Origin of the sequence: Winogradskyella alexanderae (genome assembly GCF_020166335.1) — a bacterium.
Taxonomy (GTDB): domain Bacteria; phylum Bacteroidota; class Bacteroidia; order Flavobacteriales; family Flavobacteriaceae; genus Winogradskyella; species Winogradskyella alexanderae.
On sequence record NZ_JAIUJR010000004.1, the window covers coordinates 1 to 57,671 of the forward strand.

The 57,671-nt window shown below is 35.2% G+C and carries 59 protein-coding genes (1 of these 59 running past the window's edge); 29 read left to right on the forward strand and 30 right to left on the reverse strand.

Annotated features, from left to right (window positions below):
* From LBU54_RS07305 to LBU54_RS07330, 6 genes are all read left to right on the forward strand, one after another.
* On the forward strand, positions 1-708 hold a 708-nt coding region (locus LBU54_RS07305), incomplete at its 5' end, for a hypothetical protein (RefSeq protein ID WP_224527865.1).
* A gap of 3 nt (positions 709-711) precedes the next feature.
* The gene (locus LBU54_RS07310; protein WP_224528274.1) at positions 712-1,545 is read left to right on the forward strand and encodes a collagen-like protein; all 834 of its coding nucleotides are present in this window, start codon (positions 712-714) and stop codon (positions 1,543-1,545) included.
* Between the two features lie 7 nt (positions 1,546-1,552).
* Positions 1,553-2,692, forward strand: a complete 1,140-nt coding sequence (locus LBU54_RS07315; protein ID WP_224527868.1) for a gliding motility-associated C-terminal domain-containing protein — start codon at positions 1,553-1,555, stop codon at positions 2,690-2,692.
* Positions 2,693-2,787: 95 nt separating this feature from the next.
* Positions 2,788-3,555 (forward strand): M48 family metalloprotease, encoded by a 768-nt coding sequence (locus tag LBU54_RS07320; protein WP_224527870.1) that lies wholly within the window; start codon positions 2,788-2,790, stop codon positions 3,553-3,555.
* Positions 3,556-3,949: 394 nt separating this feature from the next.
* Entirely contained in the window at positions 3,950-5,467 is a 1,518-nt protein-coding gene (gene gpmI, locus LBU54_RS07325) for a 2,3-bisphosphoglycerate-independent phosphoglycerate mutase (protein ID WP_224527874.1), read from the forward strand.
* Positions 5,468-5,493: 26 nt separating this feature from the next.
* Positions 5,494-5,904, forward strand: a complete 411-nt coding sequence (locus tag LBU54_RS07330; protein WP_224527876.1) for a BT0820 family HAD-type phosphatase — start codon at positions 5,494-5,496, stop codon at positions 5,902-5,904.
* On the opposite strand, the gene LBU54_RS07335 is transcribed toward LBU54_RS07330, so the two are convergent.
* Entirely contained in the window at positions 5,905-7,170 is a 1,266-nt protein-coding gene (locus LBU54_RS07335) for an acetyl-CoA hydrolase/transferase family protein (RefSeq protein WP_224527878.1), read from the reverse strand.
* Positions 7,171-7,293: 123 nt separating this feature from the next.
* Between LBU54_RS07335 and map the strand changes: the two genes are divergently transcribed.
* The 3 genes from map to LBU54_RS07350 are packed head-to-tail and all read left to right on the forward strand — an operon-like array spanning position 7,294 to position 9,205.
* A complete protein-coding gene (gene map / locus LBU54_RS07340) occupies positions 7,294-8,112 on the forward strand; it encodes a type I methionyl aminopeptidase (RefSeq protein ID WP_224527880.1) in 819 nt (272 codons plus the stop codon).
* Entirely contained in the window at positions 8,109-8,432 is a 324-nt protein-coding gene (locus LBU54_RS07345) for a cupin domain-containing protein (RefSeq protein WP_224527881.1), read from the forward strand. The genes map and LBU54_RS07345 overlap by 4 nt, the downstream gene beginning before the upstream one ends.
* Before the next feature lie 8 nt (positions 8,433-8,440).
* Positions 8,441-9,205, forward strand: coding sequence for a class I SAM-dependent methyltransferase (locus LBU54_RS07350; protein WP_224527883.1), 765 nt, complete (start codon positions 8,441-8,443; stop codon positions 9,203-9,205).
* Here LBU54_RS07350 and LBU54_RS07355 read toward each other — a convergent pair whose 3' ends face one another.
* Together LBU54_RS07355 and LBU54_RS07360 are read right to left on the reverse strand one after the other, a co-directional pair.
* Positions 9,206-10,186: an FAD:protein FMN transferase gene (locus LBU54_RS07355; protein WP_224527885.1), complete on the reverse strand. Its 981-nt coding sequence runs from the start codon at positions 10,184-10,186 to the stop codon at positions 9,206-9,208.
* A 31-nt stretch (positions 10,187-10,217) separates the two neighbouring features.
* A complete protein-coding gene (locus LBU54_RS07360; protein WP_224528261.1) occupies positions 10,218-10,595 on the reverse strand; it encodes a Na(+)-translocating NADH-quinone reductase subunit F in 378 nt (125 codons plus the stop codon).
* 165 nt (positions 10,596-10,760) lie between these two features.
* Here LBU54_RS07360 and LBU54_RS07365 point away from each other — a divergent pair, with 165 nt between their 5' ends.
* The 3 genes from LBU54_RS07365 (at position 10,761) to LBU54_RS07375 (ending at position 12,261) form a co-directional block, all read left to right on the forward strand.
* Positions 10,761-11,096 (forward strand): hypothetical protein, encoded by a 336-nt coding sequence (locus LBU54_RS07365; RefSeq protein WP_224527887.1) that lies wholly within the window; start codon positions 10,761-10,763, stop codon positions 11,094-11,096.
* 254 nt (positions 11,097-11,350) lie between these two features.
* A complete protein-coding gene (locus LBU54_RS07370) occupies positions 11,351-11,743 on the forward strand; it encodes a cupin domain-containing protein (protein ID WP_224527889.1) in 393 nt (130 codons plus the stop codon).
* Between the two features lie 62 nt (positions 11,744-11,805).
* Positions 11,806-12,261 (forward strand): Na(+)-translocating NADH-quinone reductase subunit F, encoded by a 456-nt coding sequence (locus tag LBU54_RS07375; RefSeq protein ID WP_224527892.1) that lies wholly within the window; start codon positions 11,806-11,808, stop codon positions 12,259-12,261.
* 63 nt (positions 12,262-12,324) lie between these two features.
* On the opposite strand, the gene nqrF is transcribed toward LBU54_RS07375, so the two are convergent.
* The 6 genes from nqrF to LBU54_RS07405 are packed head-to-tail and all read right to left on the reverse strand — an operon-like array spanning position 12,325 to position 18,359.
* Positions 12,325-13,632, reverse strand: coding sequence for an NADH:ubiquinone reductase (Na(+)-transporting) subunit F (gene nqrF, locus LBU54_RS07380; protein WP_224527895.1), 1,308 nt, complete (start codon positions 13,630-13,632; stop codon positions 12,325-12,327).
* Position 13,633: 1 nt separating this feature from the next.
* Positions 13,634-14,359: an NADH:ubiquinone reductase (Na(+)-transporting) subunit E gene (gene nqrE, locus LBU54_RS07385; RefSeq protein WP_224527898.1), complete on the reverse strand. Its 726-nt coding sequence runs from the start codon at positions 14,357-14,359 to the stop codon at positions 13,634-13,636.
* Positions 14,360-14,405: 46 nt separating this feature from the next.
* Positions 14,406-15,050: an NADH:ubiquinone reductase (Na(+)-transporting) subunit D gene (locus LBU54_RS07390; RefSeq protein ID WP_224527900.1), complete on the reverse strand. Its 645-nt coding sequence runs from the start codon at positions 15,048-15,050 to the stop codon at positions 14,406-14,408.
* Between the two features lie 2 nt (positions 15,051-15,052).
* On the reverse strand, positions 15,053-15,796 hold the full coding sequence (locus LBU54_RS07395) for a Na(+)-translocating NADH-quinone reductase subunit C (protein ID WP_224527903.1): 744 nt from the start codon (positions 15,794-15,796) through the stop codon (positions 15,053-15,055).
* Positions 15,797-15,798: 2 nt separating this feature from the next.
* A complete protein-coding gene (locus tag LBU54_RS07400) occupies positions 15,799-17,007 on the reverse strand; it encodes an NADH:ubiquinone reductase (Na(+)-transporting) subunit B (RefSeq protein ID WP_224527906.1) in 1,209 nt (402 codons plus the stop codon).
* Positions 17,007-18,359 carry a Na(+)-translocating NADH-quinone reductase subunit A gene (locus tag LBU54_RS07405; RefSeq protein ID WP_224527909.1) on the reverse strand — a complete coding sequence of 451 codons (1,353 nt, stop codon included), beginning with the start codon at positions 18,357-18,359 and terminating at the stop codon, positions 17,007-17,009. Before LBU54_RS07405 ends, LBU54_RS07400 begins: the two co-directional genes overlap by 1 nt.
* 163 nt (positions 18,360-18,522) lie before the next feature.
* Here LBU54_RS07405 and LBU54_RS07410 point away from each other — a divergent pair, with 163 nt between their 5' ends.
* Positions 18,523-19,773 (forward strand): type IX secretion system plug protein, encoded by a 1,251-nt coding sequence (locus LBU54_RS07410; protein ID WP_224527912.1) that lies wholly within the window; start codon positions 18,523-18,525, stop codon positions 19,771-19,773.
* A gap of 142 nt (positions 19,774-19,915) precedes the next feature.
* Positions 19,916-20,302: a Co2+/Mg2+ efflux protein ApaG gene (gene apaG / locus LBU54_RS07415; RefSeq protein WP_224527914.1), complete on the forward strand. Its 387-nt coding sequence runs from the start codon at positions 19,916-19,918 to the stop codon at positions 20,300-20,302.
* On the opposite strand, the gene LBU54_RS07420 is transcribed toward apaG, so the two are convergent.
* Positions 20,299-21,306 carry a DUF6695 family protein gene (locus LBU54_RS07420; RefSeq protein WP_224527916.1) on the reverse strand — a complete coding sequence of 336 codons (1,008 nt, stop codon included), beginning with the start codon at positions 21,304-21,306 and terminating at the stop codon, positions 20,299-20,301. The genes apaG and LBU54_RS07420 overlap by 4 nt on opposite strands.
* A gap of 146 nt (positions 21,307-21,452) precedes the next feature.
* On the opposite strand from LBU54_RS07420, the gene pruA reads away from it, so the two are divergent.
* Positions 21,453-23,081 carry an L-glutamate gamma-semialdehyde dehydrogenase gene (gene pruA / locus LBU54_RS07425; RefSeq protein ID WP_224527918.1) on the forward strand — a complete coding sequence of 543 codons (1,629 nt, stop codon included), beginning with the start codon at positions 21,453-21,455 and terminating at the stop codon, positions 23,079-23,081.
* A 49-nt stretch (positions 23,082-23,130) separates the two neighbouring features.
* Here pruA and rsmG read toward each other — a convergent pair whose 3' ends face one another.
* Positions 23,131-23,760: a 16S rRNA (guanine(527)-N(7))-methyltransferase RsmG gene (gene rsmG, locus LBU54_RS07430; RefSeq protein ID WP_224527921.1), complete on the reverse strand. Its 630-nt coding sequence runs from the start codon at positions 23,758-23,760 to the stop codon at positions 23,131-23,133.
* Between the two features lie 145 nt (positions 23,761-23,905).
* Between rsmG and LBU54_RS07435 the strand changes: the two genes are divergently transcribed.
* Positions 23,906-25,006 (forward strand): fatty acid desaturase family protein, encoded by a 1,101-nt coding sequence (locus tag LBU54_RS07435; protein WP_224527923.1) that lies wholly within the window; start codon positions 23,906-23,908, stop codon positions 25,004-25,006.
* Between the two features lie 18 nt (positions 25,007-25,024).
* Entirely contained in the window at positions 25,025-26,209 is a 1,185-nt protein-coding gene (locus tag LBU54_RS07440; RefSeq protein ID WP_224527924.1) for a pyridoxal phosphate-dependent aminotransferase, read from the forward strand.
* 85 nt (positions 26,210-26,294) lie between these two features.
* On the opposite strand, the gene LBU54_RS07445 is transcribed toward LBU54_RS07440, so the two are convergent.
* The 3 genes from LBU54_RS07445 to trkA all read right to left on the reverse strand — a co-directional run bounded on the left by LBU54_RS07445 (position 26,295) and on the right by trkA (position 29,558).
* Entirely contained in the window at positions 26,295-26,543 is a 249-nt protein-coding gene (locus tag LBU54_RS07445) for a hypothetical protein (protein WP_224527925.1), read from the reverse strand.
* A gap of 160 nt (positions 26,544-26,703) precedes the next feature.
* Positions 26,704-28,206 carry a TrkH family potassium uptake protein gene (locus LBU54_RS07450; protein WP_224527926.1) on the reverse strand — a complete coding sequence of 501 codons (1,503 nt, stop codon included), beginning with the start codon at positions 28,204-28,206 and terminating at the stop codon, positions 26,704-26,706.
* 2 nt (positions 28,207-28,208) lie between these two features.
* The gene (trkA, locus tag LBU54_RS07455) at positions 28,209-29,558 is read right to left on the reverse strand and encodes a Trk system potassium transporter TrkA (RefSeq protein WP_224527927.1); all 1,350 of its coding nucleotides are present in this window, start codon (positions 29,556-29,558) and stop codon (positions 28,209-28,211) included.
* Between the two features lie 131 nt (positions 29,559-29,689).
* Here trkA and ubiE point away from each other — a divergent pair, with 131 nt between their 5' ends.
* Entirely contained in the window at positions 29,690-30,421 is a 732-nt protein-coding gene (gene ubiE / locus LBU54_RS07460) for a bifunctional demethylmenaquinone methyltransferase/2-methoxy-6-polyprenyl-1,4-benzoquinol methylase UbiE (RefSeq protein ID WP_224527928.1), read from the forward strand.
* A gap of 1 nt (position 30,422) precedes the next feature.
* Positions 30,423-31,139: a type IX secretion/gliding motility protein PorT/SprT gene (gene porT / locus LBU54_RS07465; protein ID WP_224527929.1), complete on the forward strand. Its 717-nt coding sequence runs from the start codon at positions 30,423-30,425 to the stop codon at positions 31,137-31,139.
* On the opposite strand, the gene LBU54_RS07470 is transcribed toward porT, so the two are convergent.
* Positions 31,126-31,860, reverse strand: coding sequence for a TrmH family RNA methyltransferase (locus tag LBU54_RS07470; protein ID WP_224527930.1), 735 nt, complete (start codon positions 31,858-31,860; stop codon positions 31,126-31,128). The two genes, porT and LBU54_RS07470, sit on opposite strands and share 14 nt — an antisense overlap.
* 99 nt (positions 31,861-31,959) lie before the next feature.
* Between LBU54_RS07470 and tamL the strand changes: the two genes are divergently transcribed.
* The 4 genes from tamL to LBU54_RS07490 all read left to right on the forward strand — a co-directional run bounded on the left by tamL (position 31,960) and on the right by LBU54_RS07490 (position 37,936).
* Positions 31,960-34,563, forward strand: coding sequence for a translocation and assembly module lipoprotein TamL (gene tamL / locus LBU54_RS07475; RefSeq protein ID WP_224527931.1), 2,604 nt, complete (start codon positions 31,960-31,962; stop codon positions 34,561-34,563).
* Positions 34,564-34,681: 118 nt separating this feature from the next.
* Complete coding sequence (gene fbaA / locus LBU54_RS07480) at positions 34,682-35,749, forward strand: class II fructose-bisphosphate aldolase (protein ID WP_224527932.1); 1,068 nt, start codon at positions 34,682-34,684, stop codon at positions 35,747-35,749.
* A gap of 212 nt (positions 35,750-35,961) precedes the next feature.
* Positions 35,962-36,819 carry an acetyl-CoA carboxylase, carboxyltransferase subunit beta gene (gene accD / locus LBU54_RS07485; RefSeq protein WP_224527934.1) on the forward strand — a complete coding sequence of 286 codons (858 nt, stop codon included), beginning with the start codon at positions 35,962-35,964 and terminating at the stop codon, positions 36,817-36,819.
* A gap of 82 nt (positions 36,820-36,901) precedes the next feature.
* The gene (locus LBU54_RS07490; protein ID WP_224527936.1) at positions 36,902-37,936 is read left to right on the forward strand and encodes a T9SS type A sorting domain-containing protein; all 1,035 of its coding nucleotides are present in this window, start codon (positions 36,902-36,904) and stop codon (positions 37,934-37,936) included.
* 55 nt (positions 37,937-37,991) lie between these two features.
* On the opposite strand, the gene LBU54_RS07495 is transcribed toward LBU54_RS07490, so the two are convergent.
* Together LBU54_RS07495 and LBU54_RS07500 are read right to left on the reverse strand one after the other, a co-directional pair.
* A complete protein-coding gene (locus LBU54_RS07495; protein WP_224527937.1) occupies positions 37,992-38,837 on the reverse strand; it encodes a hypothetical protein in 846 nt (281 codons plus the stop codon).
* Positions 38,838-38,908: 71 nt separating this feature from the next.
* Complete coding sequence (locus LBU54_RS07500; RefSeq protein WP_224527938.1) at positions 38,909-40,015, reverse strand: sensor histidine kinase; 1,107 nt, start codon at positions 40,013-40,015, stop codon at positions 38,909-38,911.
* Positions 40,016-40,198: 183 nt separating this feature from the next.
* Here LBU54_RS07500 and rpsO point away from each other — a divergent pair, with 183 nt between their 5' ends.
* Positions 40,199-40,468 carry a 30S ribosomal protein S15 gene (gene rpsO, locus LBU54_RS07505; protein WP_224527939.1) on the forward strand — a complete coding sequence of 90 codons (270 nt, stop codon included), beginning with the start codon at positions 40,199-40,201 and terminating at the stop codon, positions 40,466-40,468.
* Between the two features lie 210 nt (positions 40,469-40,678).
* The gene (locus LBU54_RS07510) at positions 40,679-42,910 is read left to right on the forward strand and encodes a polyribonucleotide nucleotidyltransferase (protein ID WP_224527940.1); all 2,232 of its coding nucleotides are present in this window, start codon (positions 40,679-40,681) and stop codon (positions 42,908-42,910) included.
* A 67-nt stretch (positions 42,911-42,977) separates the two neighbouring features.
* Here LBU54_RS07510 and LBU54_RS07515 read toward each other — a convergent pair whose 3' ends face one another.
* On the reverse strand, positions 42,978-43,505 hold the full coding sequence (locus tag LBU54_RS07515; protein WP_224527941.1) for a hypothetical protein: 528 nt from the start codon (positions 43,503-43,505) through the stop codon (positions 42,978-42,980).
* Between the two features lie 194 nt (positions 43,506-43,699).
* Between LBU54_RS07515 and LBU54_RS07520 the strand changes: the two genes are divergently transcribed.
* The 4 genes from LBU54_RS07520 to rpe all read left to right on the forward strand — a co-directional run bounded on the left by LBU54_RS07520 (position 43,700) and on the right by rpe (position 46,320).
* Positions 43,700-44,074: a hypothetical protein gene (locus LBU54_RS07520; RefSeq protein ID WP_224527942.1), complete on the forward strand. Its 375-nt coding sequence runs from the start codon at positions 43,700-43,702 to the stop codon at positions 44,072-44,074.
* 163 nt (positions 44,075-44,237) lie between these two features.
* Complete coding sequence (locus LBU54_RS07525; RefSeq protein WP_114300575.1) at positions 44,238-45,101, forward strand: sigma-70 family RNA polymerase sigma factor; 864 nt, start codon at positions 44,238-44,240, stop codon at positions 45,099-45,101.
* Between the two features lie 74 nt (positions 45,102-45,175).
* Positions 45,176-45,661: a BLUF domain-containing protein gene (locus LBU54_RS07530; RefSeq protein ID WP_224527943.1), complete on the forward strand. Its 486-nt coding sequence runs from the start codon at positions 45,176-45,178 to the stop codon at positions 45,659-45,661.
* On the forward strand, positions 45,658-46,320 hold the full coding sequence (gene rpe / locus LBU54_RS07535; RefSeq protein ID WP_224527945.1) for a ribulose-phosphate 3-epimerase: 663 nt from the start codon (positions 45,658-45,660) through the stop codon (positions 46,318-46,320). The genes LBU54_RS07530 and rpe overlap by 4 nt, the downstream gene beginning before the upstream one ends.
* A gap of 26 nt (positions 46,321-46,346) precedes the next feature.
* On the opposite strand, the gene LBU54_RS07540 is transcribed toward rpe, so the two are convergent.
* The 12 genes from LBU54_RS07540 to LBU54_RS07595 form a co-directional block, all read right to left on the reverse strand.
* A complete protein-coding gene (locus tag LBU54_RS07540; protein ID WP_224527947.1) occupies positions 46,347-46,766 on the reverse strand; it encodes a CBS domain-containing protein in 420 nt (139 codons plus the stop codon).
* A 99-nt stretch (positions 46,767-46,865) separates the two neighbouring features.
* Positions 46,866-49,202 carry a GumC family protein gene (locus tag LBU54_RS07545; RefSeq protein WP_224527949.1) on the reverse strand — a complete coding sequence of 779 codons (2,337 nt, stop codon included), beginning with the start codon at positions 49,200-49,202 and terminating at the stop codon, positions 46,866-46,868.
* A 3-nt stretch (positions 49,203-49,205) separates the two neighbouring features.
* On the reverse strand, positions 49,206-49,967 hold the full coding sequence (locus LBU54_RS07550; RefSeq protein ID WP_224527952.1) for a polysaccharide biosynthesis/export family protein: 762 nt from the start codon (positions 49,965-49,967) through the stop codon (positions 49,206-49,208).
* Between the two features lie 74 nt (positions 49,968-50,041).
* Positions 50,042-51,154: a glycosyltransferase family 4 protein gene (locus tag LBU54_RS07555; RefSeq protein WP_224527955.1), complete on the reverse strand. Its 1,113-nt coding sequence runs from the start codon at positions 51,152-51,154 to the stop codon at positions 50,042-50,044.
* Positions 51,155-51,248: 94 nt separating this feature from the next.
* Entirely contained in the window at positions 51,249-52,019 is a 771-nt protein-coding gene (locus LBU54_RS07560) for a glycosyltransferase family 2 protein (RefSeq protein WP_224527957.1), read from the reverse strand.
* Positions 52,020-52,057: 38 nt separating this feature from the next.
* Positions 52,058-52,873, reverse strand: a complete 816-nt coding sequence (locus LBU54_RS07565) for a glycosyltransferase family 2 protein (protein ID WP_224527959.1) — start codon at positions 52,871-52,873, stop codon at positions 52,058-52,060.
* Complete coding sequence (locus tag LBU54_RS07570) at positions 52,866-53,366, reverse strand: LbetaH domain-containing protein (RefSeq protein WP_224527961.1); 501 nt, start codon at positions 53,364-53,366, stop codon at positions 52,866-52,868. Before LBU54_RS07570 ends, LBU54_RS07565 begins: the two co-directional genes overlap by 8 nt.
* Before the next feature lie 56 nt (positions 53,367-53,422).
* Positions 53,423-54,043, reverse strand: a complete 621-nt coding sequence (locus LBU54_RS07575; protein WP_224527963.1) for a class I SAM-dependent methyltransferase — start codon at positions 54,041-54,043, stop codon at positions 53,423-53,425.
* A 14-nt stretch (positions 54,044-54,057) separates the two neighbouring features.
* Positions 54,058-55,203 (reverse strand): glycosyltransferase, encoded by a 1,146-nt coding sequence (locus LBU54_RS07580; RefSeq protein WP_224527964.1) that lies wholly within the window; start codon positions 55,201-55,203, stop codon positions 54,058-54,060.
* Entirely contained in the window at positions 55,200-56,228 is a 1,029-nt protein-coding gene (locus tag LBU54_RS07585; RefSeq protein ID WP_224527966.1) for a glycosyltransferase family 4 protein, read from the reverse strand. Before LBU54_RS07585 ends, LBU54_RS07580 begins: the two co-directional genes overlap by 4 nt.
* The gene (locus LBU54_RS07590; protein WP_224527967.1) at positions 56,219-57,331 is read right to left on the reverse strand and encodes an O-antigen ligase family protein; all 1,113 of its coding nucleotides are present in this window, start codon (positions 57,329-57,331) and stop codon (positions 56,219-56,221) included. The genes LBU54_RS07585 and LBU54_RS07590 overlap by 10 nt, the downstream gene beginning before the upstream one ends.
* Positions 57,332-57,415: 84 nt before the next feature.
* Positions 57,416-57,671: the end of a glycosyltransferase family 2 protein gene (locus LBU54_RS07595; protein ID WP_224527968.1), read on the reverse strand. 809 nt of this gene lie beyond the right edge of the window; only the last 256 of its 1,065 coding nucleotides appear in the window; the start codon falls outside the window, past its right edge; the stop codon is at positions 57,416-57,418.

Genomic DNA, 57,671 nt, shown 5'->3' on the forward strand with positions numbered 1-57,671 from the left:
ACAGGCGCCGTTACGGTAACGGACGACGGCAACGGCAACTATACCGTCAACTCGACCGATCCGGACGAGTCCGTGACCAACGAGGTCAACACGGCATTCGCCGTGGTGGGTGGAAATTTGACAATTACAGACAGTGATGGTACTCTCAATGTTCCGCTTACGGATTTAGATTCTGAAGTTACTCAAGTTGTAACTACAGGAAATACTATTGCAGCTCACGATAGTGCGAGTGGTACATCAACAGATATATTAGAAACCGTTACAACAATATCTCAAGCGACCACAACCGGTATTATTACGTATAGCAATGAGGCTGGAGCGAATCAAACAGCAAATGTAATTAGTTCAGATACAAATAATAATATTAGCGCTGGAACAGATGGTGGTGCATATTACAACAGTTTTGTTAAGGCTATGGGTAAAGTGAATGCAAATGGAACAACAAATAAAGCACCATTGAACGCTACGGTTACTAAATTAGGAACTGGTCAATACCAAATTAATCTGACTCCTGCAATGGCTGATGCAAATTACATTATTCAGTTGACTGTTTTAGACTCTAACGGTGCTGGTAATGATGATTATGACATATCGTATAGTACACAATTGCCAGGGAGTTTTATTGTTGAAATAGGCGATAATGATAACGGTGGAAGCAACCGAGCCAACCGAGATTTTGAATTTATGTTTACTGTTTTTAATTATTAGATAATGAAAAAATTAATTTTTCTTTTATTACTATTTGGTTCATTCTATTTAGAAGCGCAAGTACCAAATGGTGACGAATTAGTTGCAATACATGTAGTGACCGAAGCAGAAATGTTGACCATTACCAATGCTCCAGAAGGTGCATTAATATATAATTCTACAGATAAAACTATATATAGGTATACTGACACGGCATGGGAAAGCTTAGAAAAAGCATCATCACTTGTTGACAATGGCGATGGAACAGTTACATATACAAATGAAGACGGACATATAGTAACCGTTGGAATTATTGGCCCACAAGGACCTGCTGGACCACAAGGGCCTCCAGGTGCGGATGGTGCCGACGGTGCAATAGGGCCACAAGGACCGGCTGGACCACAGGGACCAGCAGGGCCTTCAAATGTTTATTTGGGTTCATTTATTATAACCAGCACTGGAAATCAAACTATCACTGGCCTGCCATTTCAACCATCACAAATAACGTTTGTTGCACATGCGAATGTGGAAAATTTCGGAATCGATGCGGACAATCAAGTTGGCAACAACAACAGTGGAATTGCAAATGCCTACGGATCAATGAATGGTTTTGCAAGAGACGATGGAGGATCGATAACACAAGGCGTAATTTATGTTGGAGGTAGCGGTAATTCTATTAATGATATATCACGTTATTCTTCAAATGCCAGATGTATTGGTATAAGATATAGTAACCAAAATGGTGATGCTGTAGGTAGAACCCTGGCACAATTTACATCATTTAATGCTAATGGATTTACCATTAATGTTACTAATCAATCTGACAATCTACTTGTATTTTATACTGCTTACCAATAAATAAAAAATGAAAAGAATTTTTTCAATACTAATTATAATGTCAGTTGGCCATAGTTGGTCACAATCTGAGTTTCATAATTTTGGAAATCTTCAGATTCATGATGAAGGACAAATAGGGTTTCATGTAAATCTTCAGAATGATGGTGCATTTAATCAAAATTTAGGATTGGCAGGATTTTATAATTCAACTGAATCTTTATTTATTTACGGTACTGAAATCCCTAAATTCTTTGATATGGAAGTTGAAGTTCCCAATCATCTGAATTTATTAATAAATACAGAAGTCGAAAATAGTCTTAGTTATATTTCGGGCGATATTGTTACACCAAGATTAAGCCCAAGTATCTCATTAGATTTTTTGGGTGACTCATTTTACGTACTTGAAAGTGATTTTCAAAATACAGACGGTTACGCCTCTTATGATGGGTCTAATGAGTTTAGCTTTCCTATTGGTGCAGATAATAAACTGAGACCACTCATTACGCCTGTTCGAACTTCAAATTTAAAATTTTCTGCAGCCTATTTTAATGAAGACCCAAATTTCCCATCAACATTTACCGAAGGATTTAACACAAATAACTTTGAAGGCATATTAAATGTGATTAGTGATTTTGAATTTTGGGATTTTGATGGGTCTAACGAAACTATCGTCACCTTAACATGGGAACAATCAAGTGGAATAGATGATTTAGTTTCAAATTTAGACGAACTCAGGGTAGTTGGCTGGCATATTGCTGACCAAGAATGGAAGGATTTAGGAAACTCATCTGTGAGCGGTAGCTTCCTTTCAGGTCAGATTTCGTCTTTTATTTTTAATCCAAACGAATATGAGGTCATAACCTTTGGCTCATTGAAAACAAGTGATGAACTTGAAGTCTATAATTTAATTTCGCCCAATGGTGATGGCCTGAATGATGTCTTTGTAATTGATGGAATTACGCTTTTTGATAATGAAGTTAAAATTTTTAATCGCTGGGGAAATAAGGTCTTTGAGACCAGAAACTATCAAAATGACTGGAATGGCTTTGCAAATACTGGACGAATCTTTGGTAAGGGCGAAGCATTACCAGTAGGTACTTATTTCTATACTGTGGAGCTGAAAGATGAGAATTTAAACTTTGCTGGCTGGCTATATATTAATTATTGATATATACAAATTCTAATTTCTTGATGGTCAAAAAAAAGTTTTTTTATGTTTTTTGCGTCATACTTTTATAACTTAAACACATTAATTTAATCCCAATGAGAAGAGGAGCCTTTAAAACCAGACTGATTATTGGACTCGCTATTGTGGCTTTTGCTTTTATAAGAAGGTGTAGCCAACAAGAGACCAATCCATATACAGGTAGAACACAGGCAATATCATTATCTCCCGAACAAGAAATAGCAATTGGTTTACAAAGTGCACCAGGTATGGCCCAACAACACGGTGGTCTGCATCCTGACAATAGATATCAAGCATTGGTTGATAATGTTGGTAAGAAATTGATTGAAAGCAGTATCGCTAAAAATACACCTTACAGATATGAATTTCATCTGTTATCTGACCAACGTACCATAAATGCTTTTGCACTTCCAGGAGGACAAATATTTATAACCTATGCTCTATTTTCTAAACTAGAAAATGAAGATCAACTAGCAGGTGTTTTAGGACATGAGATAGGTCATGTGTTGGGGAAGCACTCTAACGAACGTATAACAGAATCGAAATATTGGCAAACTTTAATTATGGGAGCAGGAGCAATTGATATGGGTGCTGTTGCACAGCAAATTGGTCAAGGCACTCTACTTAAAAATGGTAGAGATGATGAACTCGAAAGCGATGAACTCGGCGTTCATTTTATGATTGATGCTGGATATAATCCCGAAGAAATGATTGGTGTCATGAAAATATTAAAGCAAGCGGCAGGACCAAACAGGGTACCTGAATTCCAAAGTACACACCCAGATCCTGAAAACAGGATAGAACATATTAGAGATGCAATTAGAAAATATAAAAATGCGTCTTAGGTAAGACGCATTTTTACTAACTAACTAACTCAAATAATTGCCTGTAATAGACATTAAACTTTTATTTTCCAAATATCATGCCGTATTTTGATCGATTTTTCACTTTTTGAATTTATGTCGATTCATAAATATTCCTCCAAACGAAATGAAATGCTCTTCTTTCTTGCTTTTATAAATAGACGATAAATTCTTCAATGTATTACGCTAAAAACATTAAATAACACTTTCTTAACGATTTGAAAACAAATTTGTTAAAGCATTCATAATAATGAAAACTGCATCAAAAAATATCTTCTAATGAAAGCTAATAGATTGTAATCTGCCAAATTTTTTCTGTCTCGCAATTTGTTATCAAGCACGATATAGTATCTTTGATATCCTTAAGATTTAGACCATGAATAAAAAGGTTATTTTAATGATTTTAGATGGTTGGGGGAAATCTCCCGATCCAAAGGTATCTGCAATTGATAATGCCAAAACCCCATTTATCGATTCACTTTACACAAAATACCCAAATGCGAGTTTAAGAACAGATGGTTTACATGTTGGACTACCAGAAGGACAGATGGGCAACAGTGAAGTTGGGCATATGAATATAGGTGCTGGCCGTATTGTATATCAAGATTTAGTTAAAATAAATCTCGCTGTTGAAAACAAAACTCTTAAAGAGGAAAAAGTTTTAACCGATGCATTCAAATATGCAAAAGACAATAACAAAAATGTTCATTTATTAGGTTTAGTAAGTGATGGAGGGGTACATTCTCATATCAATCATTTATTTGGTTTAATTGATGCTACCAATGACTACGATTTAAAAAATGTTTATGTTCATGCTTTTACGGATGGTAGAGATGTAGATCCAAAATCTGGTTACGGTTTTATTTCGGATCTGGTAGACCATATGGAAAAATCTACTGGCAAGCTGGCGACCGTCACAGGACGATATTATGCAATGGACAGGGACAAACGTTGGGAGCGCGTAAAACTTGCTTACGATGCAATGGTCAATGGAATTGGTACACATACTACAAATGTCTTAGCAACAATAAAAAATAGCTATGAGGAAAATATTACGGATGAGTTTATTAAACCGATAGTAATAACGGATAAGCAAGGTAATCCAACAACCAACATCAAGGAGGACGATGTCGTGATATTTTTTAATTTTAGAACAGACAGAGGTAGACAGTTAACACAAGTTCTCTCCCAAGAGGATTTTCACGAATATGGCATGCATAAATTAAATCTTCATTATGTAACACTTACTAACTATGATGATACTTTCAGAGGTATTAATGTTGTTTTTGAAAAAGATAATCTGAGTGATACATTAGGTGAGATTCTCGAAAAAAACAACAAATCGCAAATAAGAATTGCCGAAACCGAAAAATATCCGCATGTAACCTTTTTCTTTTCTGGAGGACGTGAAGAACCGTTTAAGAATGAAACAAGAATATTAAGAAATTCTCCAAAAGTTGCAACTTATGATTTAATGCCAGAAATGAGTGCCTATGAACTAAGGGATGCACTTGTACCAGAATTAGAAAAGGGCAAGGTGGATTTTGTATGCTTAAATTTCGCTAATGGTGATATGGTAGGTCATACTGGTGTAATGGAAGCCGCTATTAAAGCTTGTGAAGCTGTTGATGCGTGTGTTAAAGATGTAGTCACCGCAGCACTTGACAACAATTATACTACAATTTTAATTGCCGATCATGGTAATTGTGAAACTATGATTAATCCGGACGGTACACCTCATACAGCACATACCACAAATCCCGTACCTGTTATTTTAATAGATAAAGATTTAAAAGAAATAAAGGATGGGATATTAGGAGACATAGCACCAACAGTTTTAAAATTGATGGGATTATCCCAACCAGAAGCAATGACCAGACATAGCCTTGTGTAATACTAAAAAACCACAAAAAATAAGAAATGAATTTCAAGGATAGAATGATAATTGCAGTAGATTTTGATGGTACCATTGTAGAGGATGCCTATCCTAAAATAGGTAAAACCAGAATTTTTGCATTTGAAACATTAAAACGGCTTCAAGAAGATGGACACCGTCTAATTCTTTGGACATATAGATGCGGAAACAGACTCACGGAAGCAGTAGAGTTTTGTAAAGAAAATGGCATAGAATTCTATGCCGTTAATGCAAGTTTTCCAGAAGAAAAATTTGATTACAGCCGAAGCCGAAAAATACATGCAGATCTTTTCATTGACGATCGTAATATTGGAGGTATTTTAGGTTGGGGAGAAATTTATCAAATGATAACCAACGAAACTCCAGATATTAAGTCTGCCCAACGAAAAGGTGGTTTATTTGGTTGGTTTAAATAATTATACCAATTCAAAATAAGCTCTATCTATTTCTTCCCTGTGATCTGGGTGAGCAATTTCGACAAGTGATTTGACACGTTGCTTAATGGTTTTACCATAAAGATTTGCAACACCGTACTCTGTAACCACATAATTAACATGAGCTCGCGTTGTAACGACACCAGCTCCTGGTTTTAAAGTTGGTACAATTCTACTTATACCATGTTTAGTAACAGACGGGAGGGCAATAATTGCTTTACCACCTTCACTCAATGAGGCACCACGGATAAAATCCATCTGACCACCAACGCCAGAATACATCTTAGAACCTATAGAATCTGCACAAACCTGTCCCGTAACATCAACCTCTACGGCAGAGTTAATTGCCACCATTCTTGGGTTTTGTTTAATAACTGATACGTCATTTACATAATCTGACGAACGTAGTTCTACAAATGGATTATCATTTACATAATCGTACAATCGTTGAGAACCCATTAAAAATGTTGCCAGAGCTCTTCCTGGGTTTATTGCTTTATAATTTCCATTAATTACATCCTCAAGAATAAGATCAATTACACCATCAGAGAACATTTCGGTATGTAGTCCTAAATCCTTATGGTTATGTAAACGGGTTAAAACCGCATTAGGAATATTACCTATACCCATTTGAAGCGTACTACGATCGTCAATCAATTCGGCAATGTAGTCACCAATTTTAGTTTCAACTGCGGTGGGTTTAGACAATGGAAATGCAGGCAATGGAACATCTACCTCAACAAATGCATCAATTTCAGTTACATGGATTATTCCGTCACCAAATGTTCTTGGCATTTTTTTGTTAACCTGAGCTATGACGTAATCAGCATTATCAATTGCTGCCAAGGTTGCTTCGACTGAGACCCCTAAGGAGCAATACCCATGTTTGTCTGGTACAGAAACATGAATAAGTGCAACATTAATATCCACGATATTACGTTTGAATAGTAGCGGAAGTTCACTTAAAAAGACTGGTGTATAGGAACCATTTCCAGCGTGAAGTGTATGACGGACATTTCGTCCTATAAAAAAAGAATTAACATGAAAACTCTCCGATAATTCAGGATTAGCGTAGGGCGCCTCTCCTTCGGTATGCAGTTGGCATATTTCAACATTTCTTAATTCCTCATATCTATCTGTTAATGCCTTGATCAAGACAGAAGGCACTGCTGCAGCGGCCTGTAAATAAACCTTATCGTTAGATTTTACAACTTTTAGCGCTTCCTCCGCACTTACTGTTTTGTACATAATTTTTTTCTTAAGACTACAAACATACCCCACAAATGGTATAAAAAAACTGTCATTTATCATGTTTTTCCAAAATTTAAAACTTGTTATAATTACCTATCTTTGCCACCTAATTGTAGCATTATGATTATTGTAAAAACTAGAGAAGAAATTGAATTAATGCGCCAAAGTGCTTTGGTTGTATCTAAAACCCTTGGCATGTTGGCAAAAGAGGTTAAAGAAGGTGTGACAACCAATCATTTGGATAAAATTGCGGAGGAATTTATTAGAGATCATGGTGCCCTTCCAGGATTTAAAGGCCTATATGATTGCCCTTCGACATTACTTTGTAGTGTTAACGAAGCAGTTGTACATGGTTTACCTACGGACAGGCCTCTTGAAGATGGCGATATCGTTTCCATTGACTGTGGTGCATTAATGAACGATTTTTACGGTGATCATGCCTATACTTTTGAAATTGGTAATGTAAATGTAGAGACCAAAAAACTCATTAGAGTTACTAAGGAGTCGCTATATGTTGGAATTAGAGAATTAAAAGTTGGCAATAGAGTTGGGGACGTTGGTTATGCAATACAGCAATATTGCGAAGCAGAGGGTTACGGAGTGGTACGTGAGTTAGTAGGACATGGTTTAGGAAGAAAAATGCACGAAGACCCTGAAATGCCTAATTATGGTAAAAGAGGAAGAGGTAAAAAATTCATTGAAGGTATGGTTGTTGCGATAGAACCCATGATAAATATGGGCACTCATAAAGTTAAACAACTAAAAGACGGATGGACTATTGTTACTCAAGACGGAAAACCAAGTGTACATTTTGAACACGACGTGGCCATTATTGATGGAAAACCTGAAATACTCTCCACATTTGCTTATGTTCATGAAGCTTTAGGAATTTCATCCAATAAAGAAGACGAATTTAGACAAAAAGCTTTGGTGTTATGATATTTGAAAAACAACTTAATGAAATCGAGCCCAAAGAGATTGTAAAAGGCTTTAAAGCTAGATTTGTACACACCGATACAATGACTGTCTCATTCTGGGAAGTTGAGGCTGGAGCCTCATTACCTCTACACCATCATATAAACGAACAAGTTTCTCATATTGTAGAGGGAGAATTTGAAATGACTATTGACGGTAAAACAAAAATATATACAAGTGGCTCCATAATGGTTATTCCACCTAATATTGAACATTCTGGCAAAGCCATAACACCATGTAAAATTTTAGACATTTTTAATCCAGCCAGGGAAGACTATAAATAGTTTTAATTTTGAAATCAATTTTCAAATTTATTTTAAACAGTGTACCACGTCCTTTACTTATAAAACTAAGTTACGTTGCACGACCTATCTTGACTATTTTACTAAGGGGCAAAACTTTTACCGATCCTATAGACAATAAATCCTTTAGACAATTTTTATCCTATGGTTATGGTCAACAAAGACCAAATGTTTTATCACCATCTACCCTATCCTTGGAAAGACACCGTCTACTTTGGTTATATCTCAAAAATGAAACACGTTTCTTTGAAGGCGGTAAAAAGGTGTTGCACTTTGCTCCAGAACAGTGTTTTTTAAAGCAGTTTAAAAAAATAAAGCACAAAAAATATACAACGACAGATCTAGAATCACCAATAGCAGATGTCAAGGCAGACATTTGCGATCTACCGTTTAAGGACAACTACTATGATATTATTTTATGCAATCATGTTCTAGAACACATAGAAGACGATACTAAAGCAATGTCAGAGCTCTATCGTGTAATGAAACCCGGAGGATGGGGAATCTTTCAAATTCCACAAGATCTGAAGAGAGAAACAACTTATGAGGATAACACCATTACGAACAAAAAGGAACGTGCAAAACTTTTTGGTCAATACGACCACGTAAGAGTCTATGGTCTTGATTATTTTGACAAACTAAGATCAATAGGTTTTAAGGTTGAGGAAATAGATTATACATCCACTCTTTCTGAGGAAGAAATAAAACGATATTGCTTAGCCAAAGGTGAAATTATTCCTATTGTAAAGAAATAATTACTCTGGAAAACCATTAAGTGCAAGCGTTTCCAATTCATTATCTTGATTTAAGTAAATAAGGTAAGCCTTTAAATCTGGGTTAGATTTTAAAAACAGTTTAACACCCTCTACTCCCATTGCCTGAAAAGCTGTCGCATATCCGTCCGCAGTCATGCAATCTTCTGCAATTACAGAACTACTTAGAATATTTGTTTTTGTTGGATAGCCTGTACTCGTATTAATTATGTGCGCATAACGATTGCCATTTTCATCTATCTTAAACTTTCTGTAGGTTCCTGAAGTTGCCATGGCTTCGTCCTTTAAGGCAATAACTTTTGAATACGATTGAGTACCATCAAAATTTGGGTCATCTATCCCTACTTGCCAAGGCATGTTACGCTCTTTATTGATGCCTGAAACTCTCATATCACCACCTATATCGACGAGGTAATTGTCTACACCTTCAGATTCAAAAAACGCTGCGATAACATCAATTCCATAACCCTTGGCAATGGCATTAAATTCTAGATAAGTTTCTGCTGGTTTAATAATTGTAGAACCTGAAAGTGACAATTTCTCGAAACCTACAAAAGCCATTAAGCTATCAATGGTAGTACTGTCGGTTAAAAACTTATTCTCTTCAGCTCCAAAATTCCATGCGTTTACAACATTTCCAATAGTAGGGTCGAAAATACCATTTGTCGTTTTGTAAATGTTCTTGGACGCTTCAAAAACCTTAATGAAATGCTCATCTACTTTGTTTAATTCATTCCTGTTTAACTTTGATATATCAGAGTCTTGAATATAGGTTGAAAGGGATTGATTTACCACATTAAACAAACTATCTATTTGGTTTATATAGTTAATCTGATTTTCAGACGAATATTGAATATTAAAGGCAGTACCAAAAACTGGTCCTGATAGTTTAATATTTTCTTTTTGTTTTTCAGCACATCCAAGTATAGAAAGTAGAACTAAGGCAAGAACACATTTTTTCATTAAATAAGAAATCTTTTTTGGTAAAGTTTTTTCAATTGAGATTCATATCTATGACTTGAATACCATTGTACTCAATTAGATATTCCTCATTTAAATAAATTGGCAAATTTTCTCCATTTGGGTTACCCAGGCCTACTCCGGCGTAAAGCACTTTAGCATTCTTATCGTAAGCATGTTTTTTAAATGTTTCCATCCAAACGACATCATAATTATTTGGATTATCCGGCAGCATTACGGCCCTTACAATAACAAAAAACCAGTCTTTATTTTTATCAATACACACAAATTGCGGGTGCTTCTTTAACTTACTGTTAATTGCAACAAATTCGAATCCACGAGACTCCAAGTCCTTCCCAACGTGGTTCATAGCCAAATTGTGCAATTCTTGTTTGGTAAGCGCTTTCATAATGCGAAGATACGAAGACTACTGCTTAATATTTTAATAAATATTAAGTATTGACCTAAATAGGTATTAGCACTATCTACGATGTCATAACAAAAATTATAACAAAAATTGTTTACCTTTAAAATATGTATCAAAGTATTTATTGTTAACAAGCTAAATCGTTAAAAAATGGCTACAGAACCAACCAGCTGGAGTAAAGAAGAATTAAAAATTTACATTTTGATATTTTGTGCTAGTGTAGATTCAAATCCCACAGAAGACGAAATGAATTTTATAAAGTCTAAAACTTCCCCTGACACTTTTCACAAAATGCAAAACGCCTTTTCTCTACATTCTGAACAAGAAAGCATTGATAAAATAGAAGACACGATACATAAGCATAATTTTACTTATATGGAGCTGGCTGAGTTCAGACAGGAAATACATAAATTATTTTTATCCGATAATGTATTTCACAAAAAAGAGCAAAGTCTTGATAGAATTCTGGACAACATTTTATATTAAAAATTAACTCATAATTTAACCAATTATGAATGCTGGCTTTTTTTAAAAAAAAATCCGCAAGAATTTGTTGTTTAAGAACACTACGGGCAAATATCTCAAATATGTAATCGGAGAAATAATACTTGTTGTTGTTATTCTTATTGCATTTCAATTTAATAATTAGAACGAATCTAAAAAATACAAGGTCTTAAAAGTCAATTATCTTCAGAGACTATCAAACGAAATTAAGCAAGACACTATTAGTATCAACTAAAATGCTCAATTTAGGCTATAAAATCTATAAGGCATCAATAGGTCTGTTGACTATTATTTGTATTGCTTTTGGGTGCAAAGAAAACAACAAACTACCCGATCCATTAGAAGCCGGTTGGAAAGGAAAAAAAGTCTGTGAAAAAGTTGAAGAAAATGAAAAGCTCCGAATTTTAAAATGTACTTTTCCTCCAAATATTGGACATGAAAAACACTATCATAAACCACATTTCGGTTATACCTTATCGGGTGGTAAGTTTAGAATAATTGATACCTCAGGATCTAGAGAGGTTAATATCCCAACAGGTTATTCTTTTAGTAATGATGCTATTATTGAACATGAAGTTTTAAATATTGGAGAAACTACGGCTATCTTTTTAATTATGGAGTACAAATGAAAAAACCTTGATTTGATTCTAATTTCAAATTTTAGTATCTTCAATCTAGAAAAAGAAAAATTATGATTACAACAACTCGATTTGATGCCGCAGTTAAAAAACTTTACGAAGCATTTCATAACAACTCACTCAATCCTGATGATTGTAAGCATTGTGCTGTTGGAAATATTTTAAACAATAATGATAGTTGGAAACATTTAACAGATAAGCACGGTTCAACACAGCTAAGTTATCTAGGAAAGTTGCATTTCAATTTAGGGAGACGTTTCAAGGGTTATAATCCTGAAGAATTGTTGATTATTGAAAGGTCGTTCCTCGAAGGTTGCGGCTACACTGGTTTTAAGAAGGGAACTAGACTACTAAGGCCTGAAAATATAAGAGATAAAGATTTATTATTTAAAGGCTTAAGTAACGTAGTGTCTACGCTCTGTAGGTTAGATAAAATTGAAGATGTTATGGATTGCTCACTCCTCTTCGACTTTAGAACTGAGCAACAAGAATTAGAAATACAACATTAGGAAAATTTATTATAAAAAAAGCCAGCTTTCTAAGCTGGCTTTTTTATTTTTTCGATTCAACTTCTATCCACCGAAGTCATCGAATCTAATATGTTCATCCGGGATACCAAAATCTTCACCCATCTTCTGAACGGCCTGATTCATTAATGGTGGTCCACAGAAATACAATTCTATATCTTCTGGAGATTCATGATCATTTAGGTAGTTGTCGATTACACAATTATGGATAAATCCAATAAATCCATCACCTTCTTTATCGTTTATATCTTTTTTAACCTTCCAGTTATCTTCTTCTAATGGCTCTGACAAGGCCATGTAGAACTTAAAATTAGGAAAATCCTTTTCTAAGGCTCTGAAGTGCTCAATGTAGAACAACTCACGCTTGGAACGACCTCCATACCAATACGTAACCTTGCGACCAGTTTTTAAAGTCTTAAATAGATGGTATAAGTGAGAACGCATCGGCGCCATACCAGCTCCACCGCCAACATAAAGCATTTCGCTTTCTGACTCATTTATAAAGAATTCTCCATATGGTCCTGAGATTATTACTTTATCTCCAGGTTTCTGCGCAAAAATGTAAGACGATGCTATACCTGGATTTACATCCATCCATTGATTTTTTGCTCTATCCCATGGTGGAGTCGCAATACGCACATTAAGCATAATTTCTCTTCCTTCTGCTGGATATGAAGCCATAGAGTAAGCTCTTTCTACAGTTTCTGTATTTTTCATTACTAAAGGCCATAAGCCAAATTTATCCCATTCTGCTTGAAACTTATCTGGTGAATCGTGCTCTTCTGGGTGCGCTGTAATGTCAATATCTGAGTACTTAATCTCACATGGAGGTATTTCTATTTGAATATAACCACCAGCTTTGTAATTCATATCCTCTGGAATTTCAACTACAAACTCCTTAATAAACGACGCTACATTATAATTTCTTACAACTACTGCTTCCCATTTTTTAATACCAAAAACCTCTTCCGGAATGGTAATCTCCATGTCCTGCTTAACCTTTACTTGGCAAGCTAAACGTGCACCCTCTTTTAATTCTTTTCTTGAGAAGTGTGGCGTTTCCGTTGGAAGTGCTTCACCACCTCCAGATAGGACATGACATTCGCACTGAATACAGGTCCCACCTCCACCACATGCCGATGGTAAAAAAACTTTATTGCTGCCTAATGTATTGAGTAAAGTTCCTCCAGAAGCAACCTCAATCTCCTTCTCTCCATTAATGGTAATTTTTACAGGCCCAGATGGTGACAATTTTTGTTTTACAAATAAAAGTAATGCCACCAACAATAGTGTTACCAGTAAAAACGCTGCAACAGTAGTTGCAATTATTCCAAAATCAACTGCTAATATCATACTATTCACTTACTTTGTTTAAGTTATCGGCTAAAACCTTCTCCTCCTCAGAGAGCTCTATTTTTTCTTCTACCTTTACTGTGGTATCTTCTTTCTTTGCAACTTCATCGCCACCAGTTAACATACCACCAAAACTCATAAATCCTATGGCCATTAAGCCTGTAATTATAAAGGTAATTCCTAAACCTCTTAATGGTGCAGGCACACTGGAGTATCTTATTTTCTCCCTAATTGCTGCAATAGCTAATATTGCTAAGAACCAACCTATGCCAGAAGATATACCATAGTTTAGTGCTAATCCTAGAGATGCAATTTCTCTGGACTGCATAAATAAAGACCCGCCTAAAATTGCACAGTTTACGGCAATTAGTGGCAAAAATATACCTAATGAGTTATATAAAGAAGGTGAGAATTTCTCAACAACAATTTCGACTAATTGCACCATGGTTGCTATTGTAGCAATGAACATAATAAACGATAAGAAGCTTAAATCATATTCAGCAAATTCTGGTCCCAACCATGTCAATGCTCCTGGTTGTAAAATATATTGATCCAATAACCAGTTTAAAGGGACAGTAATTGCAAGTACAAAAATTACTGCGGCACCCAATCCCACAGCTGTACTTACTTTCTTTGAAACCGCAAGGTAAGAACACATTCCAAGGAATGTAGCAAATACCATGTTGTCTATAAATATTGACTTAAAAAATAATTCTACGTGTTCCATATTATATTTTTTGAGATCCTAATTATTGTTTAGGATGATACTCCTTTTAATCTTCTATTAATGCTTTGTTTCTAGTTCTCTGTACCCAAATTATAATTCCAACTACGATTAAGGCCATAGGTGATAATAACATAAAACCGTTATTCTCGTATCCGATACTGTATAATCCTGTTTTAGCAATTGGATCTCCTAGTACAGGAATGCCTAATAAAGTACCTGAACCTAGTAACTCTCTAAAGAATCCTACAATTATTAATATAACTCCATAGCCCAGTGCGTTGCCAATACCATCCAAAAACGAGCGCCATAAACCGTTACCCAATGCAAAGGCCTCAAAGCGTCCCATGATGATACAGTTTGTAATGATAAGACCTACAAAAACTGAAAGCTCTTTACTTAATTCATAAGCAAAGGCCTTTAATACTTGATCTACTATAATTACAAGTGCTGCAACGACCGTTAACTGCACAATAATTCTAATCTTGGACGGAATAATGTTTCGAATTGCAGAAATTACAACATTACCAACACCCATAACAAACAATACTGAAATAGCCATTACAATAGAGGCTTTTAATTGCGCCGTAATCGCTAGTGCAGAACAAATTCCAAGTACCTGAATAGTAATTGGGTTGTTATCCGCTAATGGATCTGTAATTAAAGCTGCGTCTTTTTTTGATAGTAAACCCATAATTAATTTAATGATTTAAAAAAAGGTACATACAATGCTAAATCTTTCTTAATCATAGCCGCAACACCATCTCCTGTGATAGTTGCACCTGCAATTGCATCAACCTCGTGATCTTTTTTATCGTTATTTGTCGGATCTGCATTACTCTTTGATACAGTAATACCCTTAAACTCACCATTTGACATCAAATGCTCACCAATAAAATCGTCCATAAAAAAACGTTCTTTAATATTGGCACCTAGTCCTGGTGTTTCAGCTTGATGGTCAAAATAAGCACCTTGTATCACCATATCCTCATCCATTGCCACATAAGCCCAAATGGCATCCCATAATCCTTTACCGCGTATAGGAGCTATGTAATAAGACTTACCTTCTTTTACTCCTACAAACAAAGGTAACTGTCTTTCACCTCCTTTTTTTGCTTTATCCTGTTCCTTTTTAACATCTATGAGGTAAGCATTTTCATCTTCCTTTATCTCATTTCCGTTGGTTATTACCAATTGTTGTTTGATGTACTGATTAAACAATTCAGGTGCCTTTTCAGTAGAAACAAAAGATGCACTATTTTCAGTGTTTTCATTCACTCCCATTGCATAGAGAATATTCTGTTGCTTCTCTAGCCTTTTGTTTTCAGTAATTCTTTCCTTTAAAGATGAGGCGGTAAATGCAAGCAATGCTCCAACCACTATTACCATTCCAATGGCAAATATTACTGTATATATATTTGACTCTGTCTTATTACTCATAACTAGGCTACTTTAGCTTTTAGACGTTTCATTCTTCGTTTAACATTTCCTTGAACTACATAGTGATCAATAGTTGGTGCAAATACATTCATTAATAAAATTGCAAGGAAAACACCTTCTGGGTAAGCTGGATTGAATACACGAATCATAATTGAAATAAATCCAATTAAGAAACCATATATCCATTTCCCTTTGTTTGTTTGTGAAGCCGTTACTGGATCCGTAGCCATGTAAACAGCACCAAATAGAATACTACCTATAATTAGATGTTGCCAGAAAGGAACACTCATTAATCCATAAAATTTACTCGTCTCACTAATCCAACCTGCATCTACAACACCGTTGAATATAAGTCCCATTACTAAGGCACCAATTACAGTACTAAGTATTATCCTCCAACTTCCTATTTTGGTGAAGATTAAGAAAAGTCCGCCAATAATAATAAGAAACTTTGATGTCTCACCAACCGAACCAGGTATTAATCCCCAAAACATATCCCAATAATCTATACCAGCTAAAGTGTTATTTTGTGCATAAGCTCCTAAAAGTGTCTCTCCAGAAATCGCATCGGGCGTACCTGCTCTCTCAACAGCACCATGAACCCAAACCTTATCGCCAGACATCCATGTTGGATATGCGAAGAATAAAAATGCTCTTATGGTCAAAGCAGGATTCAAAATATTCATTCCTGTACCACCAAATACCTCTTTACCGATTACAACACCAAAAATAACCGCAACAGCAAGCATCCATAATGGAATATCGATTGGTACAATCAATGGTACTAACATTCCAGTTACAAGATAACCCTCTTCTACTTCATGTCCCTTAATTATGGCAAATAAGAACTCGACACCTAAACCAACACCATAAGAAACAATTACTAATGGTAACACTTTTATTATACCAATAACCAAATTATCCCAAGTCCAGAAGGAAGCACCTAAAAATCCTTTCGCAGATTCTATATCGCCCAGTGCCAAATAATGTTGGTAACCTGCATTAAACATACCAAAGATTAAACAAGGAACGAGTGCTATAATAACCGTATTCATTGTACGTTTTAAATCATCTGCCGCCTTTACATGCGTACCTCCATGAGTAGTTTCATTTGGCATGTACAAAAAGGTAAAAAGTGCATTAAATGCCGGTATCCACTTTTTATCCTTATTTTTTACTTTAAAATTGTGTAAATTTTGTTTTAAACCCATTATCCTATCTCTTTTAGCATTAAGTCTAATCCTTCTCTTATTATTTTTTGATGTGGCTGTTTTGAAACACAAATGAATTCTGTCAGCGCAAAATCTTCAGGGGCAACCTCATACATTCCTAAAGCCTCCATTTCATCTAGATCCTTGTACATACAAGCTTTTAATATTTGCATCGGGTAGATATCCAATGGAAATACTTCCTCGTAATTACCCGTCACCACAAAAGCACGATGTTCACCATTCGTGTTTGTATTTAAATCGTACTTCTTCTTAGGGTTTAACCATGAAAATGTAAAAGCTCTAGAAGTTGAAATCTTGTCGAAAACAGGTTTATTCCATCCAAAAAATTCATAATCGTCACCTTCTGGAATAACAGTGATTACGTTATTGTAATAATCTAAATGCCCATCTGGAGCAACTTGCTTACCAGTAAGTACATTACCTGATATGATACGGTCATTACCATCCTTTTCTACACCGTTGTCATAAATCATGGTAGCAACTTCAGCTCCAATTTTTGTCTTAAAATATCTGGGTTTCTTTACTGAAGAACCTGCAAATGCAATTATACGTTCCGCATTAAACTTACCGGTTAACAATAACTCTCCGATGATTACAAGGTCTTGAGCATTGACTGTCCAAACCACCTCTCCTTTGTTAACAGGATCTATCTTATTTATTAAGGTACCGACATTCCCTGAAGGATGTGGCCCTGAAACCTTATGAATTTTAATATTATCTAAACCTGAAAAAGGGGAATTACCATTTTGACCAACCGAAATATGAAGATCTCCTTCAGTTAATTTAGCCAATGCATTTACAGCTGTCTGTAATTCTTTTTCCTTACCCTGCAAAGTGTAGTCTAAATCTGCTGCGAGAGGCGCACTAGCATAACCTGATATAAATATGGCTTTTGGGGAGTTCTCAGGATTTGCTATTATGTCATACGGTCGCTGTTTAATAAAAGGCCAACAACCCGAAGCCAAAAGATGTTCTTTAACCTTTTCTCCACTAGCAGATGCATCAAACGTACCATGATCTAAAAAATCTTGTTCCTTATCAGCTGTAATTTTAATAGCATCAATCCGTCTTCTTGGTCCACGTTGTATTTCTGTAACCTCACCAGAAACTGGGGAAACAAATTTCATATCTTCATAATCCTTATTATAAAATAGCGTTTCGCCTGCTTTAACACGCGTTCCTTCTTTTGCTACAAGTTTTGGGATTATACTGTGGAAATCTTCAGGCCTAACAGAGTAAAAGTTGCTTCTTATCGCATTTTCAGTGGTTTTTTCGGCTTCACCTACTAACTTTATGTCTAAACCTTTCTTAATTCTGATGTCTTTTGACATATGTATTAACGATTAGTTATCTAAAAATCGGGGCAAATTTACGAATTAATGATTAAAAATATTTCATTATAAAACATCTTTTTTATTTATAGTGATTATAAATAAACTTAATATCGCATAGGCACAGAATTTGATTATCTTTAAGCGTTTAATTGATTTTCACATGAACAAGAAGACAATTTATCTTCTATTATTAATAATTATTCCAATAAGCGCACTAGGTCAGGCTGTAGAAGTTAGCCCACCTGATTTTATAAAAACCATAAAATTTAAAAGCAATACGACTCAAGGACAATTGCCTATTTTAAAATTAGGAGAACCATTAGTACTTGAATTTGACGCATTAAATGCTAATGAAGAAGATTTCTATTACGTTATTGAGCACTTTAACTACGATTGGACACCTTCCGTATTAGCCAAAGCAGAATATCTTCGTGGTTTGGATAATCAAAGAATCCTGGAGTACTACAATTCATTCAACACCTATCAAGTTTATTCGCATTACAAATTACAAATACCTAATATTCAAACACGTGCAATTTTAAAGACGGGTAATTATATGATTTCAATTTACGATGATTATGACGAGCTAATGTTTAGTCGCAAATTTATGGTTTATGAAGATCTAGTTAATGTGGGTGTCAACATTAAACGTTCTCGAGACGTTAAATTTGTTGCTGAAAAGCAATCTGTAGATATGGTAATTGCGACAAACAGTTTCAATTTTAATAACCCGTTGGAAACTATTAATACAGTAATTATACAAAATAATAATCTGAATACTTCAATTTCGGGATTACGGCCACAATATACACTTGGTAACCAGCTTATTTATAGATATGTTGAAGAATCAGCATTTTGGGGTGGCAATGAATACCTGTTTTTTGAAAACAAAGACGTTAGAGCGGCAAATGTGGGAGTGCAGTTTATAGATTTAAAGGATATTTACCACAGTTACTTGTTTACTAACATTCCAAGATGGGATAGGCCATATACGTACAATCCTGATATCAATGGTAATTTTCAAATAACGGCCATTGACAGAACTGACCTCGACGTGGAAGCCGATTATACTATGGTACATTTTTCTTTGCTTCACGAAGAATTAAAAGATAAAAATATCCACATATATGGAAATTTTAATGCTTTTGCTATTGAACCCATTACACAACTGTTCTATAATACTGAAAATGGTAAATATGAGGGTATGATTAGGCTCAAACAAGGGTTCTATAACTATAAATTTGTTGCCATAGATAAGTATACGGGAACTTTAGATGAGGGATTTATAAGTGGAAATTTTTGGCAAACTGAAAATAATTACAAGGTACTGGTCTATTATAGGGATTTGGGTGCGCGTTACGATAGGTTAATTGGATATGGAGAGGCAAATTCAGTAGACATTTCTAATTAAAACGAATTGCGAAATGTATCTTTTTTGGATGTAAGATGAAGCGTTTTTCAAAAAAACTGTTAAATATAACGCCCTCTTTACCTAATTTAAGGGTAATCAATGAAAAAATATCTTATTTTAGCCTTTATTATTCTTCCAATTAATGGTACAGCAAGTTACAAGTGGCATAAAAATTTCAGTCGAAACTAATTTCGAAGGCACATTTTATAAAAATTATAAAGTGCACTTTGCATTTGGCTACAAAGTTACCATAGAGAATCAGAGTAAAGATTCTGTTCAATTAAACTCTAGACATTGGAAAATTCTTGATGCCCTTAACAATGTAGAAATTATTGAAGGCGAAGGTGTTATTGGCAAAAAACCCGTGTTAAAACCTGGCGAATCACATACCTATAATTCCGGCTGTCTTTTAACATCACCTTTTGGAGCAATGCAAGGTCATTATAATATGGTCAATTTGACAAAAGCGAGTAAGTTTAAAGTCTACATACCTTCCTTTAAATTGAGCGCACCGTTCGCCTTGAATTAAAAAGCATAGTTTTTTAGATAGTGAAACTTATATAGATTGTCATCTTGCTCTATATGAAAGAACTTGCAATTGGAATAATGTACAAATTGATAGTGGGAATTTATATCAAAAGCTAGTTGATCAACTTCATAGACTCCATCACAATCTATATTTCCATAAGGTGAAATCCTCCTGAAACGATAATGATTTTCAATTTTTAAATCATAAATCTCAAACCACGCTCCAGCTGCGATACCGCCTAACCATTGGGCATGATGAGCTTTATTTTGATTATGCTGAGGAAGCATTGTACCAACCAAACTTGGTTTATAACCTTTCAAAGTATCGAGAAACAAGCGTTTATTTTCCTTACTAATGGAAGATTCAAAATTTTTAAAATTGCCCTCAGAATCTAGCAAATAAATCTTGCTTTCTGCAGCAGCAATAACCACATTCCCAATTGTACTAGGCGTAAACCATTTAGATCTTATAAGTCTGTTTTTTATTTTTAAACTATTTACTGATGCAATTAGAGTATCCGTAACGAAACGGGCACAATTGCAACCGTCTTTTACAAATGCCGCATATCTAATTAGTTCTTTTTGTTGCATCATTTTTATATGCTCACGAGCGCGATCATAATCTACAGCGTTACAAACGGATGCATAAAGATGTCCGTCTCCATGCGTAAGTTTTGGATTTGTAGCTAAGAACTTTAGAATTGCTTCAAGGTTAACAATCTTGTTATTTTCTAATTGAGCTTTTAAAGGAAAGTCTAGCTCAAAGTCGGTTTGTTTACCACGAACTCTTCCGTTTGGTTCGGAGGTAATATATCTTCCAAAATCATGATATTCTAATATACCTGTGTATTTATTAACTAAAACAAGAGCTGCATGCCCTGCTCTAACATGATTTCTATTACCAATAAAAGTGAATCTCAAAAATTTTGAATACCATTCATCAGCATGTGATACAATGGTTTCTGGATAGGCTAAGGTTAGAATTATGGCATTGTTTTTTGACATGATTCAAATTAAGTTAAAAAGCTAAGAATCTACAAAATTTATATTTCATCATTACGATTTCTATAAAGTTTCTAACCCTAAATCCTGATAGAAATATTGTACCTTTGCACTTTCAAAATTCTAATCATTCTAAAATCATAAAAATCATGGCAAAAGGTTTCTTTAATGTTCCTATAGCAGTTAACGAACCCGTTAAGTCTTATGCTCCTGGAACACCTGAGCGCGAAGCTGTTTTAAAAACATACAAACGCATGTTTAACAGTAAGGTTGAAGTTCCGTTATATATAAACGGTAAAGACGTAAAAACAGGGAATACCAGGACCATGTCTCCTCCGCACGATCACAAGCATATTGTTGGCGAGTATCATCTTGCAGCACAAAATCATGTGGAAGATGCCATTGCTACAGCTTTAGAAGCACGAAAGACTTGGTCGCAATTGCCTTGGGAACAGAGAGCTGGTATATTCTTGAAGGCCGCAGAACTTATTGCTGGACCCTACAGAGCAAAAATCAATGCTGCAACAATGATTGCACAATCCAAAACAATTCACCAGGCAGAAATTGATTCTGCTTGTGAATTAATAGATTTCTTAAGGTTTAATGTTCAGTTTATGACTGATATTTATATGGAACAACCTGAGAGTACGAGTGATGCTTGGAATAGAGTTGAATATAGACCATTAGAAGGGTTCACTTACGCCGTTACACCGTTTAACTTCACGGCAATTGCCGGGAATTTGCCAGCTTGTATGGCACTAATGGGTAACGTTGTTGTTTGGAAACCAAGCGATAGCCAAATCTATTCGGCAAAAGTAATCATGGATGTATTCAAAGAAGCAGGCGTGCCAGATGGTGTAATAAATGTTGTATTTGGAGACCCTGTTATGATTACAAACACAGTTTTATCTAGTCCTGATTTCTCAGGACTGCATTTCACAGGCTCTACTTTTATTTTTAAGGAACTCTGGAAACAAATTGGCGAAAATATTCATAGTTACAAAACTTATCCTCGAATAGTTGGTGAAACCGGTGGTAAAGACTTTATTATTGCACATAAATCTGCAAACTCTAAACAAGTAGCAACTGCTATTTCCAGAGGTGCATTTGAATTTCAAGGACAAAAATGTAGCGCCGCTTCTAGAGCATACATACCAAAGAGCCTATGGAGTGATGTAAAAAACTTTTTGCTTGAAGACATTAATTCATTCAAAATGGGCTCACCTGAAGACATGAGTAATTTTATCACAGCCGTTATACATGAGGGCTCGTTTGATAAATTAGCAAAATATATTGACCAAGCAAAAGCAGATTCTGACGCAGAAATAATTGCAGGTGGTGGGTACGATAAATCTAAGGGCTATTTTATTGAGCCTACTGTTATTGTTACTACAAATCCAAAATATACAACAATGTGTACAGAATTGTTTGGTCCGGTAATTACGATATACGTTTACGAGGATAGTGATTATTCTGACACCTTGAAATTAGTGGACGAAACAAGCGAGTATGCGTTGACCGGAGCAGTACTAGCGAAGGAACGCTATGCTATTGACGAAGCCACGAAAGCTCTTCAAAATTCTGCAGGTAATTTTTATATTAACGATAAACCTACTGGAGCAGTTGTGGGTCAGCAACCATTTGGTGGTGCGAGAGCGTCCGGGACAAATGACAAAGCTGGTAGTGCTCAAAATTTGCTTCGATGGGTTTCACCAAGATTAATTAAGGAAACCTTTGTTACACCAACAGATTACAGGTATCCATTTTTAGGAGAATAAAAATTATTCAACAAAGAAAAAATCCTTAGAAAAACCCTAAGGATTTTTTTTATGGCTTATACTTTAGAGGCAAATAAATTACCTTTTTAGTTTCAAAAAAGGATTCTTCAAAGTAATCAGAGAGCAAATACGCTTTAACGGCTTTAAAGTCTTTAAGCTCTTTACTTAAATCGCCACCTTTTAGATATAGTATGCCGTTCTTTAACGTATTTCGTTGTTTTTTAGCTATTTTTCCTCGCACCCATTTATTAAATTCTGGCATGGCTGTAACAGCTCTACTCACTATGAAATCAAACTTCTCATCAATCGCCTCAACCCTGCTATGAGTAGTCTTTACATTTTTTAACCCAATGGTTGCGCTAATAGCATTAATCACCTTTAGTTTTTTATTAATGCTATCTACAAGATGAAAACTACAATTTGGGTATAAAATTGCCAGAGGTACTCCGGGAAATCCACCACCTGTACCGACATCTAGTATAGAAGTACCATCTTTAAACTGTATTACTTTAGCAATTCCCAATGAATGCAACACATGTTTTAAATAAAGTTCATCTATATCCTTTCTGGAAATTACATTTATCTTAGAATTCCAATCTCTGTATAGTCCTTCCAGTGCCTCAAACTGTTTAATTTGTTCTTCCGTTAATTGAGGGAAATATTTAAGTATTAATTCCACTTTATTTACTTTTTGCTAAAAATACAGTATTTTGCTTAGGTTAAAATTAACGTTTTAAGGCAGTGAATCGAGTTATTAATTAATTATCTTTGGCCCTTTACAATGTAGAAGAGCCCTCTGCGTTATAATAAAAATAGAAGATTTTATGGCACAACAGACTCTATCTTTTTCTAGAACAGATTCAGCAAAATTCTTTAGAACCCTAAACAAACGCGTCAATAATTATTTTAAAGAAAATAATATAAAGCGAACAGGAAATTGGCAACTTTGGGTGAAAACCATAGTAATGTTTGCAATTTTCCTAACGCCTTATTTTTTACTCTTAACATTGGATATTCCAACTTGGGCACAGCTTCTGCTCACTGTAGTAATGGGTATAGGTATGGCAGGTGTAGGTATGAATGTTATGCATGACGGTAATCATGGCTCATTTTCTAATAAAGAATGGATTAATCGATTAATGGGAAGTAGTATTTACATCCTTGCTGGTAACGTGTACAATTGGAAGGTACAACATAATGTGTTGCACCACACTTATACAAACATCCACGGTCATGATGAAGATTTGGAAGCCGGTCGGATATTGCGCTTTTCAAAGCATACCAAATGGAGAAAGCATCATAAATTTCAGCACTATTATTCTATCTTTTTATATGGTTTACTGACAATTAATTGGGCCATAACCACTGATTTTCAACAAATGTACCGTTACATGAAGCGAAAATTGTCTTATGGAAAATTTCCAAATCCAGTGGCCAATTGGAGTAAGCTAGTTGTTTCGAAACTAATTTATATAAGTATGTGGATAGTTATTCCAATAGCGGTTACTGATTTAGCTTGGTATGAAGTTTTAGTAGGCTTCCTTATAATGCATTACGTAGCAGGACTTATTTTAAGTGTGGTATTTCAATTAGCTCATGTAATGGATGAAGCTGAGATGCCACTTCCAGAAAAAGATGGTACAATGAAAAACACATGGGCCATTCACCAGTTAAAAACAACCGTAAATTTTGGTGCCAAGAATTGGTTAATTAATTGGTATACTGGTGGATTAAATCATCAGGTAGAACATCATATCTTTCCGCATATAAGCCATATTCACTACGGTAAAATTGCCAAAATAGTAAAGGATACTGCAAAAGAATTTAATTTACCCTACAAAGAATATAAAACTACAAGAAAAGCAATCGCAGCACATTTCAAGTTCTTAAAGGAAATGGGTATGCAACCTGCAATGCAAGCATAATTCTATTACAACACTAACATGAACCAACTTTCGGATAGAATTAATAATCTATCGACATCAGCAACCCTTGCAATGGCTGCAAAGGCACGAGAACTAAGAGCAGAGGGAAAAGATATAATTGGACTGAGTTTGGGCGAGCCTGATTTTAATACACCTGATTTTATTAAAGAAGCAGCGATTGAAGCTATAAACCAGAATTATAATAGTTATACTCCTGTTGATGGATATGTTGAATTAAAGGATGCTATTATTACAAAATTTAAACGGGATAACAATTTAGTTTACAACCATAAGCAAATTGTCGTTTCTACAGGAGCTAAGCAATCTTTATCAAATGTTGCGGCAGTATTACTTAATGAAGGGGATGAAGTGATCTTACCATGCCCATATTGGGTGAGCTATTCTGATATAGTAAAGCTTAACGGAGGTGTTCCAGTGGAAGTCAACACTTCTATTGAAAATGATTTTAAAATGACGGCCCAACAACTTGAAAATGCCATAACACCCAAAACTAAAATGTTATGGTATAGCTCACCTTGCAACCCTAGTGGTTCGGTATACAGTAAAGAAGAATTGAGGTCTCTCGCTGATGTTTTACAAAGGCATCCGAACGTATTTGTGGTTTCCGATGAAATATATGAGCACATTAATTTTAAAGGCGAACACTTTAGTATGGCAAGTTTTGAAGATATGTATGATAGGACAATAACCGTCAATGGCGTATCAAAGGCTTTTGCCATGACTGGTTGGAGAATTGGCTATATTGGTGCACCAGAATGGATTGCAAGAGCTTGCAATAAAATGCAGGGCCAAGTTACTAGCGGTGCCAATTGTATTGCACAACGTGCTGTAATAACAGCATTAAATGCCGATCCATCTAGAATTTCTTATATGGTGGACAAGTTTAAAGAAAGACGCAAGTTAATTTTGGGTTTGCTTCATGAAATTGATGGTTTTAAAACCAACGAACCAGAAGGTGCGTTTTACGTATTTCCGGATATTTCCTCTTATTTTGGAAAGACAATTAGAGGGAAAAAAATAAATAATGCTACTGATATGTCTATGTATCTACTACAAGAAGCACTAGTAGCTACTGTTACAGGAGAGGCATTTGGTAGTCCCAATTGCATTAGAATTTCTTATGCTGCTTCAGAAGAAAACATTAAAGAAGCAATTAAACGTATAAAAAAAGCGTTAAGCTAGTATATAGTTTCATCAATCGCCTTTTTAAATGAGGAAAGCCATAACATTAAATTATGTCATGGCTTTTTTTATGTGTTATTAAGTTTTAAAATATAGCTATGAGTACTAAGGCAAATACTGAAATCTTCAATATTACCTCTGCATGATTTACCACATTAAACTGTGATGCTCTTAGTCGTTGCCTGATTCCAAAAATTGATTTTGAGTTTGATTTTCTAAAGTTGTTTTTAACTAAAGATTTGTAGTTAGAATTAAGTATGCCATGAGTTGTAAAATGAGGCACCTCAATGGGCTCTGGAACACTTTCTAATTCTTTATGTAATACTAATTCCATGATTTATTTTTTAATTGGTTACATAGATATGACGGATAAACTAAAAAAATGTTACATCCAGTATCTCAACTATAGCCTAGCTTAGAGACATAAACATCGAAAACATCAGTAAAAATATAGTCTAGAAAAAAATCAAGTATTTTAAAAAATGTTTGGATTTCTATCGGTTTCTCCAGAAAAATGGTGTCAATAAAATTAGAATTGTGAAGAGTTCTAAACGGCCCAAAAGCATTAAAAATGATGCCCACCATTTTCCTAAAGGAGGTAATCCTGAGTAATTATTTACTGGTCCAAAATCACCAAGTGCAGGTCCAACATTTCCTAAACTTGAAGCAGAAAGACCAATAGCAGACTCAAAATCTAGTTGGAACATTGAGAATATTCCTGCGCCAATAATAAATGAGAGCATATACAAAATGAAAAAACCAAGTATATTAAATACAATATCACCTGAAATTGATTTCTTATTATAACGAACAGGCAAAATAGCATTGGGATGTAAAGCACGTCTAAATTCAAGGAACCCATTTTTTATAAGAATTAAATGTCTCACTACTTTTACACCTCCAGCAGTACTACCTGCTGAACCACCGAGAAACATTAATCCAAAGAAAAATACAGTCAGAAATGGTGTCCACATTGTATAATCGGCCGTTACAAATCCTGTCGTTGTCACAACAGCCAATACTTGAAAAAGGGCATGTCGTATTGCGCTTTCTTCTTCTCCCAAAACCATTGGGTGCATTACTGAAGATTGGGAGACATCTGCTCTAAAATAAATTAACAATGCCGCCACAAGGGTAAAGACTAAAACAAATCTAAAGTAAAGTTTAAATTCATCGTCCTTTGCAATTTTAGAAACTTTACCTTTAAACAAATAATAGCTAAGGACAAAATTCGTTCCTGCTAAAAACATAAAGAACATAATGATATACTGTATGGCAGGATTATCATTCCAATGTGCAATGCTTTCGTTCTTTGTAGAAAATCCTCCAGTTGAAAGTGTACTTAATGCATGATTTATCGCATCAAAGAAAGACATACCTGCTATTTGAAGTAAAATAGTTTCAGCAGCAGTGTATCCTACATAAATTAGCCATAAGCGTTTAGCTGTATCTGTTATTCTGGGATGTAATTTATCACCACCTGGACCAGGCGCTTCTGCTGCAAAGAGCTGCATACCTCCAACACCAAGTAAAGGTAAGATGGCTATAGCCAATACTATTATACCCATACCGCCAATCCAGTGTGTTGTGCTTCGCCAAAACAAAACCCCTTCTGGTAAAATTTCTATATCATTTAATATACTCGCTCCTGTAGTAGTATAACCGGACATGGTTTCGAAAAAAGCATCGGTAAATGTTGGTATAGCTTCTGTTACTAAATACGGTAAAGTTCCTGTTAGCGACATAACAATCCAACCAAAGGCAACCACAATGTAACCTTCTCGTTTATTCATTTCCTTACGGTGATTTCTAGTACCAACCATTGCAAATGAACCAATAAGTAAAGTAACTAGTCCTGCTAACAATAGCTGAAAGGTCACACCGTCTTGATAAATAAGGCTTATCAATGTGGCAATCATCATGAAACCACCATTAAAAAGCAACAATAGCCCCAAAAAGTGAAAAATGATTTTATAATTTAAATGCAGTCGCGACATAATTAAGAGAAAAACGCTTCGACCTCAGAAATTGAGCGTGGCAAACAACAAACAACTACCCTGTCTCCGGCTTCAATAGTAAAGCTTCCAAGTGGAATTAATCCTTCTTCATTTCGTATTATGCCACCAAATATAGCTGATCTTGGAAAATCTAGATCTTTAATCTTCTTGTTGGTTATTTTAGATTCTGGTTTAACAACAAATTCGAGGAGCTCGGCGTTCATATTAGTCAACTTAGTCATTGCCACTACCTCTCCTTTTCTGATAAATCTAAAAATATTATTTGCCGCAAGTAGCTTTTTGTTTATTAAGGTATCTATCCCTATAGATTGCGATAATTGGTAATAATCCATGTTCTCTACAAGAGCGATTGTTTTTTTAACACCTTTGGATTTTGCAAGCAAACATGACATAATATTTGTTTCGGAATTTCCGGTAACAGCTATAAATGCATCCATCTCAGAAATACTTTCTTCTTGTAAAATTTCAACATTTCTACCATCGCCATAAATTACCAGTGCATTTGGCAAAAGGTCTGCTAAATCTTCTGCCACAGTTTTTTTATTTTCTATTAGTTTAACATTGAATTTACTTGCACAAAGATCTCTCGCTGTTTTAAAACCAATTTTACTCCCGCCGAGAATCATCACATTTTTAATACCAACCTTTACTTTTCCCGATAATTGAAATAATTCATCATCACCCCCTTTTGAAGTCATAAATACAACATTATCGCCTTCTTTAAATTGGGTATCGCCTCTAGGAATAATGGTGTATTGGGTACCAAAACGTTGAATGGCAATAGGTATAAAATGAAGTTCCGAGTAAAACTCTGCCGCTTCTTTTACGGTTTTACCAACAAAATTTGCAGTTCTTGACAACCTTAAACTAAGCATGGTTAGTGCACCACCTTCAAATTCATAAGAATCATTAAACCCATATTGATCTAACAGCAATTGAATCTCAGCAGCGGCTAAAGACTCTGGTGAGATAAGTTCGTCAATACCAAATTTTGAAAATCCAATTGTATCCTTATCATCAATAAATTCTGTATTAGATATCCTTGCAATTGTACGTTGCGCACCAAGTTGTTTAGCTAAAACACTCGCTGTAATATTAGTGGTTTCTGAAGAAGTAACTGCAATAAATAGAGCCGTATTTTCAATACGTGCCTCCCTTAATATTGAAATAGAAGTCGCATCACCTTTAATAGTTCTTATATCTAAATGCTCCCCCGCATAAGCCAGGCAATCTTTTCTCGTATCAATTAATGTTATCTCTTGCGACTCGTAGGACAATAATTTTGCTAAATGAAATCCTACCTCTCCAGCACCTGCGATAATTATTTTCATCTAATTTGTTTCAAATAGGCGTACAAATATACATATTATTTAACGCGAGTATCGCTTTTGGAAAATGAGATAATAACAATTTCAAATTATTGATAACCCCATTATTAACGTATATTTGCAAAAAATTTTGCATGGCCAAAAAAGTTAAACCATATAAAGATAGTGAGGCTTCAAAGAAAGCGCAAGTAACACAAATGTTTGACACCATTTCTAAGGAATATGATGGTCTCAATCGTATAATATCTTTTGGCATTGATGTAAAGTGGCGCGACAAGGTCGTTAATCTGGTTGCTGAAACCAATCCCGATAATATTCTTGACATTGCAACTGGTACTGGTGATTTAGCCATTAGCTTAACCAGGACTAGTGCTAAAGAAATTATTGGCCTAGATATTAGCGATGGTATGTTAGAAGTTGGTAGAAAAAAAATTGCAACTAAAAAACTGGATAGCACCATATCAATGGTTATTGGAGATTCTGAGGATTTGCCATTTGACGACAATACCTTTGATGCCGTTACCGTGGCCTTTGGAATAAGAAATTTCGAAAATTTGGAAAAAGGTCTTTCCGAAATCTTGAGAGTGTTAAAACCAAATGGCGTATTTGTAATATTAGAAACATCTGTACCAACAAATCCTGTTTATAAATTTGGCTACAATACTTATTCGAGATATATTTTGCCTACCATAGGAAAATTGTTTTCTAAGGACAGAGTGGCATATAGATATTTAAGTGAATCTGCATCCGTTTTCCCATATGGTGAGAAATTAAACAATATTTTGAGGAAAATTGGGTTTATTAATGTCATGGATAGACCACAAACTATGGGTGTGGCAACAATTTACACTTCATCCAAAGCATAGTATGAAGCGATTTTTTTTCATTTTAGGATTAATAATTATTAGCCAAAACGTTAATGCACAACTTTTTACAAAGGAAAAAGTAGCAAATAACATCAATAACATTGACCAAAAGTTACTTACTTGGGGATATTTTCTAGGCTTTAATCAATATGACTTTAAGTTTGAGTACAATCAAGACCTTGAAGATATTTTGGTTGATAAATCTTTTGGTTTTCATCTTGGTCTAATCGGTGATTTGAGAATAAATGACTATATGAACCTAAGATTGGAGCCAGGTGTTTTTTTTACAACCAGAAACTTACAATATGACGAAAGTTATTTTGATGGCCAAACGTTCTCTGATGCCGATTTATTAAGAGAGGTAAAATCTACATACGTGCATTTACCATTATTGCTTAAAATTTCTACCAAGCGCATAAATAATTTTAAACCATTTATAATAGGTGGTTTCTCAACGGCATTAAACCTTTCTAGCAATCAGGATAATCCAGACGACAATAGTGCTGGGCAATTTAGAATGAAAAAGGGAACTTACTTTTATGAAATTGGTTTTGGTATAGACTTATATCTTCTATATTTTAAATTTACCCCTTCAATTCGAGGTATATTTTCTTTTAACGATGAAATTGTTAGGGATTCAGATCCCAATAGTCCTTGGACCGGAAATGTAGCTTCGATGCAGACCAGAGGAATTTTTATCAATTTTACATTTCAATAGAGCGACGTTTGAGTTCGCTCAAAATAATTGCCGCAGCATTGGCAACATTTAAACTTTCTGTTGCCTTCAGTTTTCCAAACTTAGGAATTCCAATCTTTGCGTCAACAATAGCTTCAACCTCTGGCGATATACCGTTGGCCTCATTACCAAGAACTATCAAGACATTATTTGAAATGTTTGATGTGTAAACATTATTACCTTCCATGAATGTTCCTATAACTTGAAGATTTGATTTTTTAATAAATTCTAACAAATCATGGTAATATATTTTAACGCGAGCTAAAGAACCCATTGAAGCCTGAACAACCTTAGGATTAAAACAATCTACTGTATTGGTACTACAAATTAGCTGTTCTATACCAAACCAATCACAAAGTCTAATTATAGTTCCAAGATTTCCAGGATCTCTAATATCGTCAAGTAAGATAGACGTAGTATTAAAATTCGGGTTGGTATTAATTGGAATTTTGAATAAAGCTAATACGGTATTCGGATTTTTTAAAGAAGATATACGTTTTAGTTCGTTGAATGATATAATTGTCATTTCATCTTCTAGGACCTCAAAATTAGATTGTGTAGAATACAATTGTACGAGTTCGAAATCTGAAGTTAAAAATTCTTTGACTCCTTTAATACCTTCAACTATAAATAGTCCTTCTTGATTTCTGTATTTTTTTTGGCTTAAACTTTTAATTAACTTTATTTGATGCTTTGTAACCATTAAAATGTCTTTACATTTGTTAGGAAAAGTACAAAGTAAACCTTTTTTGGACTAATTTTTGAACAACAAAACTCATATCTAAATTAACGTAGAGAACTATTGAGACGAGCAAATAACCTTGCTTACCAGAAAATTAAAATTGAAGCTATATTTAAAACTATAGTCTTATTTTTTGTTTTGTTAGTTTTTAGTTCGTGTAGCATAGTTAAACGTGTAAAGGCGGGTGAACATCTCATTACCGAAAACACAATTCTTGAAGACGGAAAGAAAAATAAAAAAGAACGTGTTAACAATATAGTAATTCAAAAGGTTAACTCTGGTATGGACGGAATAATAACATTTCCGTTTAAAGTAAGGGCACCGTTAAAACTTCAAATTTATAATCTTGCTAGACCCAACATTGATTCTATAATTGATGCAAAAATTCTAAGCAAGCCTAAAAAAGTTAAAAGAAAAACCAATCTGTTATCAAAGAAACAATTCGATAGATACATACAATCAAAACGGGATTTTAATAGCTGGCTTAAACGCACAGGTGAGGCTCCTGTAATTTTTGACGAAGCTAAAACTGAAAAAACGGCAAGTAACTTGAATAAATATTTTGCCAAGCGAGGGTGGTTTAATAATACCGTTGACTATGAAGTAGACAAAGACAGCAATAAGACTGCTAAAGTTACATACAAAGTAGTTAAGAACAGACCATACCTAATAGACTCCATAAAACCTTTAATTAGCACCCCTGCAATTGATGCTCTATACAGTAATCTTAGCAAGGATTCTTTTTTGAAAAAAGGTGAACAATTTGATGAAGACAATTATGAACGCGAACGCGAACGGATCACAACCTATATAAGAAACTCTGGCTTCTTTTATTTTGGACAAGATTATGTCAGAATGGTAATAGACACCATTGGAACAAACCACAAAGTCAACACTGAATTAATTATAACAGACCGAACAATCCGAGGAGGTGATTCCACAATTATTAGGCCATTTAAAAAATATACCATTAAGGAAATAAACATATTCACAGATGAAAATTTTGACAACCGATTTATGGCTATTTCTGATACTACAAAATATAAAGATTATACACTATACAGTAAGAACAAATTAAAATTTAGACCTAAGGCATTAACCGATGCTGTATTTATTCAGAAGGGCGATACATATAGTGATTTGGCAAGAAGCAGAACCTCTAGATATTTAAACGATCTTCAAATGTTTAGGTATCCCAGTATTGATTATGTCGAAAATGAAGAAGACACAACATTAACTGCAAATATCTATTTAGAACCTCGAAAAAAATATTCATTAAGTTTTGATCCTGAGATCAATCAAAGTAATATTCAAACAATAGGATTTTCCTTCAGTACAGGATTAAAAATTAGAAATATATTTAGAGGAGCAGAAACATTGGAAGTTACAGGAATAGCTGCTATTGGTGCTTCAAAGGACAGATCTGACGATACTTCAGCATTTTTTGATATTAATGAGTTTGGTGGAAATATACGTTTAACATTACCAAGATTATTTACACCATTCAATACAGATAAGATTATACCAAAGTACATGTCCCCAAACACAATAATAAACTTATCTGCTACGAGTCAACAAAATATTGGTTTAGATAAACAAACCCTTGCCGGAATTTTGGGATATAACTGGTCTCCAAAAAGTACGGTGACTAATACATTAGAATTATTTAATGTTCAGTTTGTAAAAAACCTTAATACCAGTAATTATTTTGGTGTGTATAGCAACTCTTTCAACAGACTTGATAATATAGCTAGAGATATTGATTATATAAATCAAAATGAGAGCTTAGAGAATCCTGCCAATAATTTTGATCCTGCCGATGTATTTATTAATGATGTGCTAGATGGTAATACGGTTTTAAATCAAAACGACGAGGATTTTATTATAGTAAACAACATAGACGAACGAAAACAACGTCTCACAGAGAACAACCTTATTTTTTCATCGAGTTTTGACTATAAAAAAGACAAACGTCAAAATATTTTTGATAATGATTTTTCAATTTTTAAATGGCGCATTGAGTTAGCAGGAAATTTGCTCTCCAATGTCTCAGAGCTAATTGGTGCTCCAAAAAATGATAATGGCAATTATGAGGTTTTTGGTGTTGCTTTTTCACAATATTTTAAAACCGAAATTGACTATATAAAATACATCGATTTTGGTCGCAATGCCACTTTCGCATTTAGGAGTTATGCCGGTATAGCAATACCATACGGTAATTCTAACAGTATACCATTTGCTGAAAGTTTCTTTGGAGGCGGGCCGAATGACAATAGGGCTTGGACTGCATATAATTTAGGACCTGGCAGCTCAAATACAACTAACGAGTTTAACGAAGCAAACTTCAAAATTCATTTAAGTGCAGAACAACGTTTCAGTCTGTTTGGTGATTTAAGAGGTGCAATATTTGTTGATATTGGGAATATTTGGAACGTGCTGGATAATGTAACAGATGAAGATGCCACTTTCACTGGATTTGATTCCTTAAGAGATATTGCCATAGGCTCTGGATTTGGTTTAAGATATGATTTTGACTTCTTTGTGCTGAGATTCGATGTTGGTTTTAAAACTTATGATCCTGCTCAAGAATTAGAAAATAGATGGTTTAGAAACTACAATTTTAAGAATGCAGTTTATAACATAGGTATAAATTACCCCTTCTGATTTAAGTTAAAACCTCCGACATCGTTTTCACGTTTTATTCCCTTATTATCAGCAAAATCTAATGTCATAATTTTCAAAATTGTGTATTTTTGATAACTATTAATTCAATCATAATAAAATGAGTCACAATATTAAACCTGGCGTTGCCACCGGAAGAGAAGTTCAGGAAATTTTCAAATTAGCAAAACAAAAAGGTTTCGCCCTACCAGCTGTAAATGTAATTGGTTCAAACTCCATAAACGGTGTTTTAGAAACTGCAAAGGTGCTTAATGCACCTGTTATTATTCAGTTTTCAAATGGAGGAGCACAATTTAATGCTGGAAAAGGTTTAGGGAACGACGGTCAAAAAAGTGCCATTGCTGGTGCCATTGCTGGTGCAAAACATGTTCACCATATGGCCGAAGCATATGGAGTGCCAGTAATTTTGCATACAGACCACTGTGCCAAAAAATTACTACCATGGATAGATGGATTGTTGGATGCTAGCGAACAGCATTATAAAGAAACAGGGAAACCATTGTATAGCTCACATATGATTGACTTGTCAGAGGAGCCTATTGAAGAAAACATAGAAATATGTAAGAAATACCTTGAACGTATGAGTAAAATGGGTATGACTTTAGAAATTGAGCTGGGTATTACAGGTGGTGAGGAAGATGGTGTTGATAACACAGACGTAGATGACTCAAAATTATACACTCAACCAGAAGAAGTAGCTTATGCCTATGAAGAATTGAGTAAAGTTAGTGACCAATTTACCGTTGCGGCTGCATTTGGAAATGTACACGGTGTCTACAAACCTGGAAACGTAAAACTCACTCCTAAAATCTTAAAAAATTCACAGGAATATATTACTAAAAAGTACGGTGTTGGCCATAATCATATAGATTTTGTTTTTCATGGTGGCTCTGGTTCTACAGTGGAAGAAATTAGAGAGGCAATTGGATACGGTGTCATAAAAATGAATATTGATACAGATATGCAATGGGCGTTTTTAAGTGGTGTAAGAGACTATATTGAAGAAAAAACTCATTATCTACAGACACAAATAGGCAATCCAGATGGTGATGATGTACCAAATAAAAAATACTACGATCCGCGTGTTTGGTTGCGTAAAGGAGAACAAGCTTTTGTAGAACGACTCAAGAAAGCATTTGAGGACCTCAATAATGTAAACACTTTATAATTTACATATCTGTTTTCAAAAACCCATTGTATTTTGTTTACTTAGATATACAATGGGTTTTTTGATTGACTTTTTTATGTTAACACACATTTTTTTGCCATTAACAATAATATGGTAATTTTGTATGTACGTTTTTTGTGAATATTACTAACTAACTAATATCTTAGATTAGTGATTTAAAATCACTGATTTCAACCTCAACGCATTAATATATGGCTTGGTTTAAAAGAAAAGACAAAGGAATACAAACCTCTACAGAACAAAAAAAAGATACTCCTAAAGGACTTTGGTACAAATCTCCAACAGGAAAAATTATAGATACTAAAGAACTAGAGCAAAATTTTTATGTAAGCCCAGAAGATGGCTACCATGTAAGAATTGGCAGCCAGGAATATTTTGAAATTCTTTTTGACGACAATAAATTCAAAGAATTAGATGCCAATTTAACATCGAAAGACCCACTGAAATTTGTGGATACAAAAAAATACCCTGAACGATTAAAAGCGGCGCAGGCCAAAACAAAACTTAAGGACGCTGTGAGAACTGCTGTCGGCAAATCTATGGGGCAGGATTTAGTCATTGCCTGCATGGACTTTGGCTTTATTGGAGGTTCAATGGGTAGCGTCGTGGGAGAAAAAATTGCAAGAGCAGCAGACTACGCACTTAAAAAGAAAATCCCATTTATGATTATCAGTAAATCTGGTGGTGCACGTATGATGGAAGCGGCCTATTCCCTAATGCAACTTGCAAAAACGTCTGCAAAATTAGCACAACTGGCGGAAGCTAAAATTCCGTATATCTCATTGTGTACTGACCCAACAACCGGTGGTACAACTGCTTCTTTTGCAATGTTAGGAGATATAAACATTGCAGAACCAGGAGCTCTAATAGGTTTTGCTGGACCACGTGTGGTAAGGGATACAACAGGTCAAGAATTGCCAGAAGGTTTTCAGACTTCTGAGTTTTTACTAGAGCATGGTTTCTTGGATTTTATTTCCCACAGAAAAGATTTAAAACGAAAAATAAACCTTTACATAGATTTAATAAAGAATCAACCCTTAAGAAATTAATTAGAAGACCTCATCTGAGGTCTTTTTTTTGTTGAATATTTTCCATTAACTTCGTAACTAGCAATTAATCAACCCAATAAACATGAAACAAAAACTACACTTTATTTTTTTTATTTCCCCTTTTTTAGTTTTTACGCAATCTCCTATTAATCAATTTGTAAATAACATTGAAACGGAATATGCAATTGTAAGTTCGTCAATTCCCTTAGACGAGAGCGCCACAGGCTCTGATTTAGTATGGAATTTCACGACACTTTCGCAAATAGGAACCAACACAGATACAAATGCTGCACCAACACCTGTTGAACTTAGTTTTTATCCTAACACAACTGAAGTATTAACTATTACTACAGATGGGATGCCTCCAATTGACAGTAAGATTTTTATAAGAAACAACTCTGGTGAAATATCATTAACTGGTGCAGAACAAGGTAGTGACTTGACATTGACATTTAGTAATAATGCAACATTAGGTACATTTCCTCTAAGTTTTAGTTTTTCGAATTCTGATGCAACAAGTGGCGAATTTACAGGAAACGCTAATGGAAGTAATGTTGCTGGAACATTCTCTGGGGTTTTTGATACGGATGTTGATGCCTTTGGAACTTTAAATCTAAATGATTTTGGGTTAGGTGCCTATAGTGGTGGTGTAACCAGACTTAAAACAGACTTAAGTATTTCTTTAGTTGTAGCAGGTATTTTTAATATTGGCACTGTAGACCAAACCAATTATTACTACTATGATAATACCAATGGAAGTTTGGTTTTTAGAACATCAACAAATATTATTGATATTGACTTTTTAGGCAATGTTGTTAACGAGACCGTTATTCTCTATGAAGCTTTGGACCAAAGTGTTTTAGGTATTGACGAATTTAACGTAGATAAAAATACAATAAGATTATATCCAAATCCTACTTCGGAGATTTTGCATTTTGAGTTAGATAATAGTACAGAATTAGAAAAAATAACAATTTTTAAATTGAATGGGCAACAGATTGATTTTAAGCCAAACAGATTGAACACAATAGACGTATCAGTTCTGGAATCAGGTCTATACTTTGTTCAATTTTACACCAAATCAAAAATATACACCAAAAAGTTTTTCAAAAAGTAAAATAAAAAAGAGCTACAGGAATTGTAGCTCTCTTTTTACCTAAATAAATATACCTCTAATTCAGGGTAATTTCAATTTCTACGCCATTATTAAACGTAAAGGTTGCTTGATTATCGCAATCACCTTCACCATAATCAAATATACCTCCAAAGTTTGTACGTTGCACATCAAAGGAACCGCTCACAAAATACGCACATATAACTTCTCTGCGCAATGGGATAATAACCTCGTAGGTGTGTGTATTTCCATTTACAAAGGTTGCCGTCCAATTCCCTGTAATTTCAAATACATTATCACTAAATACTCCAGTACCAAATCCTTCTACCCATTCTCTAACTCTCGTTCCTTCTCGTGTGGCTTGCACACCATTAGGCCAAATAACGGTTATATCTAGAGTGTGCGTAAACTGTGGGTTACCATTTTCATTAGATAATTCCTTTAATATAGAACGGCTTCCTATGACGTTCTTATTATCGAAATAAAAATCTACTAAATTATAGTTAATGGCAATTTGTTGGGCTTCAGGATCTCTGGTGTAATCAAAAATTATCTGACCCTTTAAAACATGACCGTTAACAAGACAGCCTTCGCTTCCAAAATCTAGTGTGACTTGTCTATAACCCTGCTGAGCAACTAGTGTAATTGTAACACATTCTGGGATACTACCTGTGTAATTTCCTCTTCCGGTTTCACTAACCTCTTGTTCTTCATAAGCATCTATAATCAGATCACCTAAAATGTTGTCAATTTGATCGATTTCTGCAGATTGTTGTACTTCCGTTGTATCCTCCACCACATTAATCGAGTTTTCAACATCTTCATTTTTACTACAGGAGGTAAAGATTAAACCTAATACCACAAGGCTTAAAACCCCTTTTTTGATTTCTCGTAAATTTTTCATGATTACTTTTTTATTGTTAATATAGTGTTAAGACCGCAACAAATAAAAAAGGTTTAATGGAAAATTAAAAATTATGCTTTTTGAAAGTATATAAAGAACTCCGTTCCTTCGCCAACTTTGCTTTTTACTTCAACTTTACCACCCATAGATTCTATATGGTTTTTAGTAATAAATAGTCCTATTCCAATGGAGTCTTCATTGTTATGAAAGGTTCTGTACATCTGAAAAATCTTATTGCCAAATTTTTCCATGTCTATACCCAATCCATTATCCTTAATGGTTAGTACTGCATAATTATCAAGAATATACGAACTTAGTTCTACAATTGGTGTACGCTCTAGTGATCTATATTTTATTGCATTGGTCAAAAAGTTTAGAATAATACTTTCTAAATAAGCTGGAACCGCTTTTACTTCCAATGCTTCATCAATCTCATTATAGATAATTGCACCTGCATTTTGTGCCATCGCAATAATACTATACATAGCGGTTTGTACATAATTGTACAAATTGAGGGATTCCATTTCTGTTTCATCAGTCTTTTTAATTCTGGCAACTTCGGTTAAGTGAGCTACTGTTTCTTCTAGACTATGAATAGCATTTTTCAACAGTTTAAAATTTTCATTACCCTTGATGTCTTCTAATTCATCTTCTAAAAAACCAGAAATTGCAGAAAGATTTCCAGAATGTGATCTCAAATTATGTGTAACTATGCGTGCAAAAGATGTGAGTCTTTCATTTTGTTCTTTTGCAACGCTTAGCATGGCTCTAAGCTTTTCCTTATTTTTTTCTTGTTTTGTTATGTCATTAAACTGCCATATCATATGTGGCCTGCCTGCCTTAAAATAGACCAAAGACACATAGATTAAAACCCAAATTAATGATCCATCCTTATGAAAATAGCGTTGTTTTACTTTGTATTTGTCAATTTCACCTAGTATTAGTTTTTCATACTTTTCTTCATGGACACCTAAGTCCTCAATAAAAACGATATTATCTATATCTAGATTAAACAATTCGGATCTTGAATAACCAAATAAATGACAGACACTATCATTTACTTTAAGCCAATGTCCCGACAAACTAACTAAGGCGATACCATTGTATGTATTATTAAAAATGCGTTCTAAGAAGTCGTTGCTTGCTTCGAAACTTTTTTGAAGTTGTGGTGCTTTCATCCAATGAATAAAAAAGGATTAATATTGAAAGCGCTATTCAGTTATTATGGGGAGAGATAATTAAGTAATTAATTATCAACTTAAAAGTTACGAAAAAATCCACAAATCACAAAAAAACATTATATTTGCGCCCTGAAAGAAAATCTTTCACAGTACATAACAATCATTTACAATAATATTAGAATGTATTTAACAAAAGAAAAAAAAGAAGAAATCTTCACTAAGTACGGTAAAGGAAAAAATGATACCGGATCAGCAGAAGGACAAATTGCGTTATTTACGCACAGAATTAATCACCTAACGGAGCATTTAAAAAATAATCGTAAAGATTATAACACGGAGCGCTCGTTGGTTAAATTAGTAGGTAAAAGAAGAGCACTACTTGATTACCTAACCAAAAAAGATATCTTAAGGTATCGTGCAATAGTAAAAGAACTAGGCTTAAGAAAATAATCATAAAAAAAGTCCACGCATTAGCGTGGCTTTTTTATTTTTACCATAATACTCAATCGAAAGAGTCTAAAAATCGAATTGAAGAAGCTACTTATAGTTTTTCATTGGTCACAACAATTACTACACACAACAACACAACGACCATTGTTTAACGAGGACAAGGCTAATTAAAACAGCTTTTGTTCCCATTATTATTAAGAATTAAATTTTATGATTCCACAAACTTACAAGGAGGTCATTGACCTAGGTGACGGTAGGGAAATTTCTATCGAAACCGGAAAACTAGCAAAACAAGCGCACGGAAGCGTTGTTGTACAATCGGGAAATTGTATGTTATTATGTACAGTTGTTTCCAATTACCATCAAGCAGATGTAGATTTTTTACCTTTAACGGTAGATTACAGAGAAAAATTTGCTGCAGCAGGTCGTTATCCTGGCGGTTTCTTTAAAAGAGAAGCTAGACCAAGTGACGGTGAAGTATTAACAATGCGTTTGGTTGATCGCGTATTGCGCCCATTATTCCCAAAGGACTATCATGCAGAAACTCAGGTAATGATTCAATTAATGTCTCATGATGCTGATGTTATGCCAGACGCTATGGCAGGCTTGGCCGCTTCAGCAGCTATACAGCTATCAGATATTCCATTTGAAACTGCAATTTCGGAGGTTAGAGTAGGCCGTATAAATGGTGAATTTATCATAAACCCAACACAATCGCAATTATTGGAGTCTGACATAGATATGATGATTGGTGCATCTGCTGATTCTGTTATGATGGTAGAAGGCGAAATGGATGAAATTTCTGAAGAAGAAATGGTTGAAGCCATCAAAGTAGCGCACGATGCCATTAAAAAGCAATGCGAAGCACAGCTAAAGTTAGCTGAAGCTTTCGGCAAAAAAGAAACGCGTGAGTATGAACCAGAAATTGAGAATGAAGACTTAGAAAAGAAGATCCATGAGATGGTTTATGACAAAACTTATGCCATCGCAAAGGCCGGTTCTTCCAAACATGAAAGAGGTGCTGCCTTTAGTGAAATAAAAGAAGCCGTATTTGAATCATTTTCAGAGGAAGAGCAAGACGAACTAGGTAAACTTATTCATAAATATGTTGCTAAGGCACAGAAAGAAGCTATCAGAAATTTAACCCTTAATGAGGGCTTACGCTTAGATGGACGCAAGACAGATGAAATTAGGCCAATATGGTGTGAAATAGATTACCTACCCTCAACACATGGTTCAGCAATTTTTACAAGAGGGGAAACACAAGCACTAGCCACAGTAACTTTAGGTACCAGTAGAGAAGCTAATGTTATAGATATGCCTTCTTTTGAGGGTGAAGAACGGTTCTACTTGCATTATAATTTCCCTCCATTTTCCACAGGTGAGGCAAGACCAATTAGAGGTACCTCAAGACGAGAAGTCGGTCATGGTAATTTAGCGCAACGTGCTTTAAAAGGTATGGTTCCCGACGATTGTCCTTACACAGTACGTGTGGTTTCTGAAGTATTGGAATCTAATGGTTCTTCTTCTATGGCAACCGTTTGCTCTGGTACAATGGCCTTGATGGATGCAGGTGTTCAATTAAAGAAACCTGTTTCTGGAATAGCGATGGGACTTATTTCAGATGGTGACCGCTATGCAGTGTTATCTGATATTTTGGGTGATGAAGACCACCTAGGTGATATGGATTTTAAAGTAACTGGTACCGCAGATGGTATTACAGCTACTCAAATGGATATTAAAATAAAGGGACTTTCTTATGAAATCTTAGTAAAAGCTCTGATGCAGGCAAGAGATGGCCGTTTACATATTTTAGAAAAATTAACAGATACCATTGCAGAGCCAAATGCAGACGTTAAACCTCATGCACCAAAAATGGTAACTAAGATTATTCCTGGAGAATACATAGGTGCTGTTATTGGATCTGGAGGTAAAGTAATTCAAGAGTTGCAAAAAGAAACAAATACTACTATAGTAATTAATGAGGATCCTGTAACGGAAGAAGGAATTGTAGAAATTTTGGGTACAGATCAAGAAGGTATCGACAAGGTTATTGCGACCATTGAAGCTTTGATGTTCAAGCCAGAAGTTGGTAGCATTTACGAAGTAAAGGTTATTAAGATGTTAGACTTTGGTGCTGTTGTAGAATATACAGAAGCGCCTGGTAATGAAGTTTTACTGCACGTAAGTGAACTAGCATGGGAACGCACGGAAAACGTATCCGATGTTGTTAACATGGGAGACGTATTTGACGTTAAGTATTTTGGTATAGATCCTAAAACACGAAAAGAAAAAGTTTCACGAAAGGCAATATTACCAAAACCAGAAGGATGGCAACCACGACCAAAACGAGATAACAATAATAATCGCGGAAGGGACAACAGAGGCCGCAACAATCGCAGGGACGATCGCAGGCCAAGAGACAATAAGAGAGATGAATAGATTTTTCTAAAACAATAAAACCGCTTCAAAACTGAAGCGGTTTTTATTTATAAATAGTGTTACGTGGTTATAGTACGTCTGCAGTTATGTCTAATTCAATGGTAACTACAATTGTGAAAGTCATAGCTTCTTCACAAGTTGAAGTTCCTGAAAGACCAAGAGAAACATTGTTTCCGCTTTTAAGTTTAGACGCAATAGAATTTAATAAGGATACATCTGAAACTTCAAAAATAGTTCCGGCATCAACCTCACTCTTTACAACCATGTTATTATGGCTAACCAAAGTAACACCATCTGCTTCAAAATTACCTGTAACCGTACCATTGACATCACCTGTAAAATTAACCAACTGGTAAGTGAAAGAGGTAATTCTAACATTCTGCAATAAATCCATATAGTCTTGAGTATCACTGTTGACCATATTAATTAGCATTGTTTCATTTAATACCAAATCCTCCCCAGCTGGAATAGTTACCATCAAGTCATCACTTAGAGTTGTATCAAAATCAATTTCAGTAAGTTCATCTAGCTCATCGCAAGATATAAATCCTAGTGCGAGTATTACTACTACGGCAAATCTCATAAAAGTTTTCATGACAAAATATTTTAGTATGTTATTAATAGCAATCCTAAATGTAAGTATCAGAATACAAACGAACACTGATAATTATCATTTATTTCAAATAAAAATACCAAAATAGGTCTAACCAAATATCAAAACATTGGATTGAAATCAATGATTAAAAGCCTAACTTGACATTTCCCTTATAAATGCTTATATTCTCTGCTATGATTACACAAGATAAAAGCAAATACGAAGAAGAATTAAATCAATCAATTACCTATCTCGAAAACCTGGGATACTCAAACATTAAAGCAGATATCGAAGGTTATGAAACACCTAAGTCTTACTTAAAAAAGGGAAGTAAAATTGCCGTAACACCTGATATCGTCGCTGAAAAGGAAGGCAGAAAACACATTTTTGATTTAAGCTTAAAGTCTCAGAAGCCAAGATTATTAAAATCGAAATGGTTGTTTTTAAATACGCTAAGTCAAATTAAATCCTACAGGTTTAGAATAATTACAAAAAAAGGGCACTATAAATTTACTAATGAGACTATTGGCGATATTAACTTAGATACTGTGAAACTTATTAAAATTTAAGCTATTTTCTATTACCTGAAACCCTGTCTTTAAGTGACCAAGCAACCATTAATTGTGTCTCATAATTAAATAATTTATAAATTTTGTAACATTTTGTGAAGTTATTACGTATAATATAAAGCAACCTATTGTTGTGAACAAATTGCACAAATCAGAAAACTAAATGAGACAACTTAAGATTACTAAACAGGTTACCAATAGGGAAACCGCTTCATTAGACAAATATTTACAAGAAATTGGTAAGGTAGATCTTATTACTGCAGACGAAGAAGTAGAATTGGCACAGCGCATTAAAGCTGGAGATCAAATTGCTTTGGAAAAATTGACAAAGGCTAACCTTCGATTTGTAGTATCGGTAGCAAAACAATACCAAAACCAAGGTTTAACATTACCAGATTTAATTAATGAAGGTAATTTAGGTCTTATTAAAGCAGCGCAACGTTTTGATGAAACCCGTGGTTTTAAATTTATATCTTACGCTGTTTGGTGGATTAGACAATCCATTTTGCAGGCGCTGGCAGAGCAGTCTCGTATTGTGCGATTGCCTCTTAATAAAATTGGTTCTATCAACAAGATAAATAAGACGTTTGCATTTTTAGAGCAAAGTCATGAACGTCCGCCTTCTGCAGAGGAAATCGCAAAAGAACTGGATATGACTATTAATGATGTTAAGGAATCTATGAAAAATTCTGGGCGTCATGTATCAATGGATGCCCCTTTGGTAGAGGGTGAAGACTCTAATTTATACGATGTATTGAGAAGTGGAGAATCACCAAATCCTGATAAGGAATTATTACATGAATCCTTGAGAACTGAGATTGAGCGTGCACTTGAAACCTTAACACCAAGAGAAGCCGATGTAATTCGTTTATATTTTGGTTTAGGAAATCAGCACCCAATGACGCTTGAGGAAATTGGAGAAACTTTTGATTTAACTCGTGAACGTGTTAGACAGATAAAAGAAAAAGCAATTAGAAGATTAAAACATACTTCGAGAAGTAAAATATTAAAGACGTATTTAGGTTAGTATTTTGTATCTTTAACGACCAACCTAATAAAGGTAACAACAGTTACAAAACATAACTGTTCGTTTTTTGATTGATGAAAGAACCCACGGCTGATTACCGTGGGTTCACTTTTTTTATTAATTTAGAATTCCCTAGTCATAGAATAGATATGAAAGCCATTTGCTACATAAGTAACTTTGCTAGAGATTTAAATAAGCATCAAATATCTGAACTAATTGAAACTGTCAATTGTAATAATATTAGAGAAAATATTACGGGCATTTTAATAATTAGAAATAAGCAGTTTTTTCAGATTCTAGAAGGTGAGAATCGAGTTATTAATCAGATGTATAAAAAAATACGTTCAGACAAACGGCATTCTACAATTATAAAACTTTTGGACATAACTATTGACGGCAGAATATTCAGCGATTACAATAGTGGTAAATTTGAAGTTTTTCAAAAATATGCCAACCTGAAAAAACTATATTTGTACTTCAATTGGATAAAAGAGGCAGAATATCTGCCAGCCGATGGAATTATTAAATTAACCACAAATTTTCTAAAACAAAGCAAATGAGCAAATGCCTTATTGCACCGTCAATGTTAGCCGCAGATTTTGGCAACCTACAACGTGACACCGAAATGGTAAACCAAAGTGAAGCGGATTGGTTTCACATTGATGTAATGGACGGCCATTTTGTACCGAATATTTCTTATGGAATGCCAGTAATTCAGGCCATAAAGAAACATGCTACCAAACCACTTGACGTTCATTTAATGATAGAAAAACCAGAACGTTATATCGAAGAATTTGCCAAGGTAGGTGCAGATATTATTACAGTTCATTACGAATCTACCGTTCATTTACATAGAACCTTAAGACAGATAAAGGATGCTGGTTGTAAGGCTGGAATCGTTCTCAATATTACAACTCCTGTATCGGTTTTAGAAGATATATTGCCAGAATGTTACATGATACTTCTTATGTCTATTAATCCTGGTTTTGGTGGTCAAAAATTTGAAGATGTAACCTATAACCGAATTCGGAAACTTAGAAATATGATTGACCGACAAGGTTTGAATACACGCATAGAAATTGATGGTGGTGTTACCGATAAGAATATCGAAAAACTTGTGGAAGCAGGTGCAGATACGTTTGTGGCTGGAAGTCATGTTTTTAAGAGCGAAAATCCTACAGCGACAATCAAACGATTAAAATCCTTATCTAACGCATAAAAAAAGCGCCAATGGCGCTTTTTTATTTATAATTGTTTCAAGAGATAGTTTATTAAATCTGTAGTGGTAACGATACCAACCAAACGTCCGTCATCCACAACTGGCAACGCATGAAATTCATTTTCAGCCAATATTTTGGCAACTTCTTTAATAGTCGCTGTCGATGGTACGGTTACTACATTTTTAACCATCACCTGTTCAATCGTAAACATATTATAAACTAAGGTGTCAACTTCGTCCTCTGTTTCATATACAGCGTCTGCAAAGCTAATTCTTAAAAGGTCCGTGTAGCTGAGCATACCTATAATAACCTCTTCTTGTACTACAGGAATATGTCTAATTTTATTTCGCTTAAAAAGCATCTCAGCTGTTTCCAGATCATCATCTCTATTGAGTGCAATGATATTTCTGGTCATTATCTCGGAAATGGGTGGTACATATCTCATGACTATTGGTTTTATAATTCACTATTAAAAGTACCCTATAAAACCCACAAAATTTATGATAAATATCATGTGCTAAGACAGTTAGATTACAGTATATTATTATGCCTTATTACCATAGCCGTAGTTATAGCCATAATTGTAGCCATAACCATAAGACTTGCTTGCACCAACGCTGTTAACCACGTAAGCCATATTCTTTAACTTGCCGCCCTCGTGCAATTCTTTAGAGAACTCCAATAAACGCTTTTCGGTATAGTTAGCTCTGGCAATATAAATAGTAGCATCTGCCAATGGAGAAATAAGCATGGTGTCCGTAACCAATATGGTAGGCGCTGTATCTACGATAATATAATCATACAGAGCCTTAGCCTCTTCAATAAGCATCTTAAAACGCCCATTAGTAAGTAAATTGGCCGGATTTGGGGGAATACTACCCGATAGGATAATATTGTGGTTAGGATGCTTGTCAAAGCCCTTAATTAAAGAGGTCTTCCAATCGAAATCGCTCTCATGTAAAAAGTTAGACAAACCTGGTTTATGCTTATCCTCTGCAATATGTGCATGGATTTGTGGATTCCTTAAATCGGCACCGATCAATAACACCTTTTTATTAATACTAGACAAAGCTAGGGATAGGTTTAAACTCACTAAGGTTTTCCCCTCTCCCTTTATGGTAGACGTACAAAAAATTACACGCCCTGTTGACTCCTTTTGCACGGGTAATATAAAATCTACATTAGCGCTCAATATCCTAAAGGATTCTGCTAATGGCGAACGATCATTAGGATCTGTAAATACAATGTCATTAGTTTTCTTTAAATCTGGAATCTCAGCAAGTACCGGAATATTTGAGGTTAGGTTTAAAATATCCTCCTTGCTATGCAGTTTGGTATCTAACATAAAGATGATATACAATATGCCAAAAGGCAATAAGAGCCCTGCTAACAGGGCACCTGCATAAATAATACTAGTCTTAGGCGATATAGGCTTAACTCCTGTTAAAGCATTTTCTACCACTTTTATGGAAGGTTCGGTAATGGCCAGATTAATGGCGGCCTCTTCGCGCTTTTGGAGCAAAAGCAAGTACAAGCTTTCTTTTATCTTTTGTTGGCGTTCTATGGCTCGCAGGAGCTTTTCTTTTTCAGGTATACGCGACACCTGTCCTACAAATGCCGAATTACGGCCTTCTAATTGCTTTAAAGAGACCTTTAATTGATTGACATAAGAGGCCAACGACCGTTTTATATTCAATCCCAGATCCGCAATCGTTCCATTGGCCAATTGTACCGCAGGGTTGTTCTCACCAGCGCCACTCGCCAGTTTATCGCGCTCTAAAACCGTCGTATTATAATCATTAATTAAATCATTAATTCCGCCGTTATCCAAACCAATATTAGCAGGTAAGAGGTTTGATGCGGACTCCGAGCTCAGTGCCTCTTCTAGAAGCTCAGCCAAGGCCAACTGGTTTTCTAATTGAAAGACCTCTTCATCAGACTTAGTGCGCTGCTCCAGACCCATTTGCGCATCTGCCACCAAATCCACTAAATTATTGTCTTGTTTAAAATCTTGGCGACTCATCTCTATAGAATCTAGTTCTTGAGCTAAATATAAAAAACGGCCGTCTATAAAGTCTATAGTGCGCTCTGACACCAACTGCCGATCTTGAATGCCATCTTTATTAAAAACCTTAACTAAGGTATTGAGCACAGCCTCCGATAGCTCTTTGCTCTCACCCTTTAATGTCAATTTTAAGAGGTCGCTCTGTTCTCCAATGGCCTCCACCTCTATTTGAGACTTAAGACCTAATGCTGTTTGTTTAATGGTGTTAAAGGCAATAATGTACCTTTTGCCCACAAGGTCTTGTTCTGCCGTTTCTGGGTTATAAAAAATATCAAAAGGTAAGCGATGCGCTTTGGTGTAAGTGCTATACTCTGAAAAACTAAAACTTTGCTCCGTTTTAAGATTGGTAATGACCAAACCTTGAGCTTCAATATCAATTTGATAAGGTCGCGATTCTACAATACTATCGGGTTGTATATGTTGTTCAAATTCAAAGGGTAAGGCATATAGCGGTGAGGTTTGTATAGTGCCTTCCTCATAGAATTTAGTCGTTAAATTGAGTTCATCAACGACCTGCTCTAAAATAATGTAGGAGGTTAATATCTCTATCTCATTCTCCAGGTTGATATTGCTTCGGTTAAATACAAATGCAGAACTTGGGAGTTCCAGGCCTTCCGACTCATCTAAAATTTTAATTTTAGCGGTAGTTTCATAGATTTTTGGCGCATAGCGCAAATAGCTGTAAGCGGCAATAAGCGCCACAACAACAGCGACTATAAACCAGGGCCAATAATTGAGGTAGCGCCGCACCTCTTGTTTAATATCAATGCTATCGTCCTCTATAAAATTGTTCAGGTTAAATTTTGAGTGTTCCATAGCTTATCTCGATAGTAATACGGCCACACTAAGCGCTAATGAGGCTATGGTTAATATAACACCAAAATCACTAATATAGCCTGAGCTGGTGACCTTAGGTTTATTTTGGTTCACTACAATGACATCATTGGGCTTTATAAAATAAAACTCACCATTCATAAACTCAGCTGAGGTCAAGTCTAAATGCGTGACACGGCGATTGCCACCAACTTCACGGGTCAACAACACATCGTCTCGCCTACCATTAATTGTTAAATCGCCTGCATAACCTAAGGCTTGTAATACCGTAATATTTTGCTCGGTAAAATTATAAGTCCCTGGTTTATTTACTTCTCCCAAAATCGTTACTTTGGCATTAAGCAAACGCACATTGACCGTGGGTTGGTTGAGATGCCCTCCAGAGACCAAAAGCTCCTCAATATGTCCCTCCAGTTCCTCGGTAGTTTTATTAGCTGTTGTTATTGTGCCTAAAACGGGAAAACTTATAGTACTTTCAGTAGACACTAAATACCCGTCGAGCTGTAAGATCTGAATATTATTTACGATTTGGCCTTGACTTGAGACTCGATTGTAGGGAAGCGCAGCCTCTGGAAAGGTACTCTCTACCGTAATTTTTAAAATATCATTGGGTTGAATTTTGGAGGACACATAAGTCACCGTTTGTTCGGCCACATCAGCGGCATCCTGCATATAAAAGATATCTTTTTTAGAGGCGCAAGAGTTTATAATTATGGCTACAAGCACCATTAAAAGAAGGTTTTTCATTTAAAACTAATTGTTCAACAAATATAAGAGATATATAAAGATTGACAATTTATCCCTTTCCAAATCTCAATATATCATGCAACTTCTTTATGGCGATTTCTACCTCTATAACGCCCTATCATAAATGGTAAGATATAAGACATACTTCCTACGGCACAAATAATACCAAGCTGGGTGCTTAAAGGTTGACTCTTTAGAGCAAAAGATAGTCCAATGAGTAGCGTATTTATAATAACAAGAATTAAAGACGTCTTTGCATGGGAATAGCCCATATTTAAGAACTGATGGTGAATGTGGTTTTTATCTGCTACAAAGGGGCTTTTCTTATGAATAAAAATTCTAATGATAAAAATGCGTAAGGTATCTAACAAGGGCAGAAAAATAGCTGCTAAGGCTAAGGCAGGAGCCGATCTATAAAATAAAGTGGCTTTCTCTAATTCTGACACCGAAATCAATCTTACAGTAAAAACCGCCATAACCAGACCAATAAGCATAGAGCCTGTATCGCCCATAAACATTTTATTTCTCTTAGATAAATTTTTCCTTAAAAATGGCATCAATGTGCCCACCATGGCCGCTGCAACAACCACCATGGTCATGTCTTTAGACATCAAAAAATAGATACCAAAGGCAACAGAACCAACCAAAGCGAGTCCTCCAGCTAGACCGTCAATACCATCTATTAAATTATAAGCGTTAATAATGAGTAGGTATAAAAACAATGTAAATGCCACTGAAAGCCAATAGGGCATAACATTAATTTCAAATAAACCCGAAAGACCTTTTATACGCATATCTACAAACAGAATAAATAAGCCTGCCGCTAAAACCTGCCCAATAAACTTTTTCCGCGGTGATAATAAATACAAATCATCTTTAAGGCCTAAGAAAAACAAGATGGTCATGCCGCCCAATAATAACAATAACAACGTTGTATCTAAGACAGCACCTATTGTGGTAATAACCAATACTAAACCCAAATATATTCCTACACCTCCTAACTGCGTCACTTTGCCCTTATGGCTGCTACGTTTGTTTTCCCCATCAACTAAATTTCTTGAACTCGCCACATTTATTATTGCAGGATAACTCAATAAAGCCGTAAAAAAGGAAACAAGAAAAGCAATTGTAATAACAAATCCTGGATGAAAGCGAGGGTCAAAAGCTTCCAGAAAATCTTGAATCATAGCAGCGTAATTCTTTTAAGTGAAGATATTAAATTTTTTATGGCAACAAAAATTCACGGACACTAAATAGCAACCTAAAGCTATGATAAACTCATCAAAATTTCTCATCCCGTTTCCAAAATTGAGACAACTTTGAACTGTTTTTTAACAGAAGGGCTCCCAGACCACCCACTTTATTTTTCTTTAGTGCCCTATAGTCTTCTTTTGATTTATTTAAAATACTCTTTAAACTTCGGTTACTAACTCCACCCAGACGCATCAAAGTAATAGTTTTAGGGATATAATGGATACTGAAGGATGACGTTAAAAACAAACGCAGTAGGAAGTCATAATCCGCAGCAATTTTAAATGTAGTGTCAAAACCACCTAACCGTTCATAAACCGAACGACCCAAAAATACAGTGGGATGAGGCGGCATCCATCCTTTTTTTAATAACCCTGACTTAAAAGCCTGGCTCTTCCAAAACCTCACTACTCTTTCAGGATCATTAAACTGCACATATTTTAAATCGCCATAGACACCATCGCAATTTTCAGTTTCAAAAATATTCACCATGTTTTGTAGGATATCGGGCGAAGCCAACAAATCATCAGAATGTACAAAACCAATGACATCACCACTGGCCATATTTATACCTTTGTTAAGCGCATCATAAATACCATCATCTTGCTCTGAATGCCATCGAATTGAACGACTAGGATACTGTGTTATTAAGTGCTTTACTATAACCTCAGTTTCATCTCTACTTTGGCCGTCTACAATAATGGATTCAATATTATCGTGCGTTTGGTTTAGGACAGACCTTAGCGCCTTTTCTATGGTCTTTTCACTATTATACGTTGCTGTTATAATCGATACCTTCATTACATAGTTTTCACAAAATTGAATGGGAGCATCTGTAGCTAATGACCTAACTCTTTAATTTTTGTCTGAATCTGAAAAAAATAATAGGCCTTATATTTAGCCAAATAGTACCCTTGTTTTCCGTCTAAAAAGCCTAACTTTAATATATAGGTCCCTATAAAATAAAACAACGGCAAAACTCCCCATTGCATTAATTTGTATTTCAGTTTTTGTCGTTTCGTTAGACCCTTAAACCCTTTTTTGTTCAATTGTTTAAAACGATTGGCCTCCCAACTAGAATAGGCATTATGGCGTTGTATATAGTGTTCTAGGCCTTTATAGTCTTTGTGTATTATTGGGTTTTTTAACTTACCAACTTTACCATCAATAATAGGATGCTCATGCACTTCCATGTCCAGGTGGCTCCAACTATCTTCTTCAATATACTCATAGGCTCCAGAATTCTTTTTAAACAGGGCGAGCTTACGCATTTTGTCCCCGTATTTAATCTGCTTGCCCATAAAAAAATTATCGTAACATAGCCAAAACCCAGTATAGGATGGTCTGGTTATGGCATTTCTTACTTCTGAAATAAATTCTGGTGTTACATACTCATCTGCATCCAAAAAAAGGATCCAATCATTTTTTAAGGTCACATTTTGTAATACCCAGTTTCGTTTTTTTGGGAATTTCCCATCCCAATTAAAATTGACAAGCTTATAATTGTAGTCTTTCACTATACGTGAGGTGCTATCTGTACTGTTGGAATCTACTACAATTACCTCTGAAAAGGGTTTTAGCTTATCTAAACAAGCAGGCAGGTTTTTGGCCTCATTTTTTACGGGTACAACTACGGTGACAGAAATTCTAACCATTGCTTAGAACGCGCTTTTTAATAATCTTTGCAGGGTTACCTCCAACAATGGTCCAAGGGGCTACGTCCTTAAACACCGCCGCTCTAGCACCTACTACAGCACCTTGCCCAAGCGTAACGCCCATACCAATAAAGGCATTGGCACCTACCCAAACCTGATCGTCAATAATTATGGGTTTATGAATTAAAGGCTGATCAGTTTTAGTTATATCATGCGACGCTGAGCATAAATAGGTCTTTTGAGACACCGTGCTGTGCGCTCCAATAGTAATTTTAGCGACATTATAACAATCTACCTCTGGTGCTAAACATGAGTATTCGGCCATTTCTAGGTTCCAAGGCATATAGATACGCACCGAGGAATACACATGGGCAGTTTTATGAATTTTGGCGCCAAACAGGCGAAGCAAAAACCGTTTCCAACCCTTACCTAAGCTTCGTGGCAGTGGTCGGGCCAATAGTGTCCATACTAGTGTCCAAAGCAAGCGTGCCATCTGGTTACGACGGCTTAACGTATTTTGATATGTAGATAAATCAACTTGATTCACGCTTAAATTTCAGCTTTTATTATCATGGATTTCCAAAGGTATGGCAAACGGCCGCAGCCTTTAAATGCTAGTGACTTAAAATCGTATTCACGCAATAGAACCCCTAATGTTTTATATGACCAAAATTTAATATGGCCTCCATCCCAAAGCACTGTGAAATGAGAATCCCACGCATTAAAAATGGAAAGAGCTAAATTCTTTAAAAACCCATGATAGGGTGTAGAGATAATTAATGCGCCACCGCCAGATTGTATAAGGATATCACTACAGAATTGGATATACTTTCTAGGACTATATAAATGTTCTATGACTTCTGTAGAAATTATGGTTTTAAAGGGAATCTCTTGTAATGGCTCTGGTAAAGCATCTGTTGATACGTCATGTATAAAAAAACGTTCAGGGTGTTTTGTCTTGGCTAATGCTATACCCGTTTCTGAAGCATCGATGCCGTATACATCAAAACCTTGATCCAAAAGATAATTGGCTATAGCGCCATTGCCACAGCCTAAATCCAAAATGGGCGAACCGTCATTTGGCAACATGTCAATTAGAGCAGGAATTAGATAGCTATGGGCGTGAGAGAAGCCATCATTTCGCCAATTGTAATCTTTATATTCTGACATATTTCTATTTAATTTTAGGGTTTAAATGTAACGAATTCTGGTGGTTCAGTATCATTTAAAATCCATTGATATAATTGTAGCATTTGTTCAGCGACGGCTTCCATGCTATACTTTTGTTCCACCAATTGCCTACCCCTTAAACCCATTTGGTGGAGGGTAGCATTAGGCAATTGCAAGGCAGACTGCAAGGTTTGCTTCAGGGGCTCAACACCTATGGGAATCCACCAGCCACAGTCATTTTCTTTCAAATCGGCCCAAGGTGTGCCCTGTGTGGTGATAACTGGTGTGCCACAAGCTAAGGCCTCGGCCACCACAATTCCAAAATTTTCACTGTAAGTAGGCAACACAAACAAACTAGCCTCTTGATAGGCTTTGACTTTATCAGCTCCAAACAAAGACTCCTTTATTTTTACTGTCTCGGACAGACCTTTGGCGTTAATAATTTGTTTTAACTGCTCTATATACTTTGGCTCGCCATTACCTACAATATTAACAGACCAACCTACCCTTATAGCACTATCTAATTGAGCCCAACCCTCAATGAGCATTTCAAGGCCTTTTTTGGGATGGATACGGGACAGGAATAACAGGGTTTTGGTTTGGGACGGTTTTGTTTTGAGGAGCAACTCTTTTAAAGGTACTCCGTTAGGGATAACCGCTATTGGGTTGGTAAAACCCAAGTCACGAATATGCTGGGCTTCCATTTTAGCCGTTGCGTGTATACACGAGGCTTTATTGAGATCCTTGTACTGGTAAAGTTTTAAGGCCAATTGCTTTTTAAACCTACCTTGTTGTAGCGACCAGGGTTCCAGCATACCTCTTGGTGTTATGATGTATGGAATATGGTGGTTTCTGGCGTAAATTGCCATTTGATGTACTGGCATTTCCCATATGCCATGACCATGAAAAATATTAGCATCACTTTGTATTAGGGCCTGATGTAGTGTTTTAGAATAGCCTATAAGGTTGGCGCGGTTAAAAACTAGTTTTGCCTTAGGATTATTAAACTTTGTTATAATAGGAGCAGGGCTTGATAAGGTAAGTAAGCTAACGGTACTAACCTCCTTTTTACGCACAATACCTCGCACCAATTGTGTGGCACTGCGTGCTGGACCGCCTGTTGTCTCATCGATGGATGCTATTGTATGTACTATTCTCATTTAATAACACTCAATAATTGTGCTGCACCTAGCTCGGGTGTAATGGAGCTTGAAAGCTTTCGACTGTTTTTAGAAAATTCTAAAAGTTGCTCTGTAGTTAGTGCCATGATGTTTTCCATCGCAGTTTTAATGTCTTCTACAGATGGCTGAACTTTATACCCATTGTAGCCAGTTATAATAAAATGTGGTGCTGCACCACATACATTAGTTGCAATTATTGGCAAACCAGCAACTGCAGCTTCATGAATAACTAAAGCCCAAGGCTCATATATTGAAGGTAAAATAAAACAACCGGCTTGCTCGAACTCTTCCCTAATCTCTTTTTGCGTCATGTAATTCTTTAAGATAACATCCTCTAAATTATAGATTTTATTTTTTTGCGGTCCGTCGCCTACCAAGGTAAGCGTCCAACCTTTCTTATCGGAGATTTGATTCCAAGCTTTTATTAAAAGATTTAAACCTTTTACTGGCACAAAGCGCCCAATAAACAAAAAGTTTTTAGGATAAGTTTTCCTCTTTGTCTTAATTGAGACTTCGCTAAACAATTGTACATCACAACTTAAAGCGTTTGTTATAATTTTCGGTTTGGCAAAACCTAATTTTCTAGCATATTCATATTGGTAAATTCCTGCCGCCCAAATATGTGAAAATGCTTTTTTTAGGTGCCAGGGACTAATCAAACAATTTATTTTTTGTTTAATAGTCCCTTGCCATTGTGTGTCTGAATATGATACAATTGGTATATTAAGCTTTTTACGAACCTTTTTTGCAACCCACACAAAATCACTTACTGCCCAACCGGCTACAACAATCAGTTCAGGGTTTATTTTCATTAATTTCTTTAAAAATTGTTGCCGAGATAAATCTTTAAGCCTATAAGTTTTTAAATTTTTCAGACGATAAGGTGTTGTATGTGGTTCTTTATAACTAAAAGAATGTACAGTTACTCCTTCAGTAGTTAAAATTTCCTTTATGGATATCAATTGATGGGGCATGTAATTTATGACTAGAAAGACTACGTCCATTGAACTACCGCTATTTTAGAGGTTAATTTTTTAGAATAAAATTCAATATTACCTAGCAATAACCAAAAAATTAAGAACATTCCTGAACCAGCAGAAAGGACATAGCCTTCTGCTGCCATATGGATTATAAAAAAGAAGAGCATAGCACCTAAAAATGCTGAGTCTTTATGCATTAATTTATCTCTATATAAAAATTTAGTATATCTAAAAATGAGAAATGCTAAAAGTAAAAAACCTAATAACCCAATCATAGATAGCAATGCCAACCAAGAAGAGCCAGGCTCTATTTGGCCTCCTGATTTATCAAATTTAGGTGTGAGCGAAGTATCAACTGATGCGAAACCAATACCATATACTGGAGATTTTTTAAACTCTGAAATTCTGGCAGACCAAAGTTCATCCCTTGTTACTAAGACGTCTCCTTGTTTCTCTGCATAAGCCATTTTACCCATGATTCTTTGAGTGTAACCTTCCCAAAGCGGTAAACTCATAATACCAATTGAGGTTAACAATAGAATCACACGAACGTAACGAGCTAGTTTACCCATATAAACTTTGTAATAATAAAATAATCCCCCAACAAGTCCAGCCAATAGAGCTGATCGGGAACCAGCAGCTACACAAATAACAAAAGATATAGCGCCTATTGAAAGAAAAATGAAACGGTTTTTCTTTTTATCTGCTGTATTTGCCCAATGAACGCATGCCAACAAGGAAATAGCAGCCATGGGGCCTAACATCATAGAATGATTAAATAAACCTACAAAACCACCACGACCAATCATTATAGGCAGACCCGCTGTAATACCAAAAAAGGAAATTGTCACCATAGCCACAGTCAAAACTGTTATTAGTTTAAGCAGATAGAATCTAAATTGTTGCAAAGCAGAACTCCTTATTAAAGGCCCGACTAAACCCATAACAATAATAAATGCCGCAAAGCGCTCATAAGGTTTGAAAAAAGTTGGAATTTCATTGAAAACAATACTTAATAAACAAGATAATACTAGTAAAATCATAAGTTTATTTACTCTATAATTCAGATTCTGTAGAAGGAGAATAACTAAAACAAAAAAAAGTGTTAAATAATAGGCAATACCCAAATTAAGTTTAAGAAACGAAACCTGTGCTAGTAGTAGTATAGCGGTTATTAATGCTAGTATCTTATTAAGATTTTTCAAGAAGTATTAATTGTTTAAAACGAATCTGAATTTTAAATATACTATCTCAAATTTATTTCGTAGATAAAATAATAGTCTAAAGAAACTATCCGTTATAAGTGCATTAGTATTAATAATTAAAAATTTAGAAAGGCGATTATTAAACCCCTTCAATTTAATTCTTTTTAATTTTTGATCCAATTCATGGTTGTTTTTAAAAATTTCGTTTCCAATTAGGGATATCCTTTGTTTAGCATCCAAAGGGGAATTTCTTTTATAAAGA

Coding starts and splice junctions, on each gene's coding strand:
- LBU54_RS07400 (WP_224527906.1), bottom strand. CDS start 17,007: ATGGGTTTAAAACAAAATTTACACAATTTTAAAGTAAAAAATAAGGAT.
- LBU54_RS07345 (WP_224527881.1), top strand. CDS start 8,109: ATGATATTTGAAAAACAACTTAATGAAATCGAGCCCAAAGAGATTGTA.
- ubiE (WP_224527928.1), top strand. CDS start 29,690: ATGGCCAAAAAAGTTAAACCATATAAAGATAGTGAGGCTTCAAAGAAA.
- trkA (WP_224527927.1), bottom strand. CDS start 29,558: ATGAAAATAATTATCGCAGGTGCTGGAGAGGTAGGATTTCATTTAGCA.
- nqrF (WP_224527895.1), bottom strand. CDS start 13,632: ATGATATTAGCAGTTGATTTTGGAATAATTGCAACTACTGTTGCAGCG.
- LBU54_RS07365 (WP_224527887.1), top strand. CDS start 10,761: ATGGCTACAGAACCAACCAGCTGGAGTAAAGAAGAATTAAAAATTTAC.
- LBU54_RS07375 (WP_224527892.1), top strand. CDS start 11,806: ATGATTACAACAACTCGATTTGATGCCGCAGTTAAAAAACTTTACGAA.
- LBU54_RS07370 (WP_224527889.1), top strand. CDS start 11,351: ATGCTCAATTTAGGCTATAAAATCTATAAGGCATCAATAGGTCTGTTG.
- apaG (WP_224527914.1), top strand. CDS start 19,916: ATGGTACAGCAAGTTACAAGTGGCATAAAAATTTCAGTCGAAACTAAT.
- LBU54_RS07310 (WP_224528274.1), top strand. CDS start 712: ATGAAAAAATTAATTTTTCTTTTATTACTATTTGGTTCATTCTATTTA.
- rpsO (WP_224527939.1), top strand. CDS start 40,199: ATGTATTTAACAAAAGAAAAAAAAGAAGAAATCTTCACTAAGTACGGT.
- LBU54_RS07560 (WP_224527957.1), bottom strand. CDS start 52,019: ATGAAGGTATCGATTATAACAGCAACGTATAATAGTGAAAAGACCATA.
- LBU54_RS07565 (WP_224527959.1), bottom strand. CDS start 52,873: ATGGTTAGAATTTCTGTCACCGTAGTTGTACCCGTAAAAAATGAGGCC.
- LBU54_RS07420 (WP_224527916.1), bottom strand. CDS start 21,306: ATGTCAAAAAACAATGCCATAATTCTAACCTTAGCCTATCCAGAAACC.
- LBU54_RS07510 (WP_224527940.1), top strand. CDS start 40,679: ATGATTCCACAAACTTACAAGGAGGTCATTGACCTAGGTGACGGTAGG.
- LBU54_RS07495 (WP_224527937.1), bottom strand. CDS start 38,837: ATGAAAAATTTACGAGAAATCAAAAAAGGGGTTTTAAGCCTTGTGGTA.
- LBU54_RS07450 (WP_224527926.1), bottom strand. CDS start 28,206: ATGTCGCGACTGCATTTAAATTATAAAATCATTTTTCACTTTTTGGGG.
- map (WP_224527880.1), top strand. CDS start 7,294: ATGATTATTGTAAAAACTAGAGAAGAAATTGAATTAATGCGCCAAAGT.
- pruA (WP_224527918.1), top strand. CDS start 21,453: ATGGCAAAAGGTTTCTTTAATGTTCCTATAGCAGTTAACGAACCCGTT.
- LBU54_RS07335 (WP_224527878.1), bottom strand. CDS start 7,170: ATGTACAAAACAGTAAGTGCGGAGGAAGCGCTAAAAGTTGTAAAATCT.
- LBU54_RS07395 (WP_224527903.1), bottom strand. CDS start 15,796: ATGAGTAATAAGACAGAGTCAAATATATATACAGTAATATTTGCCATT.
- LBU54_RS07550 (WP_224527952.1), bottom strand. CDS start 49,967: ATGAAAAACCTTCTTTTAATGGTGCTTGTAGCCATAATTATAAACTCT.
- fbaA (WP_224527932.1), top strand. CDS start 34,682: ATGAGTCACAATATTAAACCTGGCGTTGCCACCGGAAGAGAAGTTCAG.
- gpmI (WP_224527874.1), top strand. CDS start 3,950: ATGAATAAAAAGGTTATTTTAATGATTTTAGATGGTTGGGGGAAATCT.
- LBU54_RS07490 (WP_224527936.1), top strand. CDS start 36,902: ATGAAACAAAAACTACACTTTATTTTTTTTATTTCCCCTTTTTTAGTT.
- LBU54_RS07405 (WP_224527909.1), bottom strand. CDS start 18,359: ATGTCAAAAGACATCAGAATTAAGAAAGGTTTAGACATAAAGTTAGTA.
- LBU54_RS07470 (WP_224527930.1), bottom strand. CDS start 31,860: ATGGTTACAAAGCATCAAATAAAGTTAATTAAAAGTTTAAGCCAAAAA.
- LBU54_RS07575 (WP_224527963.1), bottom strand. CDS start 54,043: ATGTCAGAATATAAAGATTACAATTGGCGAAATGATGGCTTCTCTCAC.
- LBU54_RS07545 (WP_224527949.1), bottom strand. CDS start 49,202: ATGGAACACTCAAAATTTAACCTGAACAATTTTATAGAGGACGATAGC.
- accD (WP_224527934.1), top strand. CDS start 35,962: ATGGCTTGGTTTAAAAGAAAAGACAAAGGAATACAAACCTCTACAGAA.
- porT (WP_224527929.1), top strand. CDS start 30,423: ATGAAGCGATTTTTTTTCATTTTAGGATTAATAATTATTAGCCAAAAC.
- rpe (WP_224527945.1), top strand. CDS start 45,658: ATGAGCAAATGCCTTATTGCACCGTCAATGTTAGCCGCAGATTTTGGC.
- LBU54_RS07580 (WP_224527964.1), bottom strand. CDS start 55,203: ATGAGAATAGTACATACAATAGCATCCATCGATGAGACAACAGGCGGT.
- LBU54_RS07520 (WP_224527942.1), top strand. CDS start 43,700: ATGATTACACAAGATAAAAGCAAATACGAAGAAGAATTAAATCAATCA.
- LBU54_RS07555 (WP_224527955.1), bottom strand. CDS start 51,154: ATGATTCAAGATTTTCTGGAAGCTTTTGACCCTCGCTTTCATCCAGGA.
- LBU54_RS07500 (WP_224527938.1), bottom strand. CDS start 40,015: ATGAAAGCACCACAACTTCAAAAAAGTTTCGAAGCAAGCAACGACTTC.
- LBU54_RS07320 (WP_224527870.1), top strand. CDS start 2,788: ATGAGAAGAGGAGCCTTTAAAACCAGACTGATTATTGGACTCGCTATT.
- LBU54_RS07440 (WP_224527924.1), top strand. CDS start 25,025: ATGAACCAACTTTCGGATAGAATTAATAATCTATCGACATCAGCAACC.
- LBU54_RS07390 (WP_224527900.1), bottom strand. CDS start 15,050: ATGGGTTTACTATCAAAAAAAGACGCAGCTTTAATTACAGATCCATTA.
- LBU54_RS07315 (WP_224527868.1), top strand. CDS start 1,553: ATGAAAAGAATTTTTTCAATACTAATTATAATGTCAGTTGGCCATAGT.
- LBU54_RS07410 (WP_224527912.1), top strand. CDS start 18,523: ATGAACAAGAAGACAATTTATCTTCTATTATTAATAATTATTCCAATA.
- LBU54_RS07515 (WP_224527941.1), bottom strand. CDS start 43,505: ATGAAAACTTTTATGAGATTTGCCGTAGTAGTAATACTCGCACTAGGA.
- LBU54_RS07525 (WP_114300575.1), top strand. CDS start 44,238: ATGAGACAACTTAAGATTACTAAACAGGTTACCAATAGGGAAACCGCT.
- nqrE (WP_224527898.1), bottom strand. CDS start 14,359: ATGGAACACGTAGAATTATTTTTTAAGTCAATATTTATAGACAACATG.
- LBU54_RS07530 (WP_224527943.1), top strand. CDS start 45,176: ATGAAAGAACCCACGGCTGATTACCGTGGGTTCACTTTTTTTATTAAT.
- LBU54_RS07570 (WP_224527961.1), bottom strand. CDS start 53,366: ATGGCACGCTTGCTTTGGACACTAGTATGGACACTATTGGCCCGACCA.
- LBU54_RS07355 (WP_224527885.1), bottom strand. CDS start 10,186: ATGAAAAAATGTGTTCTTGCCTTAGTTCTACTTTCTATACTTGGATGT.
- LBU54_RS07330 (WP_224527876.1), top strand. CDS start 5,494: ATGAATTTCAAGGATAGAATGATAATTGCAGTAGATTTTGATGGTACC.
- LBU54_RS07585 (WP_224527966.1), bottom strand. CDS start 56,228: ATGGACGTAGTCTTTCTAGTCATAAATTACATGCCCCATCAATTGATA.
- LBU54_RS07540 (WP_224527947.1), bottom strand. CDS start 46,766: ATGAGATATGTACCACCCATTTCCGAGATAATGACCAGAAATATCATT.
- LBU54_RS07445 (WP_224527925.1), bottom strand. CDS start 26,543: ATGGAATTAGTATTACATAAAGAATTAGAAAGTGTTCCAGAGCCCATT.
- LBU54_RS07435 (WP_224527923.1), top strand. CDS start 23,906: ATGGCACAACAGACTCTATCTTTTTCTAGAACAGATTCAGCAAAATTC.